Here is a 57,671-nt window from a genome sequence, read left to right on the forward strand (position 1 = left end):
CGCGCCGACGTCACCGGTGGGCGCCGACACCCGGTCGTCCTGATCCGCTCCCGCGAAGGCCAGCCTGGTCGAACCGACGCCGGCGGCGAAGGCGTCCAGATACCGGCGCAGCATGCGGGCCGGCAGCTCGGTGTACTCCGCATCGGCCGCGCCCCAGTCGTCGTCGAGCACCGACCCTGGGCCGTACCCGTCGACCGGCGTCTCGTCGAGGGCTGCCGCCAGCCGGGCGCCACCGGCGTCCAGGGCGGCGACCTCCTCGTCGGTCAGGACAATGCCCCACTGCGGCATCACCGGGTCATCGGCGTCGGCCGCCCGGCGCAGCCACCTGCTGACGATGTGAGCGTCGAAGGACGTCATGCGCACCATGGTGCACCGCTCACCGCCGGTGTATCTCGTCCACTGCCACAACAGCAGGGAAACCAGCGCTCCGCAGGCCCGTGGACCCTGCTCCTGTGGCACTGGGCGGATCAGGGCCGCGGGCAGGGCGTCAATTTGGTCCGGCGACGGCGAATCAGTACCCTGGGGAGGTTGCCCGGCACACGTCGGGTCTGTGACGACTGCTCTGATCGGCCCCGCGGCCGGTCGCAAATCTTTGACAGGTGGTGTTCGGCGTGGCTGCCGTGTGTGACGTGTGTGGCAAGGGACCCGGTTTCGGCATGAGTGTTTCGCACTCGCACCGTCGGACGCACCGCCGCTGGGATCCGAACATCCAGCCGGTCCGCGCCCAGGTTGCCCCCGGCACGGTGCGCAAGCTCAATGTGTGCACCTCGTGCCTGAAGGCCGGCAAGGTCGTCCGCGGCTGATCGAGCCGCCCGGTGGGCTTCCACCCACCGATCAGTACCCAGTAGTAGGCAGAAGGCGGGTCCCGACGGGACCCGCCTTCTCGCCGTCTGCGCCGAGCGGCTGCGTCGAACGGCGCACCCAAGGGCGACAGGTGCGGGCCGCTCAGTTCATCCGCGTCATCCAGCCGTGGGTATCGGCCTTGCGCCCGTACTGCAGGTCGGTCAGCTCGCCGCGCAGCGTCATGCTGATCGGGCCGGGTTTGCCGCCGTTGATGTCGAACCCACCGCCGGCATGCAGCACCGACCCGACCGGCGTGATGACCGCGGCCGTGCCGCAGGCGAACACCTCCGTGAGCTCACCGGAGTCGGCCTTCTTCGCCCACTCGTCGGTGGAGATGCGCCGCTCCGTCGCGGTCAACCCGAGTTCCCGGGAGAGCGTCAACAGCGAATCCCTGGTGACGCCGGGCAGCAGGGACCCGGTGAGTTCCGGGGTGACGACCTCGGCGGTCGATCCGGAGCCGAAGACGAAGAACAGGTTCATCCCGCCCATCTCCTCGACCCACCGCCGTTCCACGGCATCGAGCCAGACGACCTGGTCGCAGCCCTTCTCCGCGGCCTGCGCCTGCGCCGCCAGCGACGCGGCATAGTTGCCGCCGAACTTCGCGGCGCCGGTGCCGCCCGGAGCGGCCCGCACATACTCGGTCGACCACCAGACGCTGACCGGCTTCACACCGCTCGGGAAGTACGCCCCTGCGGGTGAGGCGATGATGCAGAACGTGTAGCTCGCCGACGGCCGGACGCCCAGGCCGACCTCCGTCGCGATGATGAAAGGCCTGATGTAGAGCGAGGATTCACCGCCGGCCGGCACCCACGCGCCGTCCACCGCGAGCAGCTCACGGATCGAGGCCAGGAACAGGTCCTCCGGCAGGTGCGGGATACCGAGCCGGTCCGCGGACCGGTTCAGCCGGGCCGCGTTCTGCTCCGGACGGAACGAAGCAAGCGACCCGTCCGGCTGCGCGAAGACCTTCAGGCCTTCGAAGATCTCCTGACCGTAGTGCAGCACCATCGTCGCCGGGTCGAGGCTGAACGGTCCGTACGGAACCACCCGGGGATCGTGCCAGCCGACTCCGGCGTCGTAGTCGATGAGCACCATGTGGTCGGTGAAGTAGCGCCCGAAACCCGGAGCGGCGTGGATCTCGTCCCGGCGGCTGACGGGGATGGGTGCTGGATGCAGCTCGCGCCGGAACCCTCCGGCGAGCGGGCTCTGCGGGGAGGACGCTGTCGTCATCCCCACACGATATCGCGAATACTAGGACGTCCAAGTATCAGGGTGGGAACGATCGTGGCGGGTCAGCGGACGTGCGCCGGTACGAAGGGGGGCTTGACGACCCTGACCCTGATCCGGCGGCCGCGGACATCGACGGCGATCTCGTCACCTTCGGTGACTCCCGCTGCCGTGTCGATCAACGCCAGCCCGATGCCCTGACCGAGGGTGGGCGAGAAGGTCCCGGAGGTGGTCTCGCCGATCCGGCCGCCCGCGGCGTCCAGCACGCTCAGATGGCTGCGGAGCACGCCGCGATCGAGGGCCAGCAGGCCCCACGACTGGCGCCGGGGTCCGGCTGCCTTCTCGGCGAGCAGGGCGTTCCGGCCGAAGAACCGGGGCTTGCGCCAGCCGACCGCCCAGCCGACCCGCGCCTGCACCGGACTGATCTCCGCGCCGAGATCCTGGCCGTGCAGTGCGTAGCCCATCTCGGTCCGCAGGGTGTCCCGCGCGCCGAGGCCGGCCGGGCGCCCGCCGCGGATGCTCGCCTCGTGCACCAGCGCGTCCCAGACCGGGCGGGCGGTGCCCCAGGCCGGTACGAGTTCGTAGCCCCGTTCGCCGGTGTACCCGGTGCGGCAGATCCGGACCGGGCCGCCCTGGAAGGTGCCGTCGACCCACGACATGTAGTCGAGCTCGTGCGGCAGGTCGAGGGCCGCGAGCACCTCCGCCGACGCCGGTCCCTGGACGGCGAGAACCCCGAAGTCGCGGTGCAGATCGGTGACCGTCACTCCTGCCGGTGCCGCCGCGGCCAACGCCGCCACGACGAGTGCGGTGTTGGCCGCATTCGGGATCAGGAAGACCTCGTCCTCGGACACCAGGTAGGCGATGAGATCGTCGATGACGCCGCCCTCTTCGTTGCAGCACATCGTGTACTGCGCCTGGCCGGGGGTGAGCCGGCCGAGATCGGCGGTCAGGCAGCCGTTCACGAACGCAGCGGCGCCCGGTCCGCTGACCAGCGCCTTACCCAGGTGGGAGACGTCGAAGATGCCCACCGCCGTCCGGACCGCGGTGTGCTCGGCGACCACCCCGGCTCCGGCGTACGAGATGGGCATGTCCCAGCCGCCGAAGGCGCCCATGGTGGCGCCCAGCGCCAGATGGGCGTCGTGTAACGGGGAATGGAGCAGGTGCGCCTCGGTTGCGCTGCCGGAATCGTCGGTCGCCAAGTCGGACATTGCCCGACGGTAGCCTGCGGCGTCGCGGATCGTCGCGCCGACTACCGTCAGTGCGGTGCCGCCGGCCCACGGCGGCCGCGAACGTCCCGGCTCCGCCTGTGGACCACTACCCCCGAACCATTTCTCTCAGCGAAGGAACCACGACCACCGATGACCCGACTCTCGCTGACCACCGCATCCCCGGCCGCCGCCAAGGCCGACGCGCTCGTCGTCGCGGCGTACGCAGGACCCGACGGACCGGTCGCCGCCGACGCCACCTTCGCCGAGGCGGTGGACGTAGCCGCGGTGGCCGGCGCCACCGGCAAGGTCGGCTCGGTGACCACAGTCCCCGGCGGCGGCGCGATCGCCGCGGACCGGGTGGTCGTGGTCGGCCTCGGCGATGCTCCGGACCCCCACTCGGTCGACGAAGCGGCACTGCAGGAGCGGCTTCGGCAGGCGGCGGGCGCCGCTTCTCGCGCCCTCGCCGGTCGGGCCAAGGTCGTGTCCACCCTCGGCGAGCTCGGCCTGGCCGCGGCCGCCGAGGGGCATCTGCTCGGTGCGTACGTGTTCGACCGCTACAAGAAGCCCAGCTCGGCGCCGGTCGAGGCCGTCGTGCTGGCGGTCACGTCCGCCGCGAAGCCCGCCAAGGACGCGCTGGCCGCTGCGGTCATCACCGCGGAGGCGGTCGCGTTCGCGCGCGACCTGGTGAACTCGGCCCCGAACGACCTGCCGCCCGCCGCCTTCGCGGACCGCGCGGCCGCGGCCGGCCAGCAGGCGGGGCTGACGGTCGAGGTGCTGGACGAGAAGGCCCTGGCGAAGGCCGGCTACGGCGGGATCCTGGGCGTCGGATCGGGCTCCAGCCGACCGCCGCGGCTGGTGCGGATCAGCTATCAACCCTCGAAGCCGAAGGCCTCGGTCGCCCTGGTGGGCAAGGGCATCACCTTCGACTCGGGCGGTATCTCCATCAAGCCGGCCGCCAAGATGGACCAGATGACGAGCGACATGTCCGGCGCCGCAGCGGTTGTCGCGACGGTCGTGGCCGCGGCCCGGCTGGGCCTGCCGGTCTCGGTCACGGCCTACGCGGCGCTGGCCGAGAACCTGCCGTCCGGTTCGGCGTACCGGCCCGGCGACGTCCTGCGGCACTACGGCGGCGTCGATTCCCGTGGCCGCAGTAACGGCACCGGCAAGACCGTTCACGTGCTCAACACCGACGCCGAGGGCCGGTTGGTGCTCGCGGACGCGATCGTCCGGGCCTGCGAGGACAACCCCGATTACCTGCTGGAGACCTCGACGCTGACCGGCGCGCAGATCGTCGCGCTCGGCAAACGGACGATGGGCGTGATGGGTACCCCTGCCCTGCGCGACCGGGTCGCGGAGCTGGCCAGGGAGGTCGGCGAGGGCGGCTGGGCGATGCCGCTGCCCGAACACCTGCGGGAGGGACTCGACTCGCCGTTGGCCGACCTGCAGAACATCGCCGGCGATCCGGGCGGCGGGATGCTGATCGCCGGCCACTACCTGTCGGCGTTCGTGGCCGACGGCGTCAGCTGGGCCCACCTGGACGTCGCGGGCCCGGCCTTCAACGACGGCAAGGCGCGCGACTACACCGGTCCCGGCGGGACGGGCGTGCCGGTGCGGACGTTGCTGGCAACCTTGACCGACATCTCCCGGACGGGCTGAGCCGTCCGGCCCGAACGCGCGGGGTCAGCCGTCGAGGAAATCCTGCTCCATCCGCTGCAGCAGGATCGTCTGTTTGCGGGAGAAGTCCCGCATCCGCTGCGGGTAGCCGACGACGGTGGCGTCGTAGATGGGCAGGGCGTTGTCGTGCGCGAACTGTTGCGCGGCCTTCGGCGAGGCGATCCGGCGCCGGGTGAACTCACCGTCGTGGGCGACCAGCACGACGCTGGTCTCGGTGACCGCTGTCTTCGGCTCGACGAACACCTCGACACCGTGCCTGACCGCCGCCCACTCCCCCAGTTCGGTCGCCACCGCCTTGCGGTCGGCGCGACTCAGTTTCGACGATCCGCCGTCCGACCGTGGCTCCTTGGAGCGCTTGCGCCACGAGAACATGCCCATCGTCGAACTCTCCTGTCGGTGCCGGGTGACCGCGGCGACCGTCGTCCACCGCATCGCCGTCCGGAATCTGCCGGGTGCGGCTCCCCTGTCCATTGTCCCTGATGCGCGCGCCGGCCCTGCTCGTGATCGACCCGTCCACCGACGGCGAACCCGGACGGCGCCGTCGCATCCGGGATGCCAAGATGGACAGCGCATCGCACCCGGACGGGTGCAGCGACAGTTCCGTTGACCTACGAGGGAGTACTCGCCGATGACCGATACCAACGTCGACCTGGTCGTTCTGGGCGGGGGTTCCGGTGGCTATGCCGCCGCCCTGCGGGCCGCGGAACTGGGTTCGTCGGTGGTGCTGATCGAGAAGGAGAAGGTCGGCGGTACCTGTCTGCACTGGGGTTGCGTCCCGGCCAAGACGCTGCTGCATGCCGCCGAGGTCGCCGACGAGGCCCGCGAAGGCCTGTCGATCGGCGTCAAGACCTCGTTCGACGGGGTCGACGTGCCGGCGCTCCTGAAGTACAAGGACGGCATCATCAACCGGCTCTACAAGGGCCTCACCGGCCTGGTGAAGTCGCGCGGCATCACGACCGTCGACGGTGAGGGCCGCTTCGTCGGACCGAACAAAGTGGTCGTCGGCGACGACACCTACATCGGCAAGGACGTCGTCCTGGCCACCGGTTCCTACTCCCGCACGCTGCCCGGCCTGACCATCGAGGGCCGCGTCATCACTTCGACGCAGGCGCTCAGCCTCGAGTGGATCCCGGAGAAGGCGATCGTGCTGGGCGGCGGCGTCATCGGCGTCGAGTTCGCTTCCACCTGGGCCTCGTTCGGCACCGAGGTGACCATCGTCGAGGCGCTGCCCACCCTCGTCCCACTCGAAGACCCTTGGGCCGCAAAGCTTCTGGAGCGGGCATTCCGTAAGCGGAAGATCGCGTTCAAGACCGGCGTGCGGTTCCAGGGCGTGACCCAGGACGACTCCGGCGTCACCGTGACGCTCGAGGACGGCACCACGCTGACCGCTGATCTGCTCCTCGTCGCCGTGGGCCGCGGCCCGTTCACCGCCGGCTGCGGCTTCGAGGAAGCCGGCGTCACGATGGACCGCGGCTTCGTCATCACCGACGAGCGACTGCACACCAACCTGCCCAACGTGTACGCGGTCGGCGACATCGTGCCCGGCCTGCAACTGGCCCACCGCGGATTCCAGCAGGGCATCTTCGTGGCCGAGGAGATCGCCGGGCTGAACCCCGCCGTCATCCCCGACGAGAAGATCCCGAAGATCACCTACTGCGATCCCAACATCGCGTCCGTCGGGCTCACCGAGGCCAAGGCCAAGGAAGAGCACGGCGAGATCGAGACCTATGTCTACGATCTCGGCGGCAACGGCAAGTCCCAGATCCTCAAGACCTCGGGCGGGATCAAGGTGATCCGGGTCAAGGACGGGCCGATCGTCGGCATCCACATGGTCGGCGCGCGCATCGGCGAGCTGATCGGTGAGGCACAGCTGATCGTCGGCTGGGAGGCCTTCCCCGAGGACGTCGCACCCATGGTGCACGGCCACCCTTCGCAGTACGAGGCGATGGGCGAGGCGATGCTGGCGATGGCCGGCAAGCCGCTGCACGTGCACGACTGACAGACCCACCGTTTCGCCCATCCGGTGGGTCCCGAGTCCGCGCGTCGGACCCGGCCCGACCGGGAACTGATCACCCGCACACGACCAGCACGACCCCGGTCAGAGGTAGGAGAGCAACGCATGTCCCACTCCGTCCAGATGCCGGCCCTCGGCGAGAGCGTCACCGAGGGCACCGTCACCCGTTGGCTCAAGAGCGAGGGTGAGCAGGTCGAGGTCGACGAGCCGTTGCTCGAGGTCTCGACGGACAAGGTCGACACCGAGATCCCCTCGCCCTACGGCGGCGTGCTGGAGAAGATCCTGATCGCCGAGGACGAGACCGCCGAGGTCGGTGCCGATCTCGCCATCATCGGCGACGGATCCGGGTCGTCCGGCGGCGATGGCGAGAGCGCCACCGCCGACAGCGGAGCGGTGACGGGCGGCAGCGGGGACCTGCCGCCCGACGCGGAAGGCGCACCCGAACCGGCACCGGAACCCGACGCAGCACCCGCCGCGGAGAGCGAGCAGCCGGCCGAAGCGCCCTCGACCGACACCGAAACTCCGGCCGAGAAGCCGACCGCCGGTGTCGGCGGCGCCACCGGGTCCGGAACCTCCGTGACGCTCCCCGAGATGGGCGAGTCCGTCACCGAGGGCACCGTCACCCGCTGGCTCAAGGCAGTCGGTGACGAGGTCGCACTCGACGAGCCGCTGCTGGAGGTGTCCACCGACAAGGTCGACACCGAGATCCCGTCGCCGGTCGCCGGGACGCTCCTGGAGATCACCGTCGGCGAGGACGAGACCATCGAGGTCGGCGCGCAGCTCGGCGTCATCGGCGACGCGAGTGCCGCGCCCGCCGCTGCGCCGGAGCCCGAGCCCAAGGCCCAGGAATCAAAGCCGGAGCCCAAGCCGGAGCCGAAGCCCGAACCCAAGGCCGACGCGCCCAAGCCCGCCCCGAAGCCCGAGGCACCCAAGGCAGCGGCCCCCAAGCCGGAAGCACCCAAGTCGGCACCCGCGCAGGCGATTCCGTCCGCGCCCGTCCCGGAGGGCACCTACGTCACACCGGTGATCCGCAAGCTCGCCGCCGACAACGGCGTCGACCTGTCGTCGGTGAAGGGCACCGGCGTGGGTGGCCGGATCCGCCGCGAGGACGTCGTCGCGGCTGCCGAGGCTGCGAAAGCGGCCGCTGCGGAGGCCGCCAAGCCGGCTCCCGCCGCGCAAGCCCCGGCCGCCCCGGCGGCTGCGGCACCGTCGGGCGCCCCGAAGCCCGACGCGGCAGCGGCATCGCTGATCGGCACGACGCAGAAGGTGCCGCGCATCCGGCAGTCCATCGCCAAGAACATGAAGCACGGCCTGGACACGGCCGCCCAGCTGACGACCGTCATCGAGGTCGACACCACCAGGGTCGCGGCGGTCCGGGCGAAGGCCAAGAGCGCGTTCGAGGCCCGCGAGGGCGTCAAGCTGTCCTTCCTGCCGTTCTTCGTGAAGGCGGCGCTGGAGGGCCTCAAGGCCCACCCGGTCATCAACTCCACGATCTCCGACGATCTCAAGGAGCTGACCTATCACGGCAGCGTCAACCTCGGTATCGCGGTCGACACCCCTCGCGGGCTGATCGTTCCGGTCATCAAGAGCGCGGACGACCTGAACATCGCCGGGCTGGCCCGCAAGATCGCTGACCTGGCGAAGCGCACGCGCGACAACAAGATCGGTCCTGACGAGCTCTTCGGCGGCACCTTCACGATCACCAACACCGGATCGGTGGGGGCGCTGTTCGATACGCCGATCTTCGTCCCGCCGCAGTCGGCGATCCTGGGAACCGGTGCGATCGTGAAGCGGCCGGCGGTGATCCAGGACGCGGATGGCAACGACGTCATTGCCATCCGCTCGATGATGTACCTGGCGATGTCCTACGACCATCGCAACATCGACGGGGCCGACGCCTCCAGGTTCCTGGCGACGGTCAAGCGACGCATCGAGGGTGGCGAGTTCGAGGGCGATCTCGGCCTCTGACCTGCCGCGTTAGGGCGCCGTTTAGGATGGCGCCCTGACGCTGTCCCGCGCTCCGGCGGGCGCCATCGCACCGCACCGTGGGGATCGCACAGATGCACATCGTTGCCGCAGGGGTGAGCGGGTTCCTCGGGACCCGGCTCACCTCCTCGCTCACCGCTGCCGGCCATCAGGTCACCCGCCTGGTCCGCTCCGGACCGGCAAGGCCAGGGACGAGCGTCTGGGACCCGGACACCGGGGAGATCGACAGCGCCGTGTTCGACGGCGCCGACGCCGTCGTCAACCTGTGCGGTGTCGGCGTCGGAGACCACCGCTGGAACGAGGACTACAAGCGGCTGATCCTGTCGTCACGGGTCAATCCCACCCGGTTGCTCGCCTCGGAGTGCGCCCGGCTCGGTATCCCGGTGCTGATCAACGCATCGGGGATCGGCTACTACGGACCGCACGGGAACGAGATCATCACCGAGGACTCCCCGGCCGGCGACACCTTCCTCGGGCAGACCTGCGTCGCCTGGGAAGGCGCCACTGCGGTCGCCGCGGAGGCCGACGTCCGGGTGGTCACCCTGCGGACGGGACTGGTGCTCGGCAAGGACGGCGGACTGCTGCCCAAGCTGACCCTGCTGACCCGGCTGATGCTGGGCGGCAAGCTGGGGTCCGGTGAGCAGTACTTCCCCTGGATCTCGGTGACGGACGAGATCGCCGCGATGATCCACCTGCTGACGGCGCCCGTGCACGGACCGGTGAATCTGACCGCGCCCTACCCGGTGACCAACGCCGAGTTCACGAAGGAACTCGGCCGCGCACTGCACCGGCCCGCGCCGTGGATCGTGCCCGGCATCGCGCTGAAGGTCGTCCTGGGCGAGTTCGCCGACGAGGTGCTGGCCGGCCAGCGCGCGCTGCCGATCAAGCTGCACGACTCGGGCTTCGAGTTCACCCACCGCACCCTGCCGGTTGCCCTGGCCGCCGAACTCGGCTGATCACACACAGCCTGCGGAACCCTGCGCGGTGATACCACAGTGGTATCATCGCGGCATGGCCATGACGCTTCGCCTCGACGAGGAACTCGACCACCAGCTCGAGCAGCTTGCAGACGCTCTGGGGCTGAGCAAGCAACAACTCGTCACCCGCGCCGTTCGCGAGTACCTGACACGCGAGCAACGGATTGTCCGGACCCTGGCCAATGCCGATCGAGTCGTCCAGGAGAACACCGGACTGCTCGACCGGTTGGGGCAGTGACGGCGCCTGAGCCCGAGGACGTCGATTTCCTGACCGATGAGGAGGCACTCGCGGTCGTCGAGCGCCTCGGGTTTCACGTCCGTGACGTGGGACTTCTGCTCTCCGCGCTGGCCCGTCCCCGCGCCACCGTGTTCGGCGCGGACGCCTATCCGGACCTGCCGACGAAGGCCGCAGCGATGTTCGAGTCGCTGGTCGGCAATCACCCGCTGCTGGATGGCAAAGAACGACTTGCTGTCGTCCTGACCTGGACTTTTCTGCTCAACAACGGCTTCGCGCCAACTCACTCCGAGGATGAGGCCTACGACTTCACCATGTCAGCCGCTGCAGGCGCCCTCACGTTCGAGGCCATTCGGGACTGGTTCACCGGCCGCATCCGCAGAGCCTGAAGGCCCGCTCCCTGTCCTGATCAGTGCTCGTACGGGTCGCTCGGCTGCTCCACGGGCGTCATCGAACCGACGCTCACGGTCGGCACGTAGCCGTTGTCCAGGGTCGCGGTGTCGGCGTCCACCGTCACCACGGCCTGCACCCAGGTGTTGGCCGGGTAGGGCGCCTCCCCCGCGACGTGGAGCTGCATCGGGTTGGCGTCCGCGGCGCAGCAGCTGATCACCATCCGGGCGATCGTGTAGCCATCGCCGTAGCCCTGGCCCGCAGGCGCGAGGAAGCCGGTCACCGTCACCGGCACGTCGCGCACCGAGTAGTCGGCGTCGTAGAGCGCGCGCAGGATCAGGTCCTTCAGGCCGACGGTCGGGTTCTGGCCCTCCAACGCGGGGAAGTGCATCGTCCGCCGTGAGCCCGCGGAGTCCGCCGCGGAACCGCTGCCGTCGTTGAACTTGTAGCCGCCGCCACCGGTGGCGTCCTTGCTGCCGGGCTGGTCGGCGGGGACCACCGTCATTCCGGCCAGTGCCTGCGAGGAAGCATTGCGGGCCACCGCGTCGGCACCCAACGCGGGCGGGGCGACCAGCAGGAGCACCAGGACCGGGACCAGGATGAGCCACGGGGACTTCGACGAGGCGTGGTCATGGCCGTGAGCGTCTGTTTCGGGTGCGTTGGCCCCGGCCCCGGCATCGGAGACGTGATCGGCGTGCGGCTGGGTCGCGCCACCCGCGGACGCCCGCGCCGCGAGCGCCTGCTTCCGCGCCCGGTCGGCCTTGACGTCCGCCCTGATCGCCAGGATCAGCGACAGCACCCCGACCACGATCAGGATCCCGCCGCCGATCAGCAGCAGCGGAGCGAAGCCGGGCTTGACGTACGAGGTGAACCGCCCGGACAGCGTGATGGACACCAGCAGCCCGCCCAGCAGCGTCACGACGATCGATTGCGTTTCCTTGTTCATGCCGCCTCCCCCACGAACGTATCCGGCACCGGCTCGGGCGCGGTCATTGCCAGCCCCAGAACGCCAGGCCCACGGTGGTCCCGACGATCACAGCGACCGCGAAGGTCAACGGCGCGAAGCGGATGGCGAACCTGCGGCCGAACACCCCGGCCTGCATGGCGAAGAGCTTCACGTCGACCGCCGGACCGACGGTCAGGAACACCAGCTTGCCGATCACCGGAATGGTCGAGAAGGCAGCCGCGACAAAGGCATCAGCCTCGGAACAGAGCGCCAGGATGAACGCCAGACCGGCCATCAGCAGGATGGACAGCAGCAGCGACGAGCCGATGCTCTCCATCACATGCGCCGGGACGATCGTCTTGAAGGTCGCCGCGGCGGCTGCGCCGATCACCAGGAATCCGGCCGCCTGGGTGAAGTCGGTGAGGATGGTCGACAGGAAGACCCGCCAGCCCGACTGGCCGTTGGTCGCGGAGACGGGCACTCGAGGTTTCATCCACTCCGGCCGGCCGATCCGCTCCCAGATCCAGCCGACGATCACGGCGGTCAGCAGACCGGCGATCAGCCTGGCCCACACCATGTTCGGCTCGCTGGTGAAGGCGACGGCCGTGGCGATCAGCACGATCGGATTGACGGCCGGCGCGGAGAGCATGAACGCCAGCGACGCCGACGGACGGACCCCGCGCTCGATCAGCCGATTCGAGATGGGTACCGAACCGCACTCGCAACCCGGCAGCGCCGCGCCGCAGACGGTCGCCACAGGTACGGCCAGGGTGGCGTTGCTCGGCAGGATCCTGGTGAACACCGCGGCTGGCACGAAGGCCGCGATCGCCCCCGAGACGACCACGCCCAGCACCAGGAACGGGGTGGCCTGGACACAGATGGCGACGAAGACGGTCGACCAGCTCTGCAGCACCGGATGCCCGAGGAAGGACTCCAGCGGTCCCCTGAAGGCGATGGCCAGCAGCAGCACCGCGCCGAAGATCTCCAGCGAGCCGGGCCGGTAACGCTTCTCCGGGGGCGGCAGCTCACCCCCGAGGGACTCGGCCACGGCATCTTCGGGTGCGGCGGCGGCGTTGTCCGACCCGGTCGACGGGCCTGCCGGGGACCGGTCGACAGTCACGAACCCACTCCCTGCGATGTCGGGGACGGCTCGGCCGGAGTCTCGACGACGCCACCGAACCGGCGCTGGCGGGAGGCGTAGACCTCGCAGGCGCGCCACAGGTCGCGGCGATCGAAGTCCGGGAACAGGGTGTCCTGAAAGACCAGTTCCGCGTAGGCGGACTGCCAGATCAGGAAGTTGCTGGTCCGCTGCTCGCCGGACGGCCGGAGGAACATGTCGACGTCGGGCATGTCCGGCTCGTCGAGATAGCGCGCCAGCATTCGTTCGTCCACCTTTGCCGGGTTGATACGACCCGCCGCCGCCTCGACGGCGATGGCCTTCGCCGCGTCGGCGATCTCGGCGCGCCCACCGTAATTGACGCACATCGTCAACGTCAGGACGCGGTTGTCCCGGGTGAGTTGCTCTGCGTACTCCAGCTCGTTGATCACGCTGCGCCAGAGCCGCGGCCGCCGTCCCGCCCATCGGACGCGTACCCCCAGCGAATGCATGTCGTCCCGGCGCCGGCGGATCACGTCCCGGTTGAAGCCCATCAGGAAACGCACCTCGTCCGGTGAGCGCTTCCAGTTCTCGGTGGAGAACGCGTACGCGGACAGGTGAGTGACACCGATCTCGATGGCACCCTCGACCACATCGAACAGGGCCGCCTCACCGCGCTTGTGCCCCTCCGTCCGCGGCAGTCCCCGCTGCTTGGCCCAGCGCCCGTTGCCGTCCATCACCAGTGCGACGTGCCCCGGCACGGCCCCCGGCGGCAGCGCGGGCGGGCGGGCACCGCTGGGGTGCGGCCGGGGTTGACGAGGGGCGGTCACGACAGGGCCGTCCGATCGGCGGTCGCACCGTCATCGGATCCGCGATCCACCATGCCCAGCGATCGCAGTGCCCGTTCCAGGTGCCACTGCAACAGGGCGGCCACCAGCCCGGACGCCTCACGCCGCGCCGCGCCGGCGGCGTTCTCGGCGATCGGCCAGTCCCCGCCGGCCAGCGCCGCCATCAGCTCGATCGTCGCCGACGCCGGTCGTGCCGCGCCCATCGCACCCGCCTGCCGGCATTGCGGGCAGAGCAGGCCGCCGGAGGCGACGTGGAACGCGCTGTGCGGCCCCGGGCTCCCGCAGCGCGCGCATTCGGTGAGGGCCGGCGCCCAGCCGGCCAGCGCCATCGCCCTGAGCAGGAACGCGTCCAGCACCAGCGACGGGTCACGGCCGGTTTCCGACAGCGCCCGGAGCGCGGACACCACCAGCAGGTACAGCCGCAGCGTGGGCTCGCGCTCCTCGGAGGTGAGCCGCTCGGCGGTCTCCACGATGGCCGTCGCGCACGTGTAACGGGAGTAGTCCGCCGCCAGCACCGGTCCGAACGGATCGAGCGTCACCGCCTGGGTGACGATGTCCAGGTTCCGCCCCGCGTAGAGCTGCAGATCGACGTGGCTGAACGGTTCCAGCCTGCTGCCGAACCGGCTCTTGGTACGCCGCACCCCCTTGGCGACGGCCCGCACCTTGCCCTCCCTGCGGGTGAGCAGGGTGACGATGCGATCGGCCTCGCCGAGCTTCGTCACCCGCAGCACCACAGCGGAGTCGCGGTAAACGGGCACCACGACATGGTGCCACCCGGTGCCCGGCCACAGGCACAAGCGCGCGGGGGCCGGCGGCACCGAGGTCCAGGCCACGACACCGCCGATCCCGACATATCCGCACGTCGGGTGGCCGCGACATGAACGGGAATCGGCTGTCAGCAGAACAGCGCCGGGGTGCCACCCACCGCGGAAAACGGGATGTCCGGGTGCACTAGCCTGGACCAACACGAACCGATCCCGATGAACGAGGCCAGGATCGGGCACACCATCGGCCTCACCCAACATTGTCGCCGAAAGGTGGTCGTATGAGCCCGACTCCCACCATCCGCCGCGCACTGCCAGAGGACGCCGAGGCGTTCGCGGCCTGCCATCTGGAGTGCTGGCGCGAAGCGTATGCGGAGCTGTGGGGGTCCGAACGGTTCGACGACTTCGACGTGAAGAAGATGTCGGTGCGTCGCCGCAAGGAGATCGAGGCGGGCGTCGCCGACCACTTCCTGGTCGAGGAGGACGGCGAGGTGGTGGGCATCGCCATCGCCGGGCCTACCAAGGACGAGGACGCGCCGGTCGAGCGAGAGCTGTATGCGATCTATCTGCGCGAGGCACATCAGGGATCCGGCCTAGCGGACGACCTGCTGCAGGCGGTCGTGGGCGACGGACCGGCATCCCTCTGGGTCTACCGGGACAACCCTCGCGCGAGTGCCTTCTACGTCCATCACGACTTCATCCCGGACGGCGAAGAGCGCGCCGACTCGGTGGGCATCCTGGAGATCCGCATGGTCCGGCGGTGAGTGCTGGCATGGTGGAGCGGTGAGCCGCGTCACCATCCGCACGCCGATCCGGCGTTACCGCGACGGGGCGTTCGTCTCCCGTCCGGACTCCGTCGCCGGCGAGGAGCCGCTGGAAATCCGGATCGGCGGCACCGCCCTCTCGACGACCATGCGGACGCCGGGCGCCGACATCGAACTCGTCCACGGTCTGCTGCACGCCGAGGGCATCATCACCGCCAAGGACGACGTGCTGGCGGTCCGCTACTGCGCCGGCGTGGACTCCGAGGGCCAGAACACCTACAACGTGCTCGACGTGACCCTCGCCGACCCGGACGTCGCCGGCCGGGCGGCCGCGCCGCGCGCGTTCGTGACCAGTTCGGCGTGCGGTGTCTGCGGGACGGCCTCGATCGAGGCCCTGCAGAAGGCGACCCGGTACACCCCGCCCGACGGGCCGTTCTTCGATCCAGAGGTCATCGCCGCGCTGCCGGACCGGCTGCGCGAGCGGCAGCAGGCCTTCGCGAAGACCGGTGGCGTCCATGCCTGCGCGTTGGCCTCGCCCAGCGGTGAGATCTCGACCATCCGTGAGGATGTCGGACGGCACAACGCGATGGACAAGGTGATCGGCGCCGCGATCCTCGCCGACGAACTGCCGATCGCCGGCCGGGCCCTGCTGACCTCCTCACGCGCGTCGTTCGAACTCGTGCAGAAGGCCGTGCTGGCCGGCGCCGGAATGCTGATCGCCGTGTCGGCCCCTTCCTCACTCGCGGTGCAACTCGCCTCGGAAACCGGGCTGACGCTCATCGGGTTCACCTCGGCCCGGGGATTCAACCTGTATTCCGGCGGGCGACGGGTCGCCGGATCCGGCGGCTGAGCGGCATCCGCCGCTCGCTCGAAGGCGGGTGAGATTCGGACAACAGTGGGTATCAAGGGGCATACCGCGAGGCTCCTGCGGCTACGATCCGAGAGCCCAGCCGCTCTCCCCACCGCGTGCGTCCGCAGGAGTGAACATGAGGTCTCGTTTCCCCATCACCGCCGCTCTCGCCCTCGGGGCGGCCACCATCCTGGCGGTCGCAGCGTGCGGTTCCTCCGTCCAGGGCTCGGCGCAGGCCAACACCGAAGCCGCCGCGACCATGACCACCGACGCCGCGAGCACCAGCGAGGAACTGTCCACGAGCGTCGAGACGACCAGCCAGGACACGGCACGGCCCACCGACCTGACCGAGCTGCTCAGTGAACTCCCCACCGAACTGAGCATCCCGACGGACCTCAGCATCCCGACCGATTTCAGCATCCCGAGCGAGCTCAGCGAGCTCACGGAGCTGACCCAGCTGACCGATCTGAGCATCCCCGGCTACAACTCCGACTGTCTGGCGGTTGCCAGCGCCTACGCGAACATCAGTCTCGCGCTGCTGCCGGCGCTGTTCGGCGGCACCGAGGGCTTCAACGCCGGCGACCTGAACAAGTCGCTGTCCGAGCTCAGTGCAAACGTCCCGCCGGAATTGGCCGGAGACATCAAGGTGCTGACCGACGCCGCGGCGGAGGCCAACGGTAAGTCGTTGACCGACGCGTCCCAGATCTTCAGCAGCGACGAGTTCAGCACGGCCCAGAACAACATCGACGCGTGGTTGTCGGCCAACTGCGGAGGCTGACCGGGGCGGGTCGGCGCGGGGGCGCCGACCGGCTCAGGCCGACTTCTCCCGCGGGGTCCGCTTGGGCGCGCGGGGGACGATCGTCGGGTACACGTTGGACCGCACGGTCTCCGCGTTGACGACGACCCGCTCGACGTCGTCCCGGCCCGGTACCTCGTACATCGCGGGCAGCAGGACTTCCTCCATGATCGCCCGCAGACCGCGCGCACCGGTGCCGCGCAGGATCGCCTCGTCGGCGATGGCGTCGAGCGCGTCCGGTTCGAACTCCAGGCCGACGCCGTCCATGTCGAACAACCGCTGGTACTGCTTGGAGAGGGCGTCGCGGGGCTCGGTCAGGATCTTGACCAGCGATTCCTTGTCCAGGTTAGTCACCGATGCGACGACGGGCAGCCGGCCGATGAATTCCGGGATGAGCCCGAATTTGATCAGGTCCTCCGGCATCACGTCGGAGAAGATGTCCGATCCGTCGATCTCGAATTTGCTGCGCACCTCGGCGCCGAATCCCAGACCACGCTTGCCGACCCGCTCACCGACGATCTTCTCCAGGCCGGCGAAGGCGCCAGCCACGATGAAAAGCACGTTGGTGGTGTCGATCTGGATGAACTCCTGGTGCGGATGCTTGCGGCCGCCCTGCGGCGGCACGGACGCCTGGGTGCCCTCGAGAATCTTCAGCAGGGCCTGCTGGACGCCTTCACCGGAAACATCGCGGGTGATCGACGGATTCTCCGACTTGCGGGCGATCTTGTCGACCTCGTCGATATAGACAATTCCTGTCTCGGCGCGCTTGACGTCATAATCCGCGGCCTGGATCAGTTTCAGCAGGATGTTCTCGACATCCTCGCCGACATATCCGGCCTCGGTGAGCGCGGTGGCGTCGGCGATGGCGAACGGGACGTTCAGCATCTTCGCCAGGGTCTGCGCGAGATAGGTCTTGCCGCAGCCCGTCGGGCCGAGCATGAGGATGTTCGACTTGGCCAGCTCGACGGGCTCGGGGCCACGGTCGGGACCGGCCTGGATCCGCTTGTAGTGGTTGTACACGGCGACGGACAAGGCCTTCTTCGCGACGTCCTGGCCGATCACGTACTGGTCGAGGTACTCCCGGATCGCGGTGGGCTTGGGGAGCTCGTCGAGCTTGACCTCACTGGTCTCGGCGAGTTCTTCCTCGATGATCTCGTTGCACAGATCGATGCATTCGTCGCAGATGTACACCCCGGGGCCGGCGATGAGCTTGCGCACCTGCTTCTGGCTCTTTCCGCAGAAAGAGCACTTCAGCAGATCCCCTCCATCACCGATGCGTGCCATGAGCCCTCTCGATCCCTTGTGCCGGGGACCCCTCGGGACCCGCTGCATTGACTACTTCCGAGACCGCTGACGTTACCCGTTGGACTCGTGCCAGTCCCGGTTTGACGGCGATGACACGGCCTCTTCACGCCTGGGCGAAGACAGGACCCGACCCCCGGCATGACGTTTCCTCGCCAAGGGTATCCGCCCGACCGCGTCGGGCGGGAGGAATTCCGTCACCGAAAACTTCGGCCGGCCGTTCCCCCCGCACGCGGCGACGGCAGCACCGGGCTCAGGCGAGCTTGCGGTACTCCAGCACGTTGTCGATGAGGCCGTAATCCTTGGCCTCCGACGCGGTCAGGATCTTGTCCCGGTCGATGTCCTTACGGACTTCTTCGGGGGTCTTGTTGGAGTGCCGCGACAGGATCTCCTCCAGCGCTGACCGCATCCGGCCGATCTCCTTGGCCTGGATCTCCAGATCGGATACCTGGCCGTAGACACCCTCGGTGGCGGGCTGGTGGATCAGGATGCGGGAGTTCGGCAGTGCCAGCCGACGTCCGGGGGTACCGGCGGCGAGCAGCACGGCGGCCGCGGAGGCGGCCTGTCCGAGGCACACCGTCTGGATGTGCGGGCGGACGAACTGCATGGTGTCGTAGATCGCCGTCATGGAGGTGAACGAACCACCGGGCGAGTTGATGTACATGATGATCTCGCGGTCCGGGTCGGTGGACTCGAGCGTCAGCAGCTGGGCCATGACGTCGTTCGCCGACGCGTCGTCGATCTGCACGCCGAGGAAGATGATGCGCTCCTCGAACAGCTTGTTGTACGGGTTCGACTCCTTGACGCCGTAGCTGGTCCGCTCGACGAAGGACGGCAGGATGTACCGGCTCTGCGGCAGGTTCAGCGCATTGCCGTGAGCCAGTCCACCCGGCATCTGGTGGCCGGAATTGGCAGTAGTCACGATGTTGTCTCCTTCGAGTCCTGCTTGAACAACCCGGTCACTTCTTCAGGGACGGCTTGTCCGGGTCACCATCGGTGGCCAGGGCCGGTGCGCCACCGGTGTTGTCCGCGGCGCGCGCGACGACCTTGTCGATGAAGCCGTACTCGAGCGCCTCCTGGGCGGTGAACCAGCGGTCGCGGTCCTGGTCGATCTCGATCCGCTCGATCGGCTGGCCGGTGTGCAGGGACTGCAGCTCGGTCAGCTCGCGCTTGGACTTGGTCAGCATCTCCGCCTGGATCGCGATGTCCGCGGCGGTACCGCCGACGCCCGCACTCGGCTGGTGCATCAGGATCCGGGTGTGCGGCAGCGCGGCGCGCTTGCCCTTCGCACCCGCGGTGAGCAGGAACTGACCCATCGATGCGGCCAACCCCATCGCCGTGGTGGCGACGTCCGGTTCGATCCACATCATGGTGTCGTAGATGGCCATCCCCGCGGTGACACTGCCGCCCGGGGAGTTGATGTAGAGGGTGATGTCCTTCTCGGGATCCTCCGCCGCCAGCAACAGCAACTGGGAGGTGATCTCGTTGGCGTTGGTGTCGCGCACCTCGGAGCCGAGCAGGATGATCCGTTCGCGGAGCAGTCGCTCGGACACCGAGTCCGACAGCGACATGCCCGGTGTTCCGCGCATCATGGGGGCACTCAGCCCCGGGGCGATCGCTTCCAGTCGCTGGACGGCCTCAAGGGCCCTCGAGCCGGCGAGCGGGTGACGGTGGCTCACGGACAACTCCTCTTCGATGACCCACATCTGCAAGAGATGCTGGTTGGATTCGGCATTTCTCGGCCGGCAAACAGGCCGGCCCCGGTGGGAATCTCATCCGACAGTAACCACTGGCGCGCCCCGCGCGATGGCAGAACCGTCCCCTGTTCGCTGACGGCGTGACCGCCGGCCGGCGGGTCAGCTACGGGGCTCGCTGTCGTCCTGAGCGACCTCTTCCACGATCTCGTCCACGATCTCGGCCTCGACGATCTCCTCCGCCAGCTCCTCCGCGACGGCCTCGGAGACGATCTCCTCCGCCAGTTCCTCCGCGGCGACCTGCTCGGTCACGGTCAGCCCGCTCTCGCTGGACGACTGGGCCTCTTCCAGTGCCTCGGCGAGCCGCTCCTCGTCGGTGACCGCCTCGACGCCGAACAGCGCGGCGACATCGAGCACCTCACCGGAGGTGTTGGTGACGGTGGCCTTCTCGACCGCGCCGGCCAGGGCCTTCCCGCGGCGCACCTCGGCGAACACGGCGCCGAGCTGGTTGCCCTCCTGCAGACGGGAGAAGTACTCGTCGGGCGAGACACCCAGCCGCTGGGCGTTGTAGAGCACCCGCTCGGTGAACTCCTCCTGGCTGACGCCGACCTGCTGGTCCTCGGCCAGCGCATCGAGCAGCAGCTGCACCTTGACCGCCTTGACAGCACTGTCGCGCAGTTCGGCGTCGAACTCCTCGCGGGTCTGACCCTCCCGCTCGACGTGCGCGTTCAGCGCATCCTCGTCGTGGTCGAAGGCATGTACGGCGTCGTGCTCGCGGGACTTGAACTCCGCGTCGACGATCGTCTCGGGCGTCGGGATCTCGGTGACCTCGAGCAGGGCCTCGAGCACCTTGTCCCTGGCATCGGCCGCCTGCGTCCGGTTCTTGACCCGCCGGATCTTGTCGGCCAGATCGGCCCGCAGCTCCTCGACCGTGTCGAACTCGCTGGCCAGCTGGGCGAACTCCTCGTCGACCTCGGGAAGCGCGCGCTCGGACACCGACTGCACGGTCACGGTGACCTCGGCCTCCCGGCCCGCGTAGCCGCCGGCGACGAGCACCGTCGGGAAGGTCGCGCTCTCGCCGGCGGACAGGCCGGTCACGGCGTCGTCCATGCCCTCGACCAGGTCGCCGGCACCGACGGTGTACGTCAGCCCCTCGGTGGTCGCGTCCTCGAGCACCTCGCCGTCCACGCTGGCGGTCAGGTCGATGCTGACCGAATCGCCCTCGGCGGCCGGCCGCTCGACCACGGTCGTGGTGGCGAAGCGGTCGCGCAGCGCCTCGACCTGCTCGTCGATGTCGGCCTCGGTCACCTCGACGTCGTCGACGGTCACCGCGACGTCGTCCAGCGACGGGAGCGTCAGCTCCGGCCGGACGTCGACCTCGGCGGTGAAGCCGAGGGCGTCACCGTCGTCGATCCGGGTGACCTCGATCTCCGGCTGGCCCAGCACGCTGAGGTTCGCGTCCGCGATCGCCTCGCCGTACTTGACCGGCACCGCCTCGTTGACGACCTCGGTCAGGATGGTGCCGCGGCCGAGCCGGGCGTCCAGGATGCGGGCGGGGACCTTGCCCGGGCGGAAGCCCGGGATCCGGACCTGCCCGGCGAGGACGCCGTAGGCCTTGTCGAAATGCGGTTTGAGCTCGTCGAACGGAACCTCGACGGTGAGCTTCACCCTGGTCGGGTTCAGGTGCTCGACGGTGCTCTTCACGTGCGGTACTCCTCGGGGGCTGGCTGGTGCTGGCGGATCGTTCGATGATGGTGGGGCTGTGTGCATGCGCGGAGCGCGTGGGCCGACCCGGGACAGGACGCCACCATTGGACGGCGGCGCCGCCGGGCAGAGCCGCCGTCGATTCTAGGCCAGCGGCCGACGCCCGGGCGCCGCGCGTCATGTGCCATGGAGGTGCCGTGAAGATCGGGCCGCCACTCAGCAAATCGGCACGGAGCAGACCGGCACCGGCAGCTCGCCGGCGGTGGTCGGGGTGACAGGATTTGAACCTGCGGCCTTCCGCTCCCAAAGCGGATGCGCTACCAAGCTGCGCTACACCCCGGCGCCCGCACCCGGCGAGCCCGGTGCGCATCTGGAAGCGTAGCGGAATGGGTTAGCATCAATGGCGCATCGGCCACCGGCGGGTGCAAGGCGGGCGTAGCTTAGTGGTAAAGCCTCAGTCTTCCAAACTGATGATGCGAGTTCGATTCTCGTCGCCCGCTCCATACCGTTCCCGGCCCCGTCCGGCCCACCCCATCCCGGCTCACCCCATCCGGACGATGTACGGACCCCGGCCCTCGCCCTGCACCAGGTCGTCGGCCGCACCGACACCGAGCGGCGGGTGGCGATCAACACCATCGGCCCGGTGTGGGACGGCAACGAGGTCTCGCTCGCTCGTCCTGCTGAATCAGGGCTGGACGTACTTCGTCTTCCGTGCGCGGGTGGTGGGACCGGCTCAGGATTCCCGCAGCACAACCAACGACCGGGGACCGACGACGACATCGCCGCCGCCCGTGACCCGGCCCCGGCGCTCGGGCTGACAGCTGTCCGATTCCACCGTGAACGTGCGATCGCCGTCCCAGTCGACCGAGAAGGTCAGCGGCTCCCACCAGCCGTTGATCAGCAGGGCGATGGTGTCATCCATCAGCGGTGCACCGTCATCGCCGATGTCCGGCTCGGCCGACCCGGACAACACCATGGCCACGCTCTTCGCGGCACCGTCCGACCAGTCCGAGCCGGTCATCGGCGCGCCCGACGGCGTGAACCAGCGGATGGTGTCCGGCTGCGCGGGGAAGGTACGACGACGCAACACCGGATGCCGGCGCCGTAGCCCGATCAGGTTTGCGGTGAAATCTCGCAGCTCCGTGTCCATCGACGACCAGTCCCACCAGGCGATCTCGTTGTCCTGGCAGTAGGCGTTGTTGTTCCCCTGCTGGGTGCGACCGACCTCGTCTCCGCCGAGCAGCAATGGGACTCCCCTGGCCAGCAACAAGGTGGACAGCAGTGCGCGGCGCTGCCTCGCCCGGAGCTGCACGATCGCCGGGTCGGAGCTGGGTCCCTCGACACCGCAGTTCCAGGAACGGTTGTCGCTCGTGCCGTCGCGGTTGTGCTCGGTGTTCGCCTCGTTGTGCTTGTCGTCGTAGGACACCAGGTCGGCCAGGGTGAATCCGTCGTGCACGGTCACCAGGTTGATCGACGCGTCCGGTCCCCGGCGGTGCTGGGTGTAGAGGTCGGCGGAGCCGGTCAGCCTGGTCGCGAGGTCGGGCAGCAGGCCGTCATGACTGCGCCAGAAGTCGCGCACGGTGTCCCGGAACTTGCCGTTCCATTCCGCCCAGCCGGCGGGGAAACGCCCGACGTCGTAGCTGTCGCCCTGGCCGACATCCCACGGCTCGGCGATCAGCTTGACCTGCGCCAGCACGGGGTCCTGCCACACCAGGTCGAAGAACGCCGCGACGGTGTCGAACCCGCCCTCTTGACGCGCGAGGGTCGGCGCGAGATCGAAGCGGAACCCGTCCACGCCCATCACCGTCACCCAGTAGCGCAACGAATCCATGATCAACCGCAGGCATGCGGGATTTCCGACGTTCAGCGCATTGCCACATCCGGACGTGTCCACGTAGGCGGCCTGATCGTTCGGATCGAGACGGTAGTAGGCGGCATTGTCCAGACCGCGCAGCGAGAATGTCGGCCCGTCGGGGCCGGCCTCGGTGGTGTGGTTGTAGACGACATCCAGGATGACCTCGATACCCGCGTCGTGCAGCGCGCGCACCATGTCCTGGAATTCGGCGACCTGGCCGCCGGGACATCCTGCCCGAACTGACGCAGAGTAATCGGCATGCGGCGCGAAGAACCCGATGGTGTTGTATCCCCAGTAATTGGTGAGACCGCGCTCGATGAGGAATCCCTCCGCAACATTCTGGTGGACGGGCAGCAATTCCACGGCGGTGATACCGAGCCGCTGGAGATGCCCGATCGCGGCCGGGTGCGCGAGGCCGGCATAGGTTCCACGGATATCGGGGGGGATGTCGGGATGGCGCGCCGTGAAGCCCTTGACGTGGATTTCGTACAGGACCGAATCCGACAGGTGCCTGGACGGTCGGGTGACACCGGAGGGGAGGCCGCCCTCCGAGTTCGGACCCAGCGATGGCGGCGATGCGAGCATCAGTCCGCGCGGCACATCGCCGGCGGAGTCCAGATCACTTGCACGGTCGTGGTTGTCGAGGTCATGGCCGTAGATCGAAGGTCCGAAGCGGACGTCACCGGTGATCGCCACGGCGTACGGGTCGAGCAGCAGCTTGTTCGGGTTGCAGCGCTGCCCGGCGGCCGGATCGTACGGCCCGCGTGCCCGGAAGCCGTATTCCTGGCCCGGTTCGATCCCGTCCAGGAAACCGTGCCAGACACCGGCGTCCAGGCCGGGCAATGGCAGCCTGGTTTCCGTGCCGTCCTTGTCGAACAGGCACAGCAGCACCTCATCGGCGACGGAGGAATACACGGCGACGTTGACGCCCGATCCGGAGAAGTGCACACCCAACGGAAAAGGAGAACCCGGTCGTACGGTGACGGACATGAAACGGAATGTAGGCCATCATTGTCCGTTGAGCCGGTTGCACTCCCCTGCCGGACATCCGCTGTTCAACCGCGGTTCACGGTGTGGCCCGCTGCCGGACCCTCTCGTCGGGCGTTTAACCCGAATGGGACGATGAGCGGGCTTCCGACCAAGGGGCACAGTCTTCGGGGAAAGGCAGCCGTCGGTTCGCGCAATGGGGACTGGCGATGGGCACCGACGGTGTCGGGCCGAGGGGAGGGGGCATTGTTGACCGCAGTCGTCGTGGTGGGCGGAGGAATGGCGGGGGCCGCGTGCGCCTCCGAACTCGGACGAAAAGGCGTCGAGGTACTGCTGATCGACCGGAACGACTATCTGCAATTCCAGCCGCTGCTCTACCAGGTCGCGAGCTCGCAGCTCCCCGTGGAGGACGTCGCCCGTCCCTTGAGCGTCGTCTTCGCCGATCATCCGACGGTCGCCGTCGTCCGCTCCCCGGTGACGGCGATCGATTTCAGCAGCCGCCGGGTGACCACGGCGGACGGGATGGTCCGCGACGCCGACCATGTCGTGCTGGCGGCCGGCGCGACAGCGAACTTCTTCGGCGTCGCGGGCGCCGATCAGCACGCTTTCCCGCTGTATTCGATCGTCGATGCCGAGCGCCTGCGGCTGCACCTGCACGAGCTGTTGCGGGTGCACTGCTCGCCGGAGCCACCTGCCGACCCGCTGACAGTCGTCATCGTCGGCGGCGGTCCCACCGGGGTGGAAACGGCAGGCGCAATCGCGGAGTTGTTCATCGCCTTGAAGGAGGACGGCCACCTCGCGGACTCCGCCCGCGTACACCTGGTGGACCACGGCCACGCGCTGTTGAAGCCGTTCACGGAGAAATCCCATGCCTACGCGCTGGCGAAGCTGCAAACTCATGGAGTCGATGTCACGTTCGGCGTCGCTGTCACCCGTGTCGACCCGGACTCGGTACAGCTGTCCGACGGGACGGTTCTGGCGACCAGGACAGTGATCTGGGGCGGCGGTGAATCGGCGTCGCCGATCGCGTCCTCCACCGGCGCGACACCGGGCCGCGGCGGGCGGATCGACGTCGGACCCGATCTGATGGCGCCGGGCTTCGATGGCGTCTTCGCGATCGGCGACGTGGCCAACATCCCCGGACCCGGCGACCGCACCCTGCCGCAGTTGGGATCGGTAGCCCAGCAGTCGGGGAAATGGGCTGCGAAGAACGTGATCTCGCTCATCCACGGCGAGCCGACAAAGCCGTTCCACTATCACGACAAAGGCATCATGGCGATGATCGGCCGCAACGCCGCAGTCGCCGAATTGGGTGCGCACCGCCATCAGGTCGAGGGGCCGATCGCGTTCGCCGCGTGGTTGGGTCTGCACGCGATCCTGCTGAGCGGCACGCACAGCCGGGTCGACGCCTTCCTGAACTGGGCAGAGGACTACTTCCACCACAACCGCGCGCCCGACCTGGAACTCGAGGGCACATCGGGCCGCATCGCCTGGGCCGACGACGTCGCGGACCGTCCGACGATATCGGCCGCCGACGGATGAGCCGCTCGCCAGGACACCAGGAGACGCCACGATGACCAGATCCGCCCGTCCGTCCACGGCCGGACATCCGGGACCGAAGCCGAAGTCGAAGCCGAAGCCGCGGCCCCGCGGAGCGAAGGCGGAGCAGGCGCGGCTGGCCGAGGCCGATGACGGCACGGCGCCGTGGCGGGACTGGGGCCCCTACCTGTCCGAACGCGCCTGGGGCACGGTGCGCGAGGACTACAGCGCGGACGGCGACGCCTGGTCCTTCTTCCCGCACGACCACGCCAGGTCCAGGGTGTACCGCTGGAACGAGGACGGGATGGCGGGGTTCTGCGACGAGACACAAAACTGGTGCCTGTCGCTCGGGCTGTGGAACGGCGTCGACCCGATCCTCAAGGAGCGGATGTTCGGCCTCACCGGCCCGCAGGGGAACCACGGCGAGGACGTCAAGGAGTACTGGTGGTACCTCGACGGCACCCCGACCCATTCCTGGAACACCTGGCGGTACCACTATCCACAGCGGGAGTTTCCGTACGGCGACCTGCTCGCCGAGAACGCCCGGCGCGGGAAGCTGGACCCGGAGTACGAGCTCGTCGACACCGGCATCTTCGACGAGAGCCGTTACTGGGTCGTCACTGTCGACTACGCCAAAGCCGCCCCGCGGGATCTGCTGATGCGGATCACCGTGGAGAACGCAGGGCCTGACGAGGCGACATTGCATGTGCTGCCGACGTTGTGGTTCCGCAACACCTGGTCGTGGGGCTACGACGACCACCCCAAGCCGACGCTGCGACTGGACGGCAACCGGATCGTCGGCAGCCACTCGAAGTCCGGCCCTTTCGTGCTGGTCGGTGACGGATCCCCCGAGCCGCTGTTCTGCGAGAACGAGACCAACGACACCAGGCTGTTCGGCGCGCGGAATGTCACGCCGTATCCGAAGGACGGCATCAACGACCACGTCATCTTCGGTGCCGCGACGGTCAACCCGGTCAACGAGGGCACCAAGGCCGCACTGCACTACACGGTGACCGTGCCGGCCGGCGGGTCCACCACCATCAAGGTGCGGATGGTCGGCGTCCCGCACCCGGCGGTCGACGTCGACCCGCTGCAGCCCAGCGTGGAACCCATCCCGCTGGGCCGGCCGTTCGACGCCGTCATCGCCGCCCGGAAGAAGGAGGCGGACGCCTTCTACGGCGCCGTCATCCCGTCCACCGCCACCCCGGACGAGGCCGTGGTGGCCAGGCAGGCGTTCGCCGGGCTGTTGTGGGGTAAGCAGTTCTTCCACTACGACGTGCAGCGCTGGCTCAAGGGAGATCCGACCCAACCACCGCCGCCGCCGGGTCGCGGGCTGATCCGCAACGGCACATGGCTGCACCTGAACAACCACGAGGTCATCCTCATGCCGGACCCGTGGGAGTACCCCTGGTTCGCCGCCTGGGACCTGGCATTCCACTGCGTGACGCTGGCGCACATCGACGCCGCGTTCGCCAAGGCGCAACTCGTCTTGCTGCTGCGCGAGTGGTACATGCACCCCAACGGCCAGATCCCTGCCTACGAATGGAATTTCTCCGACGTCAACCCGCCGGTCCATGCCTGGGCGGCCAACAAGGTCTTCGAGATCGACGGCGGAACCGACTTCACCTTTCTGGCAAGGATTTTCCACAAGCTGCTGATCAACTTCACCTGGTGGGTGGACAACAAGGATCACGGCGGGAACAACCTCTTCCAGGGCGGGTTCATGGGGCTGGACAACATCGCCCCGCTTGACCGCTCGGCCCTGCCACCGTCGGAGGGGTATCTGGAGCAGGCCGACTCCACCGCGTGGATGGCGATGTACGCGCAGGGATTGCTCGAGATGGCGCTGCGGCTCGCCGTGCACAACCAGTCCTACGAGGACGTCGCCACCAAGTTTTTCGAGCACTTCCTCGCCATCGCGGGGGCGGCGAACAACGCGGGCCTGTGGGACGAGGCCGACTCGTATTTCTACGACGTCCTGCATCTCGCCGATGGGACGGATGTCCCGATCAAGGTGAAGTCATTGGTCGGGCTGGTGCCGATCAGCGCGGCGCTGCCGTATGACGGCATGACCGGAATACTGCTTCCCGACTTCCAGACCAGGGCACGGTGGTTCCTGGACAACCACCCGGAATACCGCGAGCTGTTCCATACCCGGGACATCGCCGGGCGGCGGCACCGGCTGCTGGCGCTGGTGCCGCCGGAGCGGTTGGTCCGGTTGCTGGACAACGTGTTCGAAGAGGACGGATTGCTGTCGAAATACGGCATCCGGGCCATTTCCGCCTGGCACCGGGACCACCCGTTCAGCATCGAGGTCGGCGGCGTCATCGCCTCCGTCGATTACGAACCCGCGGAGTCGACAACCGATCTCTTCGGCGGGAATTCCAATTGGCGGGGCCCGATCTGGATGCCGCTGAATGTGCTGCTGGTCGAGGCGCTGCGAAATTACGACGAACTGGCACCGGGAGAGGTGACGGTCGAATACCCCGCCCGGTCGGGACAACGGTTGACGCTCACCGCCGCCGCGGACGACATCTCCCACCGGCTGACATCGATCTTCCTGCCGGGCCCGAACGGCCGCCGTCCCGTGCACGGCTGGTACGACCTGCTGGCCACCGACCCGCGCTGGCGGGACAACGTCCCGTTCCACGAGTACTTCCATGGCGACACCGGAATGGGCCTCGGCGCCGAGCACCAGACCGGATGGACCGCATTGGTCGCCCACCTGATCCTCACCACACCGCCCCGCACCACCGGCAGCTGACCCAGCCCGCCGCTCGCACATTCACAGAACAGGAACCCGATGAGCCTCACCGGCAAGGTCGACATCGTCACCGGCGGCAACAGCGGCATCGGCAAGGCGGTCGTCCTCGAATTGGCCGCGCAGGGCGCGAGCATCGTCATCGACTACGTCTCGCACCCGGAGGCCACCGAGGAACTGGAGGAACAACTCGCGGCCATCGGCGAGGACCGGGTGATCGGGGTCGACGCCGATGTCAGCAAGGTCGCCGACCTGCAGATGCTGGTCGACAAGGCGGTGGAGAAGTTCGGCCGGCTCGACATCATGGTCAACAATGCCGGAGTCGAGACCCGCACCAACGTGCTGGAGACGACCGAGTCGCAGTACGACTTCGTGCTCGACGTCAACCTGAAGAGCGCGTTCTTCGGCACCCAGATCGCCGCGAAACAGATGATCGCTCAGGGCTGTGGCGGCTGCATCATCACCATGAGCTCCGTGCACGAGGACTGGCCGATGCCCGGCAACACCGCGTACTGCCTGGCCAAGGGCGGGGTCAGGATGCTGACCAGGACCGCCGGTCAGGAGCTCGGCCCGCACGGCATCCGGATGGTCAATGTCGGGCCGGGCGCGGTGGCCACCCCGATCAACACCGCCACCATGAACGACCCGGCCGCGATGAAGACCCTCGATGCCGCGATCCCGCTCGGCCGGATGGCGGAGCCGAAGGAGATCGCCACCGTGGTCGCCTTCCTGGCCTCCGACGGCGCGTCGTACATCAACGGCACCTCGATCTTCGTCGACGGCGGGCTGATGCATTCCAGTCCCGGCCTCTAGCCGACGACAGGCGCACATCGATTCGCCACTTTCCAACGCCATCCGAGCGGTTTCCCGTCCGAACCCGGCGAATCGATCGCGGCAACCCCCGGACAGCGTTCAGCCCGGACCTGATCATCAGGTCCGGGCTGAACGGGAGTCTTCGCTCCGTAAAGTCTTGCTACCATCCTGTGCTGGAGATCACCATCGGTCGCCCCGGCCCTGTCCCTAGAGACCGGGGCGACCGAGGCTCCCCCACTCACTCCCCGGCCGGCGGGTTTGACGGTTCCGGACGCCGGGGGGTGAGTGCCTCACCCGGTCCGCCGCACGCGACGCAGATGACTGCGGTGCGTCGCGACGGAACGGGAATTCGTCATGATGCCGACGGCTCCGGCCTGCTGAAGACGTACGCCATGACGTAGGCCTTCGTGGTTCCGTTGTCGATCTCGTCGGGCAGGTTCGCCAGCTGCTCGCGCGCCGCGGCCGGGTCGGCCAGCGCCAGGTACTGGACCATGTACTCGCCGAACTGGGCCCCGTAGCCACCGGGCGCACCCTCGGCGAGGTTGGCCTTGATCCGGTCGGCGTCGCCGGCCAGGTAGGTGGAGTACGAACCCATCGGGATCAGCTGGATTCCGAGCATTGCGCCCGGCTCCGGGCTGAACCAGGTGGCGTAGTCGCGCTTCCCACCCCAGTTGAGGGCGGCGATCTTGTGGGTGAACTCCGGGAACTCGCTGAAGTCCGCGTCCGTCCAGTACAGCTTCGCCGAATGGGCCTCGGTGCTCATCATCCACACCGCCTGGTCGTACATGTCGGTGTTACCGCGCACCTGCTCCCACATCGCCAGCGCGTTCCAGGCACTGACCGACTCGCTGCTGGACTCCTGGTTGTTGCCGTCCGCGAACGGACTGCTGCCCGAGGCCCACGCATGCCCGGAGTACGGATCGAAGTTCCGGTACTGCGGGAAGCTGTCACTGGCCTGCGACGAGGCGATGTCGGCGACCAGAAGGTCGGCGACGGGTGCGAACTCGTCGGCCAATGCCGGGTCGTTCTTGGCGACAACCGCTGCGGCGTAGAGCATGTAGCCGTAATGGAAGTGGTGGTCGTTGAGCTCGTCGGAGCCGAACGAGGCCTCCAGCCCGATCATCGACTTGATGCCCTCGTCGTAGACGAAGCACTTCGTCGCCGACGTCTCGCAACCCTTGGGGTCGAACCACTTCTGCAGTTCGGCCGTCAGCCCGGTCCGCAGCTCGGCGGCCACATCGGTGGCGCCCAACTGTTCGGCGAGCGTCATCAGGTTCGCCGCGCGGTAGAGCATCTTGCCGCCGAAATAGGTGTCGGTGGCCGAGGCGGCGAAGTCGATGGCGGCCGCGTCGGTCTTGATCTGCGCGACCACAGCGGCCTTGTCCTCGTCGGACAGGGTGGACAGGTCCAGTTCGGCGGAGGGCTGGGTGACCGGCGCGGTCGTGGTGAGCGAGGTGCCGGTGTACAGGTCCATCGTGCCGTAGATGCTCTTGTAGGTGCCGGTGGCCTTGGAGCCGCCGTCCACCGTCTGGCCGGCCATCGGCGAGATGACCGTGTCCCCGCCGTTGGCGGTGACGTAATTGAGCGTCGTCTTGACGGTGTCCCCGTCGACCGCATGGTCGACGGATGTGCTGACCACCGGGTCGGCCGCGGCAGCGGCGAGCGACGCGGCGTCGGCACCTTCGGGAGCGCCGTAGAGCGTCATGGTCGACCCCGACTTCAGGGTCACCTTGCCGCCGTCGTCGACGGCTGCTCCGTTGCCGACCACCAGGCCGTACTCATGCCCGGCGACCGTGCTGGTGTAGGCGCCTTCGGTTGATCCGGCCTTGAAGACCGGTTCCAGTGCGACGGTCTGGTCCGCGGCGGCCGTGTAGGTGACGAAGGGCGAACCCTGCACCAGCACGACCGAACCGAGGGCGTTGCCGTCCGCGTCGTTGTAGGTCGAGGTGACCGACAGCGTGTCGTACGCGGTGACCTGCATCTTCGAGGCGCCGAGCGGCACCTGCAGCTGCGGGTTGGAACCGCCCATGATCGTCTTCTCGGAGGCGGTGACCTCCGGAAGGCCGAGGCCGAAACCCTTGTCGGTGAGCGCCGCGGACAGCGGCATCGGGAACACCGGCTGCGGCTCGTCACCGAAGACGAGTCCGGAGAACCAGCGGTTGGTCGGCGGCACCAGGCCGTCGGCGAGCCGGGTCGGGGCGATCTTGGAAACGCTCTTCTGGGTCACGTTCGCGAGATCGGCCGCGACGTCGGCCGGCGCGGCGGCCGGGCTGGTCGCCGACGCCGGATTCCCGGAGGAATCGGTGGCGGTCGCACTTCCGCCGTTGGCGGAGGTGCAACCCGCCACCAGGGCGGCGCCGGCGATCAGGATGAGCGGCTTGGTCAGGGTGCTGCGGAGAGATCTTCGTGCTGAGACTGTGGTGTTGGCGGTGTCGTTGATAGTCATCTCACTCGTGGTTTCGTAGGTGGTGTCGGTGTGGGTCGTTCCCTTGCGGGACGGCTCAGGCCTGGACCCCGAACCAACCGGTCACGGTGTTGGTGACGTCCGTGACGACGCCGTCGTTGGTCAGGTGCAGGGTCGCCTGGACCGGGGTGCCGACCGCGAAGAGGCCGGTGCCGTTGGCGAGTTCGTCGCTGTAGGCCTTGACCAGCGTGCGCGCCTCGCCGTTCTCGGTGCGGACCTGGATCTGGGAGGCCTTGGCGCTGATCTGCTCGTTGTTCGGCAGGGTGATGTCCAGCGTCGCGCCGGCCGGGATCCGTGCATAGTCCTTGGCGCTGAGCAGGAAGTCGGCCTCGACGTACATCGATCCGGCCTGCTGGACGGTGGCGATCGTCGAGTTCGACGGCACGAAGGCGCCGGCCGCGTAGGCGATGTCGTCGATCAGACCCGCGTTGGTGGCGGTGATGACCAGGGTGTTGTTGCCCTTGACCTCGTGGGTCAGGTTCTCCGGGGTGACAAGGCCCTGGGCGAGGTCACGCTCGAGAGCAGCGGACTCGACCTCGAAAAGCGGCTGTCCGGCGGCAACCTGGTCGCCGACCTGCACGAACTGCTGGGTGATCGTGCCGGAGTAATCCGTCCCGACCGGGTAGTCCTCGGCGACGAGGGAAGCGGATTTACCCGCGACCTTGCCGCTGTTGTAGTTGACGAGCATGGTCAGTCCGGCGGCCAGGGCGACCACCGAGAGCAGGCCGATGGCAAGACCGATTCGTTTGCGCCAGGTCATTTTGCACTCTCCACACTTGCAAGGGTCCGATCGGCGGCGGGCCGCTCGTCGAACGCGGGGGCCACTGCGGTGTTGGAGGCAGCGACCACGGGGACATTGGTCTTCGGGTTGGACAGCGGGCTGTTCTCGGTGGACTCGATACCGTCGACAAGCCTGTCGGTGTTGAGGTTCTGGTCGGACTTCAGCGCCTTCTGCGCCTTCGCGGCCTTGCGTGCGGCCCGCTTCGGGGAAACCCGCGGCAGACCCTTGGCCTCGCGGCGGTTGCCGCGTGACTCACGGAATGCGGTGGCGACGAACAGGCCCAGGATGAAGGTGTTCAGCAGGTTCCACAGCAGCGCAAGGGTGAAGGAGCTCACCGTCAGCGCCTGCCAGATACCCACCACCGAGGTGATGGCCAGGAAGACGAACGCCATCAGCTGGTGGGTGATGAAGTTGAACGGCGAAGCCTTCTTGCCGGTCGAACCCGTCACGTGCCACTTCTGGTCCTTCTTGAAGACCGCGTTGACCAGTGCCCGACCGTAGATCGGGAAGGACGCGGTGGCCAGCATCAGCGTTTCCCAGCGGAACGAGCCGATGGTGTACAGCGCGACGACGACCTGCATGAAGTAGAAGCCGAGGTAGTACAGCAGCCAGGTGCCGAAGCTGACACCGGAGTTGATCGGGGCAAGGCCGAAGTAGATCTGCAGCGGCGGGACCAGCAGCAGCAGGCCGGGCGCGATGCCGACCATGTAGAAGGTCGCGGTACCGAAGTACTGCATCCGCTGGTCGAGCGTCAGCTTGATCTTGCGGGAGAACGGGTTCCGCTTGAGCAGGATCTCGAAACCGCCGGTCGCCCAGCGCAACTGCTGCTTGGTGTAGGCCTCGATGGTCTCCGGGGTGTCGCCGATGGCGAGCACGGTGGAGATGTAGACCGACTTCCAGCCGTACTCGTGCAGCTTGAGGGAGGTCCAGACGTCCTCGGACTTCGAGTCCGTGTACATGCCACCGATCTGCTCGATCGCCGAGCGCCGGAAGATCACGTTGGTGCCGACGCAGAAAGCCGCGTTGAAGCGGTTCTTGCCCGGCTGGATGAACCGGTAGAAGACCGACTGCATGTAGCCGGCACCGCGGGAGATCAGGTTGTGCAAATTGCCGTAGGCCTGCGGGGTCTGCACGAAGGCCACGTTGGACTCCGCGAAGAACGGCACGGTCTGGTACAGGAAGTCAGGTGCCGCAACGAAGTCCGCGTCGAGGATGACGTAGAACTCGCCGCTCGTGACGCCGAGGGCGTGGTTGATGTTGCCGGCCTTGGCGCCGACGTTGCCCTCACGGGCGATGTACTCGGCGCCGAGCTCGGCGGCCAGAGCCCTGACGTCGTCGGACTTACCGTCGTCCAGGATGTAGGTGGTGTGCCGGCCGTGCATCGCGACAGCGGCAGCGACCGTGCGGCGGATCGTCGCGAGTTCCTCGCCGTAGGTGGTGATGTAGACATCGATCGCCACCTCGGTCTCGTGCAGGTGCATCGGCAGCCGGGTGAGATCCGTTCCGGGCTCGATGTTCTTGTGCTGCGGACCGTAGAGCCGGGTCTGCGCGTTGTGGAACCGGTAGCCCCGCGGGTTGTGTCCGCTGGACAGGATCGTCCACAGTGACAGCAACGCCTGGAAGATGATGACGGTCTCGGCCGTCAGCACGATGAGGTACGGGATCCAGTTGCCACGGTTCGAGAAATCGAACAGGAACGTCGTGTACAGCAGCACGCCGATCGTGGCGATCAGCACGAGCATCATCAGGGACGGTGAATCACGCGCGCCTCTGCGGCGATCGTCGGATTCCCGTGAATCGGATTCGGGTGCCGCTGGCAACCGATCGTCAGGGTCAATTCTTGCTAGGGACATGGCAGGGACTCCCCCAAGGGAAGAGGTATGGGACGGCTCTGGCGGGTACTCCGGGGTTTTTTGTCCGGAGTTCTCGAACGATCAGCCTCTTCAGAACGGCATCGGTGCCGTGGGCCTGATCCGACGTTCGTCATCGAACGCGCGTGGTGTGCCTCAAGACCTTTCCCGTCCGGCAAGACCGTCAATGCTTGCTTTCCGGGTGGTGAGATCAGTTTGCTTCATCGATTCAGTTACGACAAGGGGGCAACAGCTCACACTCACCCGTGGGCGCCCCTCTTGAGGTTTTTTGATCACCGCTGGTAACCGTTTCACCAGCGACAATGCTCGGCGGTGTCCGATTCACCCGATTATTTCTGCGGCTAAATTACTCGTGGTGACGGTGGCCACAGTCTCTGCCGCGCAACGACAGGCGGCCCTGCACGTCTTGAGCGGCTGTCCCCGGACGATCAGGTCGAACGACCCGAAACCACCGACAGGGCGAGCGTCGTCGGGCGAAGCGCCGCTACGCTGACCCCGCCGCCCGGCTCCGGTCGGCCCGTCTCCCGGAACGGCACCGAAGCCGCCGGAATCGGCCTCACCGCCCCGTAGAAAGGCCCCACACCGATGCGCAAGGTCGCCCTGCTCACCGCGGGAGGTTTCGCCCCGTGTCTGTCCGCTGCCGTGGGTGGCCTCATCGAGCGCTACAGCGAACTCGCGCCCGATGTGGAGATCGTCGGCTACCGGCACGGCTACCAGGGCCTGCTCCGCGGCGACTCCATCCCGGTGACCCCCGCGGTCCGGGAGGGGGCCGGCCTGCTGAAGCTGTTCGGCGGTTCGCCGCTGGGCAACTCGAGGGTCAAGCTGACCAACATCAAGGATCTGGTCAAGCGCGGGCTGGTGAGCGAAGGTGCGAATCCGTTGCAGGTTGCGGCCGAGCGCCTGGCATCCGACGGGATCGACGTGCTTCACACGATCGGCGGCGACGACACGAACACCACCGCCGCAGACCTCGCGGCGTACCTGCACGAGCACGACTACGAGCTCACGGTCGTGGGGCTGCCCAAGACCATCGACAACGACATCATCCCCATCAAGCAGTCGCTGGGGGCGTGGACGGCTGCCGAGGAAGGTGCCCGATTCGCCCGGAATGTGGTGGCGGAGCACAACTCCAACTCCCGGATGCTGATCGTGCACGAGGTGATGGGGCGGAACTGCGGTTGGCTCACCGCAGCCACCGCCGAGGCGTACGACCGGTGGCTCAACACCCAACAGTGGCTGCCGGAGTTCGGACTGTCGCGGGAGGCCTGGGCGATCCACGGGGTGTACGTCCCCGAGGCCTCGTTCGACCTGGAGGCCGAGTCGGACCGGCTCAAGCAGGTGATGGACTCAGTGGGCAACGTGACCATCTTCCTGTCCGAGGGAGCCGGTCTGGACAGCATCGTCGCCGAACTCGAGCAGTCCGGCGCCGACGTCCCCCGCGACCCGTTCGGCCACGTGAAGCTCGATCAGGTCAACCCGGGTCAGTGGTTCGCGAAGCAGTTCGCCGCCCGGCTCGGGGCTGAGAAGGTGCTCGTGCAGAAGTCCGGGTACTTCGCGCGATCGGCACCTGCCGACGAGACCGACCTGATCCTGATCAAGCAGATGACCGACCTCGCGGTCGAGTCGGCGATGGCGGGTATCCCGGGCGTCATCGGCCATGACGAGGAGCGCGGCGACGAACTCCGGGCCATCGAATTCGACCGGATCAAGGGTGGCAAGCGCTTCACCATCACCGATCCCGAGTTCGTCGAGCTGTTGGCCAGGATCGGCCAGCCGGAGACCCCGGGAACCGGTCACTGACTGCGCTTCACAAAGGTCTGCCGGACAAAGTCGGACGACAACGACGGCCGCGTGCGGCAGGGTGGTCGGGTGACCCAACCTCAGCCACTCGTCGTGCGCGACCTGAAGGACGATGACCTCGCCGACATCCTGGAACTGGACGCCACCGCGTTCGGCCAGGACATGCCCGTCGAGTTCCTGGACGAGGTCATCGTTCCCGAGCTCGAGCTGGACCGTTTCATCGGCGTCCGCGACCCGGCGGCCGCGGATCGTCTCGTGGCGGTCGCCTGCATCCTGTCCAAGGACCTGACGTTTCCCGGTGGCGGAGTACACCCCGCCGCGGGCGTGTCCTGGGTGGGCGTCCGGCCTGGCTGGCGGCGCCGGGGCCTGCTGCGGCAGATGATCACCGACCAGTTGCACCGTCTGCACGACAGCGCGGGCGAGGCGGTCGCCATCCTGACCGCGAGTGAGGCCGCCCTGTACGGCCGGTTCGGGTACGGCCGCGCGATCGACCAGGCCCGTTATCAGGTCACCCATGGCGCGGCCTTCCGGCCCGGCGTGCAGGTCGACAACGTCATCGACGTGCGACCGGAGCAGGCCCGACCCCAGGTCAAGGCCATCTACAACCGGGTGGCGGCCCAACGCCCCGGCTACCTCGGCCGGTCGGATGCCATCTGGGGTATCAGGTTCTCCGATCACGACGTGACCCGCAGGGGTGCGTCCAAGCTCCGGTTCGCCCTGCACGAGGACGGTTACGTCGCCTACCGGGTCAAGTCCGACTGGGGTGACCGCGGACCGGACTTCGGCCTGCAGCTCGACGAGATCTGCGCCGCCACCCCACGCGCCTTCGCCTCGTTGTGGCGATTCCTGCTCGACCTGGACCTGACCAGGCAGGTCACCTATCACCGCGGCTGGGTCGACGACCCGCTGCCGAGCCTGCTGCTGGACCCGCGCAGCGTCACGGTGTCCCGGCACGATCACGTGTGGCTGCGGATCGTCGACCTCGACCGGGCGATTCGGCTGCGGCAGTACAACTCCGCGGCACGGGTGACGGTGCGGATCGTGGACGCGACCTGCCCCTGGAATGATGGAACCTGGTCGTTGCAGCTGAGCCCGGACGGTGGTCAGGCGGAGCGGACCACTGCAGGGGCCGACATCACTCTGGACATCAGGGATCTCGGTGCCTGCCTGCTCGGCGGTACATCGTTGGCCCGGCTGGTCGAGGCCGGACTGGTGACCGGCACGCCCGCGGCGGTCGGCGCGCTCGGATCGGCCCTGGGCTGGCCACTGGCCCCGTGGTGCCCGGAAGGCTTCTGAGGCCGAGCGGCGACCGGTGCGGCGGTTCCCCGCGGGGCGCGGAGTCAAACCCGATGGCCCCGCACGTGGTCAGCAGGTGACCGATCGGGCATGCTGAGCCGATGGCCGGCCTGCAGGATGACGCGACCCCGGCACCGCGCCGACGGCGGCGGGCGGTGCGCCGCGCAGCCGGGCCGCCCGGCCCGCAGGTCGCCGACTCGCCGGATACCCGATCGCACGATGCCGACTCCCGGGAAGTCGAGCCCCAGGACGTCGAATTCCAGAATGCGGCGCCGGCGGTCCCCGACCACGGCGAGGTCGGCGACGTGGCCGCAACGTCACCGGAGGCGCCGGCCGCGCACGCTCACCCGCACGTCCCTGGACCCGGTCACGGTGCGCATCCCCCGGGGCGCGACCCGGCACCGCAGCACTCGGCCGGTACGGGCGAGACGCAACGGCGGAGCGGGCGCACGGCCCGCGAGGACGCCGCCGAGCGATCACTGCGTTCGCTGGTCACCACCCGCTCGAGCCAGGTCTCCCCCGTCGCGGCGATGCGCGCCCGGGAGGTCGCGCTGCCCAGCGACGCCGATCTCGCCGCGGCCGAGGCCGAGGTGACGATAATCCGGCGGCATTACGTGCCGCCGACCGCGCTGACCGCCGGCCGCCGGCCGGACCGCTCCCGGCGCCGGCCCGGCGAGAGCAGCCAGTAGGCCGGGGTTCTCAGTCCATCACCGTCTTGCGGCCCTGTTTGATCTCCGACCGTCGGCGCTTGGCATCGAGCCGTCGACGCCGGGAACCGGCGGTGGGCCTGGTGGGCCGCCGGACCGGCCCGGCCGGCGCGACCGCCTCTCGCAGCAGGCCGGCCATCCTGGCCCTGGCTGCCTCCCTGTTGCGGATCTGCTGGCGGTGTTCGGATGCGCTGACCGACAGCACGCCGTCGACCATTCGGGAGCGGAGCCGTTCGATGGCCAGCCGGGTCATGGACTCCGGCCAGCCCAGCGACGGGATGTGCACGGAGAGTTCGACTCTCGAGTCCGCGGTGTTCACTCCCTGCCCGCCCGGTCCGGACGAGCGTGAGAAGCTCCAGGCCAGCGCCTTGGCCGGTACGGTCAGCGACCCGGTGACCGGCAGGTCACCGAACGGCTCATGACGGCCGGCCACGATCAGCCCGGCAGGTCCTGCGGGCCGGGGTCCGCCTCGTACGAGCTGACCAGGTCGATCCGCCGCTGATGCCGGGGATCGTGCGAGAACTCGGTCGACACGAAGGCATCGACAAAGCTGAGTGCGGTGGGGATGTCGTGCATCCTGGCGCCGAGCGAGACGACGTTCGCATCATTGTGCTGGCGGGCCAGTTGCGCGGTGTCGAGGTTCCAGGCCAACGCGGCGCGCACCCCGTCCACCTTGTTGGCCGCGATCTGTTCGCCGTTTCCGGATCCGCCGATGACGACTCCGAGCGACCCCGGGTCGGCGACCACCCGGCGGCCGGTCTCGATGCAGTACGGCGGGTAGTCGTCACCGGCTGTGTACTGGGCGGGGCCGATGTCGATCACCTCGTGACCGGCGTCGGACAGGTGGCTGAGAACGGCGGCCTTCAACTCGAAGCCGGCATGGTCGGAACCAAGGTAGACACGCATGGCGATCAGTGTGTCCTACCGGCCGAGTCCGGGCGCGGCCAGGCCCGCCGGATCAGGGCACCACCAGCACGGGGAACTTCTGCCGGGCGACGACGGCACGGGAGACCGAACCGGACGCGATGCGGTGCAGGAAGTCGGCGAAGCCGGTGTGCCGTTTGCCGACGACAACACAGGCGGCGTCACGTTCCTCGGCGATCCGCACCAGTTCTGCCCCGGCGTCACCGGTGGTGGAGACCAGCTCCCAGGTCACCTCCGCGAGATCACCGGAGTCGTTCAACGCGCGGACCAGTTCGGCCTCGACGGCGTCCTCGGCCTCGTCGTTGGCGCCCATCTCCTCGGGCAGCGGGACGTAGCCCTCGACCATCGGCATGGCACGGCGCCGGACGTGCACCAGCAGCAACGGCCGGCCGGTTGCCCTGGACAGGAACACCGCCGCCCGCAACGGCCGGCCGCAGGCGATCGCGTCGTCGACGCCGGCGACGATCGGGCCACTGCGCAGATCCGGCGGCAGCGGGATGCCCAGCGGCGACATGCCGCCGAGCGGGCCCGAACCGGAACCGACCGATGCCGCACCCGGGTTCGACGTCATCACTGCCTCCGTAGTCCAACGCCGGGCCGGTCAGCCACCCGGCTGCGCCCACCCTAACGGTGGTGGGTTACAGGGATGGCACGCCGCGGCCTCAGTCGAACTGCGGGTTCTCGGTCCTGGTGCGCTTGATCTCGAAGAAGTACGGGAACGAGGCGAGCTTGACCGCGGCATCCCAGAGCTCACCGGCCTCTTCGCCCCGCGGGATCCGGGTGATGACGGGGCCGAAGAAGGCGGAACCGTTGATGTGGATGGTCGGGGTCCCGACGTCGTCGCCGACGGCGTCCATGCCCGCGTGGTGACTGGCCCGCAGTGCTTCGTCGTATTCGGACGACGTCGCGGCGGCGGCCAGACCGGCCGGCAGGCCGACCTCGGCGAGCGCCTGTTCGATGACGACCGAGCGGTCGTCGATCTTCTGGTTGTGGATCCGGGTGCCCATCGCCGTGTACAGCGGTCCGAGAACGTCGTCGCCGCGAGCCGCGACAGCCGCGATCGCGACCCGCACGGGGCCCCACGCGGTCTCCAGCCGGCGCTTGTAGTTCTCGCTGATGGCGCGGTTCTCGTTCAGCACCGCCAGGCTCATGACGTGGAAGTGGACCTCGATGTTCCGGACCTTCTCCGCCTCCAGGACCCACCGCGAGGTCACCCACGCGAACGGGCACGCCGGGTCGAACCAGAAATCCACCCTGTCGCGGGCTGCTGCGGGCGTGGCAGCGGCCGCGGGAAAGCCGGAGCTGGACGGGAGATCGCTGAACATGGTCGCGCTTTCGGTCATGGAAGAAGAGCCCCTCGTGAGATGTCGTGAAACGTGGCGTGCACTGCCGACCGGCACATCCGATGCGCCGGTGCTGATCCGCCGACAGCAGCAACCATCACCGCCGGCGTCTTGTTCCGGGTTTCCTGCGTTTGCCAGTGCCGACGCCATCGGCAATACACTCCGTGGCCTGCCGATCGTTGTCCGGGCCGGCAGCATCCCGAACCGGAAGGATCCGCATGTCGCAGGCGCCGAACCTGACCCGCGCAGCAGCAGCCGAACGTTCGTCCACGGTGTCGACCTCATCCTACGAGATCGCCATCGACCTGACGGACGGCGCGGGAGGGCCCGGGGAGAAGACCTTCGCCACCACCTCGACCGTCACCTTCGATGCCACACCGGGCGCCGGCACGGTGATCGACTTCGTCGGGGACGGCATCGCGGCCGCAACGTTGAACGGCCGGTCGCTCGATGTGGGCGGCTGGACGACGGCAGGCGGTCTCGCGCTGGACGATCTCGGGGAGACCAACACCCTCACCGTTGAGGCGGTGGGCCTCTACACCAACACCGGTGAGGGCCTGCACCGGTTCGTCGACCCGGTCGACGGTGCCGTCTACCTGTACTCGCAGTTCGAGACGGCGGACGCCAAGCGGCTGTACGCCTGCTTCGACCAGCCCGATCTGAAGGCCCGGTTCAGCGTCACCGTCACGGCGCCGGCCGACTGGCAGGTCGTCTCGAACGGCGCGTCGACCTCGGTCGAACCGGGCCCGTCGGGCTCGGTCGTCCACCGCTTCGCCACCACCGAGCCGATGAGCACCTACGTCACGGCGCTCATCGCCGGGCCGTACCACGTCGTCCGGGACCATCACGACGGCATCGACCTGGGCATCTTCTGCCGTGCCACGCTCGCCGAGCACCTCGACGCCGAACGGCTGTTCACCCAGACGAAGCAGGGTTTCGACTTCTTCCACGGCGCCTTCGGCGTGCGCTACCCGTTCGGCAAGTACGACCAGTTGTTCGTGCCGGAGTTCAACGCCGGCGCCATGGAGAACGCGGGCGCCGTGACGTTCCGGGAGGAGTACGTCTTCCGCTCCAGGGTCACCCGGTACCTGTACGAACGCCGCTGCGAAACGATCCTGCACGAGATGGCGCACATGTGGTTCGGCGATCTCGTCACGATGCGCTGGTGGGACGACCTGTGGCTGAACGAGTCGTTCGCGACCTGGGCGTCCGTCGTGGCCCAGGTGTCGGCCACCGAGTACACCTCGGCGTGGACGACGTTCGCCAACGTCGAGAAATCGTGGGCGTACGTGCAGGATCAGCTGCCGTCCACCCACCCGATCGCCGCGGACATGGTCGATCTGGCAGCCGTCGAGGTCAACTTCGACGGCATCACCTATGCCAAGGGCGCCAGCGTGCTCAAGCAGCTCGCCGCCTACGTCGGCTTCGAGGAGTTCCTCACCGGGCTGCGGGCATATTTCGCCGCCCATGCCTTCGGCAACGCCACCCTGGAAGACCTGCTCGCGGCCCTCGAGGAGACATCCGGCCGCGACCTGCATGCCTGGGCCGCGTCCTGGCTGCAGACGACCGGCCTAAACACCGTCAGCGCCGACATCGATGTCGACGACGCGGGCGTCATCACCAGATTCGAGGTCCTGCAATCCGGTGCCGCCCCCGGCAAGGGTGAGCGCAGACCACACCGGCTGGCGATCGGCCTCTACGACCGGGACGGCGATGGCGCGCTGGTCCGCACGGACCGGGTCGAGCTGGATGTCGTCGAGGAACGAACCGCGGTACCGGGTCTCGTCGGGCTCCGGCGCGGCGCGCTGGTGCTGCTCAACGACGACGACCTGACGTACTGCAAGGCACGGCTGGATCCGGCATCGCTGGAGACGGCCATCGACGGGATCGCCGCGGTGGCCGAATCACTGCCGAGAACGCTGCTGTGGTCGGCGGTCTGGGAGATGACCAGGGACGCACTGATGCGGGCCAGGGACTTCGTCACGCTGGCCGTGCGCGGGATGGCCACCGAGGACCAGATCGGCGTCCTGCAGCGCGTTTTCTCCCAGTTGCAGGTGGCGGTCGGTTCGTACGCCGACCCGCAGTGGGCTGACACGCAGGGCTGGCCGGCCGTCACCGGCGCGCTGCGGGAGGTCGCTGTGTCGGCGGCGCCGGGGAGCGATACCCAGCTCGCCGCTGTGCAGGCGCTCGCCGGGGCGAAGCTCAGCAGCGGGCAGTTGGCCGAGATCGCCGGCTGGCGTGACGGTTCGGCACCACTTGACGGGCTGACCGTCGACACGGACCTGTCCTGGACGCTGTTGGGTGCCCTGGTCGCGCACGGACTCGCCGGCACCGACGAGATCGACGCCGCCGCGGCGGCCGATTCGACGGCCTCCGGCGAGCGCAGCGCGACGCAGATGCGCGCGCTGATCCCGACGGCCGAGAACAAGGCTGCCGTCTGGGAGCGGGTGGTCGGCGACGACGGGATGGCGAATGCCCTGCAGAGCGCGGCGATCGCCGGCTTCTCGCATCCGGCGCAGCGCGAACTGCTCGAGCCGTTCGTGGACAGGTACTTCACCGTGATCGACGACGTGTGGTCCCGGCGATCCATCGAGGTCGCGCAGAAGGTGGTCGTCGGCCTCTACCCGAGGTGGGCCGTCGAGCAGCGCACGGTCGACCTCACCGCCGAGTGGGAGTCGAAAGAGCATCCGCCGGCCCTGCGCCGCTTGGTGACCGAGGGCCGCGCAGGAACCGAGCGGGCGTTGCGTGCGAGAGCTGCCGACGCGGGCTGACCTGCACGGTCACGGCCGTGCGACAGCGAACGACGGGCCGACCCGATCAGGTCGGCCCGTCGTTCGCGTCACCAGGTCGAGCGCTCGGGGAGGGTGCCGGCCTGGTCGGCCAGGATCCTGATGCCGGTGACGAGCGCTCCGGGAATGTCTCCGTCGGTGCATGACGAGACCACCGCCAGTACAGCGAGCCGGGCCGCCCGGTCGGTGATCCGGCGGGCGGCCTCACCACCCGTTGCCACCTCCACCACACGCTGCCCCGGTGAGATCGCCAGCAGGACGGCGTCCCTGGCGTCGGCGCCCAGACCCGACAGCAGGCCCTGCGCGAATGCCTCGGTGTTGCTGCCCATGTCGCCCAGGTACGCCGAGAACCGGAGACCGGTGAACCGCTCGGCCTCCCTGATCACGTCGTCGAGCAGTTCGAGCTGCGTGGTGGTCAGCGGCTGGTCGACGCCGCCGGACGGGCCGACCTGCGGGTCCCAGTACTTGACGGCGACCGGTCCCATCGCTTCGATCTCGCCCTTGGAGAAGTCACCATGTGCCATGTGCGCCACCCCCCGACGCCCTTGCTCCGGCAGCGGTTCCGGCCGACACCACGGGCTGGTCGCCGGCCCACCACTGGGCCGGGTACTCCCAGGGGGAGCCCGGCCGGTACTTGGTCTTCCGGCCCTTGGCCCTGCCGGGAATGAGCGTCAAGACGGCGATGAGGCCGTAGATCAACGCGGGGATCCCGACGAACACCGCCAGCGTTTCTAGGATCGTCACGGTGATCACGGTATCGGACAGTCTCCGAGCCGGCCGGGCAACCCGGCCGGCATCCCTTCGGCCGGGACGTTCCACGCTCGCGTACTCGTGAACGTCAGGCGCGGACGGCCTGCTGCTCCGGTTCGCCGGCCAGGAATGACCGGCCGACGATCAGGCCGAGCACGGCGATCAGGCCGCCCGCCAGCAGGTAGACGGCGGGGATACCCCAGCGCTCGCCGACCACTCCGCCGATCAGCGCCCCCAGCGGGATGACGCCCCAGGCAACGACTCTGAAGGCGCTCGACACCCTGCCGATCATCCCGTGCGGCGTCCTGCGCTGCCGTCGGGTGGCCGACAGCACGTTCCAGGTACCGCCGGCCAGACCCATCAGGGCGTACGCCGGAAGGGCTGCTGCGACGTACGGGAAGAAGCCGAGAATCAGCATGGTCATGCTGATGCCGAACAGCGCGACCATCATGGCGCCGCCGCCGCGCAACCGTGAGTTGGCCCGACCGACCAGCGCGGCGGCGACCAGCGTGCCGACGGAGTACGCCACCAGCAGCAGCGGGTAGGTGGCCTCCGACATCCCCAGGTTGTCGGTCCCGTACAGCACCAGCACCGCGTCGGTGGCCGCGTTCGCGACCACCATGATGGCGACGGTGATCACCAGCACCCGGAGCACGGGGTCGGAGATCAACCTGCTCAATCCCGCCTTGACCTGCTGGTAGGGACTGGGTTCGGTGTCCATCGCCTCGCTCACCCCGGCCGATTTGACCGACCCCGGGAGGACGGGACCCGGTTCGACCGGCTCGGCAGCCTTTTTGGTGATGGTCGCGACGGTGGCCGCAGCGAGCAGGAAGCACCCGGCCGACACGGCGAACGGTGCCCACGGTGCGGCCAGGAACAACACGCCGGCAGCCAGTGGCCCGGCCATGTCGAGGGCGATCGTCTCCACCGTGACGAATCGCGCGTTCGCCCGTTCCAGGTTTGCATGCGGGACGATCCTGACCAGCAGCGACTGGGCGGACCCGTCCGCGAACGTCTCTGCCGAGGTGATCGCGAAACCGACGACGGCCAGTATCGGGATCGACACCGAGTCGGTCAGGATCAGCAGCACCAACCCCACAGTCAGCACCGCACGTGCCACATGAGCGGTTGCCATCACCTTGGCCGGGTTGAGCCGGTCGACCAGCGCGCCGGCCGGGATCGCCACCAACAGCCAGGGCAGCGATGACGCCACCGCCACCGTCGCGACCGCCGCGGCCGAAGGATTGATCATCACCGCGAGCAACGGCAGCGCGATGACCCGCAGGCCGTCACCACTCAGCGAACCCGCCCAGGCCACCAGCAGTCGGCGGAACGAGGGAGGCAACCCAGCGGCAGACGGCACCGGAGACGGCGGAACCTGCACGCTCTCGACTACCCCCAACCAGCCTCGCGACTTCGCCAGATCTCAGGCCACGTACGGAACTCGCCGTGACCGAACGGCAACAGCGTGCCACACAGGAGGGTTGATGTCGGGATCACGCCCCGACGGCGGTTGCGCCGCCCGATTCGTCCTGTCATCACCACCGCAGGCAGCCACGGCCGCCGCGCGATGACTGCTCGACGCGTTCCCTCGGCCCGAACGCTCGAATGCCGATGAGCCGCCTGGGTCATCTGGCGGGTCGCGTCACGCTGATGGACCCAAGTAAGCCTTCGGTGAGCACCGGCCGTCAGGTTTTGCCGACCGAAGCAGTCCTTTTCGTCCGAATTTGACCCTATATTTTTGGGGGTTCCATCAGCTGAAATGCGCTTTTGGGTGAACATCTCCACCACCGGTGTTAGACCGAATGGCTTAGATCACCCGTTTGCCAACAGGTGCCGCCCGCGTGCCACATATCGCACCGAAACCTTGTCACGGTACGTGAGATCGCGGTTGGTCCATTCAGGTTCTGGCCCAACGGCGGACTCTATATTGGTGTTGCGGGTCAAGGAGTTCAAGAACTTGAAAGCCATTGTGCCGCAAGAGGTTTGAATTTGCAAGGGCAGTCGACAAGAGTAAACCGGCAGCACGCATCACAGTCGCACACCAATAACAGAGCCACCGAATTGCCCAACACGTCTCCCCCTCTCCCGGAGGGGGACCACCCCAAAGGAGTCCTCATGAACAGCACCCGTGGAACGCGAATCGGCCGTGGCACCCGCATCGGCCGCGGCACCAGGATCGGCCGTGGAACGCGCATTGGCCGCGGCACCCGCATCGGCCGTGGAACCCGCATCGGCTGACAGGTTGCCCCGTTGCGCCGTCATCACTCAGATGAGTGAAGACTCGCACCGACCGTCATCTGGAGAGCTCAGATGAGATTGACCAGAGCAGTAGGATGTACCGGACTCAGGCGGCGGCTGGCAGCCAGGGTTCCCAGCACGGATCAGCATCTTCGGTCGACCAGAGCCTCCCGAAGGCGCCGCGACGCGGCGGACCCGGGTTGAAGGTCATCGACCAGCCCAGCTCGTCGAGTAACCGATCGGCCTTCCGGGCGTTGCACCGAACGCAGCAGGCCACGCAGTTCTCCCACGAGTGAGCGCCACCGCGGCTCTTCGGGACCACATGGTCGATGGTGTCGCCCCGGCCATGGCAATAGGCGCAGCGCCGTGAGTCCCGGCGCAGGACACCGGCCCTCGTGACAGCCGGCGGCGCCTGATAGGGAACCCGCACATAGCGCCGCAGTCGCACGACGGACGGCATCGTGACCGACACCGATGGCGACCTGAGCACCGGCGATCCCGTTCTCTCCAGAACGCACTCTGCCTTGCCGGCGACAACGAGCACGAGCGCACGCCGCCCGGTGACCACGGCCAACGGCTCATGGCTCGCATTGAGCAGCAGCACCCGGACCAGTGCAACGACCGGTCGCTGCTCCGGCTCCCGCCTCGAGGGGCCTGCACCCAGAGGTCGCACCGGAGTGGGGCGCACCGGACTGGGTCGCACCGGACCACGGCCATGTCGCCCGCTGCCATCCATGCGCACCTCCAGCGATCCACCAACCACCGTGCCGCGGACGAGGGACACCCGCACAAGTCGGAACGCGTCCGACGGGCCCCGGACGTCGCCGACTGCCCCGTGATCTTCTCTCGCGCCGGGGCGATGAGTCCCGGATTGCTGTGAGAAGAATAACCGCAGTCGCGTCGCTGCCCGTCGCGGACGCGCGTCGACGGTGCTCAGCGCGGGTGCCGGGCCGGATTCGCCCAGGACGAGCCGTCACCGATCACCCGGCCGCATCGCTAGCGTTGAGCCGACCCAGCGGGCGATCCGCTACCTGCCGAGCCGAGGGATTTCGACAATCGTGGACATCAGCGCGCCGGAGTGCGCCGCCGACGAGGGCTCCCTGTGCCAATGGATCTGGGACACCACGGGCATCGACGTCGTCGCCGCCAACAGCAACGCCGCACTGTCCGCGGTGCTGCACATCGTGCTGATCGTGATCACCGCACTGGTCGTCCGGTTCATCGTGTACCGCTCGATCAACCGGCTCACCCGGCTGACCATCGACGGCAACACCCCGTCGGTCCTGCGGCCGTTGCGTGCGCAGGCCCGCAGGTTCACCAGCGGCCAACCCGCGGAGCGCCGGGCTCAGCGGGCCCGGGCGATCGGGTCCCTGCTCAAGTCGATCAGCTCGTTCCTGATCGTCACCATCTCGGCCATCCTGATCCTCGCCGAACTCGGTATCGACATCGCACCCCTGCTCGCATCAGCCGGTATCGCCGGTGTTGCACTGGCTTTCGGCGCGCAGAACCTGGTCAAGGACTTCCTCGCCGGCATCTTCATGACCCTCGAGGACCAGTACGGCGTCGGCGACACGGTCGATCTCGGACCGGCGTCGGGCAACGTTGTCGCGGTCGGGCTGCGAACCACCACGGTCCGGGCCGGCGACGGCACCATCTGGCACGTTCGCAACGGCGAGGTGCTGCGGGTCGGCAACTCCAGCCAGGGCGAGGCCGTGGTGAACCTGGAGATACCGCTGCGGTACGACGCCGACGCCGGGCTCGCCGGTGCCCTTGCCCTGCGCGAGGCGCTGGCGGTGGCCCGCTCGGAACAGTTCACGGCGTCGGTGATCGAGGAACCGAAGCTGCTCGGAATCGTTGCCATAGCGCCCGGGATCGTCACCATCGGACTGTCCACCACCGTGCGCGCGGGCGACCAGGACGCATTCCTGCGGGCCGTCCGGGGCGCGGTGAAGATCGCCTTCGACCGTGCGGCAGCGGCGAATCCGGCCGACGACTACCGGCCGCCCGCGATCCCCGCAGCGGGCGACCCCGGCTGACCCTTGCACGCGGCGCGCCCCGGGTGCGGGACAATGGACCGGTGACATCACCGGCAACCTTCTACGACGAGATCGGCGGCCACCCGGTTTTCGCCGGCATCGTCGAACGTTTCTACGGCATCGTCGCGGACGACCCGGTCCTGCGACCGCTGTATCCGGAGGCCGATCTCGGTGCGGCGGAGGTCCGGTTGCGGATGTTCCTCGAGCAGTACTGGGGCGGCCCACGCACCTATTCCGACCTGCGGGGTCATCCGCGGCTGCGGATGCGGCACGCGCCGTTCGTCATCGGCCCGCGGGAACGGGATGCCTGGCTCGACGCCATGCGCACCGCAGTAGACGGCGCAGGCCTGGACGAACAGCACCGCGAGCGGCTCTGGGCCTATCTGCTGATGGCCGCCGACAGCATGGTCAACTCGCTGACCTCGCCCGACCCCGCCTGAGCGACCGGGGCGGCGTCAGACCAGCAGCGGCAGCAAGGCGTGCCGGCGGCGCACGACCGCTCCGTACCTGGCGTCGATCCGGGCCCAGGAGTCCGTCGCGCTGATCCGCACGACCTCGTCGGGACCCGTTGCGGCGAATCCCATCCCGGAGAGCGCGAACACCATCCGCAGGCTCAGCACGACCCGCATGCCGGAGCCCGAGACGGTCAGCACCTCGGTGTCCAGCAGGGCGGAAGAGGCCGCACCGGCCGGACCCGGCCGGTCACGGGCACCGATCGCCCCCTCCTCGGCGAGGGCCGCAAGGACGGCTGCCGGCACCTCGTCGACCTGCACCCACCCGGCCGCGGGGGGCAGTTGCGAGCGCCACGCTGCATCGACGGCGGGTCCCGGGTCGACGTCACCGGCAGTCGAGATCGCCAACCCGGCCAGCAGGTTCCCGGCGTGCACCGTGATGTCGGCCGGCACGAGCTCGCCACGGATGGCACGTGTCACCAGCGCGTCGAACGGCGTCGTCGCCCACAGACGGACGGACTCGCCATCGGCACGCAATCGCACCAGACCCGCCGAGTCCCACCTGGCGACCCGGCCGGTGAACGCCGTCGCGTCGTCGCGGTCGGCCTTCTCGGCCGGGGTCAGCCGCGGGGTGCGGCCGGTCGTCACCGTGCCACCGGGCGCAGGGTTGCGGCGTTCACGAGTCAGCCACCGTTGCTCGCCGCGACCGGCGCGGGATGCAGATAGGGCGTCAGGAAAGCTCTTTCGCGATCGTCGATGCGCCTGGGGCGGAACGTGACCGGGTCGACCGGGACGAGAACCGACAGCGCCGTGGCCGCCGTCACCCCCGCGACGCTGAGCACGTAATCGACCGTCATGGACGCCTGGCCCAGCTTGGTCAACCCCATCGACACCGTCACCGGGACATCCATGCCGATCGGCCGCTTGTAGTCGATCTCCAGGCGCGCGACCACGATGCCCTCGGTGAGCCGGTCGATCCCGTGCCGGGCCGCCTCGGAAAACAGCCAGTCGACCCGCGCCTCCTCGAGCAGCGTCACCGTCTTGGCATTGTTGACGTGCCGGAAGGCGTCGAGGTCCGACCACCGCACCCGCACCTGGGTCACATACCGACGAGACACGTCACACTCCCATTCCCGCGTGCGGCCACCGCACGTCACAACACCGCTTTAGTCAGCACCGCATTGGTCAGCACCGCATTGGTCAAGATCGCATCTGTCGACACGACCTGCAGTCTCCCCCAGGTCGGCGCCGCCGTCCGACCCGCCGACCGCCGGGCGGACCGTCGAGCGCGGAACCGTCAGCGGATCATCGAGCGGATCTCGCGGGCCGCCACCGACAGGGCCGCCAGGTCGCCGCCGGCGACCGACGCGATCTCCCCGAGCGTGCGCCGTGCTCGCGCCAACCGGGAGGAGTTCTCCTGCTCCCACTGTGCGATCTTGTGCTGCGCGTCCTGGTTCGGCGACGTCGTGGACAGCACGTCGGCGGTCAGCAGTCGCTGGGACCGGTACAGGTCGTCCCGCAGCGCCTGCCTGGCCAGCGCATGCCACCGATCTCCCCTGGCCAGCTCGGTCACCGCGGACAGCAACCGGTCGAAGTCCAGGTGCGCGGACAGCGCATACAGCAGCTCGGCACACTCGAAGAGGTCCCGGCCGGTGTCGGCGGCGACATCGACGGCGTCCAGCAGGCTGAACGTGTGCAGCGAGTAGGCAACGTTGGCGGCCAGCTCGGCCGGGGCGCCCATCCCGACCAGCTCGGCGGTCTCCTGTTCCACGCTGTCCCGATCGGCGCCGCAGACCAGCTGCGGCAACCGCGGCGTCAGCTCCGCGACCGGACGGGCATACCGGGCGATCTCCCCGACGACGTCCAGTGGTTGCGGCCGCCTGGTCAGCAACCATCTGGTCGCCCGGTCCAGCAGCCTGCGGGTCCGCAGGATCAGCGTGTCCTGCGTCTGCGCCGAGACCTTGTTGTCCAGGGCGCCCACCGCGGTCCACACCGAACGCAGGTCGAACACCTCGCTTGCGATGGTGTACGCCCGGATCGCGTCCTCCGGCGTTGCCGCCATCTCCTCTTCGAGTCGGAACGAGAAGGAGATCCCGGCCCGGTTCACCATCTCGTTGACCGTCTCGGTCGTGACGATCTCCCTGGCCAGCGGGTGCGCGGTGATCGCCTCCATCGCCCCGGGCGCACCGTCCCGCATGTTCTGCGGGAAGTATTCGGGCAGCCGCCGGGCGTAGGCGGGATCGTCCGGGAGTGAGCTGTCGAGCATGGCCGCCGCCAGCCCGGACTTGACGTACGCGAGCAGCACGCTCAGCTCAGGCCCGGCCAACCCCTCACCGGCCGCCAGCCGGTTGCTGATCTGGGTGTGGCTGGGCAGGAATTCCAGCGCACGGTCAAGCCGGCCGCTCTCCACCAGCGCGTCGATCAGCCGCGCATGCACCGACAACATCACCGGCGCGTGCAGCCTGGCCGCACCGAGAACCCTGTTCTGGCCGCGGTTGTCGGCCAGCACGAGGTCGGCGACCTCATCGGTCATCGAGCTCAGCAGGCTTAGCCGTCCGGGCTCGTCGAGTTGCCCACGCTCCATCCGGTACTGCAGGGCGATCTTGATGTTCACCTCGTGGTCGGAGGTGTCGACACCGGCGGAGTTGTCGATGGCATCGGTGTTGATCCGCCCGCCGTTGCGCGCGAACTCGATCCGGCCCAGTTGGGTGACGCCCAGGTTGCCGCCCTCGCCGACGACCTTGACCCGCAACTGCGCGCCGTCCACTCGCAGCCCGTCGTTCGCCTTGTCCCCGACGTCGGCGTTGGACTCGGACGCGGCCTTGATGTACGTCCCGATGCCGCCGTTCCACAGCAGATCGGCCGGCGCCAGCAGGATCGCCCGCATCAACTCCGTCGGCGACATGGCGGCGGCATCGTCCGGCAGATCGAGGACCTCGCGCATCTGCGGGCTGATCGGGATCGACTTCGCCGTCCGCGGGAACACCCCGCCACCCTCGGAGATCAGCGATTCGTCGTAGTCCGCCCACGAGGACCTCGGCAGCTCGAAGAGCCGCATCCGCTCGACGAACGATTCGGCCACATCGGGCGCCGGGTCGATGAAGATGTGGCGGTGGTCGAACGCGGCGATCAACCTGATGTGCTGGCTCAGCAGCATGCCGTTGCCGAACACGTCACCGGACATGTCGCCGACACCGACGACGCTGAAATCCTCCGTCTGGGTATTGATTCCGAGCTCTCGGAAGTGGTGCTTGACCGATTCCCACGCGCCGCGCGCGGTGATGCCCATGGCCTTGTGGTCGTAGCCGACACTGCCGCCGGAGGCGAAGGCGTCGTCGAGCCAGAACCCGTAGTCGTGGGCGACCCCGTTGGCGATGTCGGAGAAGGTCGCGGTGCCCTTGTCGGCCGCGACGACCAGATACGAGTCGTCGTGGTCGCGTCGCACCACCCGCTCCGGCGGCACGATCAGCCCGGAGTGCCGGTTGTCGGTCAGGTCGAGCAGGCCCGCGATGAACATCTTGTAGCAGGCGATGCCCTCGGCGAGCTGCTGCTCACGGTCCGCCTGCGGATCCCCGGTCGGTACCGGCGGCCGCTTCACGACGAAGCCACCCTTGGCGCCCACCGGGACGATGACGGCGTTCTTGACCTCCTGGGCCTTCACCAGGCCGAGGATCTCGGTGCGGAAGTCCTCCGGTCGGTCCGACCAGCGAAGCCCCCCGCGGGCAACGTCTCCGAACCGGAGGTGGACGCCCTCCAGGCGCGGCGAATACACCCAGATCTCATGGGCCGGAACGGGTTTCGGTACGCCCGGAACTCGGTGCGGGTCGAGCTTGAGGGACAGGAACGCGCGCCGGTTACCGTGCTCGTCCAACCGGTACTCGTTGGTCCGCGCCGTCGCCGTGATCAGGCTGAGCATGGTCCGCAGGATCCGGTCGGCATCCAGGCTGGTCACCTCGTCGAGGGCGGCGGTGATGCCGGTGACGAGCCGGTCGGCTTCCGCCGATCGCCCATCGGGGTCGTCGACGAACTGGTCGGGGTCGAACTGGACCGCGAACAGCCGCGCGAGGTCGGCGACCAGCGCCGGGTGCGAGCACAGAACCTGCTCGACATACCTCTGGGTGTAGGGGGTTCCGATCTGACGGAGGTAGTGCGCGTAGGCGCGCAGGGTCGCCACCTCGCGCCAGTTGAGACCCGCGGCGAGGACCAGCTGGTTGAACCCGTCGACCTCGCTGCGGCCGCCCCACGCGGCGATGAACGCCTCCGACAGCCGGCTGCGCAATTCGGGATCGTCGGCCCCGCGGGACACGTGGTCCTGCGGGAAGGTCAACCCGAAGTCGTAGATCCGCGCCGAGTTGCCGCCGGCCAGCCGGACCTCGAACGGGCGCTCGTCCAGCACGTCGGCGCCGAGCGTCTGCAGCACCGGTAGCGCCCGGGACAGGGTGACCGCCCCGCCGGTGACGTACAGCTTGAGCCGCCAGTCACCGACGGCGTCGGGCCCGCTCCTGGTCATCTTCAGCGCCAGGTCCTCCCGGCCGCCGAGCTGATCGATCAGCCGGAGATCGGCGACGGCGTCCTCGATCCGGTACGTCTCCTTGTAGCCCTCGTCGAACGCGTCGGCGTACCGGGACAGCGCACCGGCGGTGTCGAGATCCTCGTCCCCGCCGACGACCGCGGCCACCAGCCGGTCGTCCCAGGTACGGATCGTGCCGCGCAGCGCCTTGGTCAGGGCGGTGATGTCGGGCCGGACCGGATTGCCCGGATCGGTCCGGACGGTGAAATGAACGGCGGCGAGCAGTGAATCGCCGACCCGGGCGGTGTACCGGATGCCGGTGCCGTTGAACGCGTCGAGCAGGATCTGCTGCATCGCGAGCCGGCAGTCGGTGGTGTACCGGTCGCGCGGCAGGTACACCATCACCGACATGAAACGCCCGAAGGGGTCGGGCTGCAGGAACGCGCGCAGCCGCCGCCGGCTGGCGAGCTGCAACACGCTGCCGACCACCTCGACGACGAGATCGGTGTCGGCCCAGAACAATTCGGCCCGCGGGTAGGTCGCCAGCAGGTCCATCGCGCGCTGACCGGTGTAGGTGTCGGGCGCGGCACCGAGCGTGGACAGCACCGACTGGACGGTCAGCCGGAGCACCGGTGTGGTGGTGATCTCGGCGTTGAGCGCGCGGGGGGTCAGCACACCGAGGAAGCGGTGTTCACGGATCACGGCGCCGTCCGGTCCGAGCACCCTGGCGCGGACCTCGAACGGCGGGACGTCCCTGGTCAGCGCGGATCCGGCCGATGCCTGGGTGAGCAGCAGGTGGGTCGGTGTCTCGCCGGCCGCGGCTCCCGGCAGGTCGTCGAACGGACCGGAGGCGTCGTCACGCAGGATGCCGAGGCCGGAACCCGCGACCCGGGACAGCGAGCCATCCGCCGTTCCGGGTACGTGCTCGTAGCGGCAGTACCCGAGGAACGTCATGTTCCCGGAGATCAGCCAGTACAGGAAGTCGGCGGTCTCGGAGACCTCCTGCGCGGACCGCGGGGAGAAGGTGCCGCGCAGTTCGGCAGCGGCGGTGGCGGCGGCACCGGTGAGCGCGCCGCCGTCGCCGACGACCGCGCGGACGTCGGCCAGTGCCTGTCTCAGGCTGTCCTCGATGGTCTCGGCGCGTTCGGCGTCGGAGAGCCGGTCGATCAGCACGTGCATCCACGACTCGCGGAACGTGGATGCCGACTCGGCGGCCCGGCCGGACTCGCCGGCGACCTCCTGCAGCACTCCGTCGGGCCCGCGGCGGCTGATCAGGATCGGGTGCAGCACGCGGTGCACGGTGACGTTCTTGATGGTCAGCGCGCCGATGACGGAATCGACCAGCGATGGCATGTCGTCGGTGACGATGTTGATGACCGTCTTGGTGTCGGTCCATCCCTGGCTGCCCTCGGACGGCGAGGGTGCGGGGTTGAAGACGCGGATCCTGACCTCACCGGGTTGCCGCCGCTCCCCCACCCGCCAGTGCCCGTCGACGATCCCAAGCACGTCCTGCGCGCTCTTGGGCTGATCCTCCGGCGGCACGTGCCGGAAGTAGGCGTCGATCATCGAGGCACGGTCCGGCCGCATCGCGACGGCCCGTCCGACGGCGGATTCCGGATCGAACTCCGCAATCGGCTTCGGCCCCAGATCCGGCACCAGGCTGGGGGTCTGTGTCTGGGTCATCGGTCGATCCGGATCTTCATTGGCCCTCCACGTCCGGGCGCACGGCGCGCCCCAAATCGAGCGCGACGCTGCGCCCGGTCCGGAGCGAGCCTATGCCTTGCCGATCACGTCCACAGAAGGATCCGCGGTTCGGGCGATTGTTCCCACAACGAGGCAACCTTGGCCGTGTCCCGGGTGTCCGGGTCGTCCGGCGGCTCAGTCCCTGGTCAGCTTGCGATGCGTGACGCGGTGCGGCCGGGCGGCGTCGACACCGAGCCGGGCGACCTTGTTCTTCTCGTAGTCGGAGAAGTTGCCCTCGAAGAAGTACCACTGCGACTCGTCCTCGTCGGTGCCCTCCCACGACAGGATGTGGGTGCAGGTCCGGTCGAGGAACCAGCGATCGTGGGAGATCACCACGGCACAACCCGGGAACTGCTCGAGGGCTCCTTCGAGCGAGCCGAGGGTCTCGACGTCGAGGTCGTTGGTCGGCTCGTCGAGCAGGATCAGGTTGCCGCCCTCCTTCAGGGTCAGCGCCAGGTTGAGCCGGTTCCGTTCACCACCGGACAGCACGCCGGCCGGCTTCTGCTGGTCGGGGCCCTTGAACCCGAACGCGGAGACATATGCCCGCGATGGCATCTCGACGTGCCCGACCTTGATGTAATCGAGCCCGTCGGACACCACCTGCCAGACGTTCTTGGCCGGATCCAGGCCGGCCCGGTTCTGGTCCACATACGACAGCTTGACCGTTTCGCCGATCTTCACCGAGCCCGCGTCCGGCTCCTCCAAGCCGACGATGGTCTTGAACAGGGTCGTCTTGCCGACGCCGTTCGGGCCGATCACGCCGACGATGCCGTTGCGCGGCAGGGTGAACGACAGGTCGTCGATCAGGACCCGGTCGTCGAAGCCTTTCTTGAGGTCGTGCACCTCGACGACGATGGAGCCCAGGCGCGGTCCCGGCGGGATCTGGATCTCCTCGAAGTCGAGCTTGCGGGTGCGGTCCGCCTCGGCGGCCATCTCCTCGTAGCGGGCGAGCCTGGACTTGGACTTCGCCTGCCTGGCCTTCGCGCCGGAGCGCACCCAGGCCAGTTCCTCCCGCAGCCGCTTGGCGAGCTTGGCGTCCTTGCGGCCCTCGATGGACATCCGCTCGGCCTTCTTCTCCAGGTAAGTCGAGTAGTTGCCCTCGTACGGGATCAGCCGTCCGCGGTCCACCTCGGCGATCCACTGGGCGACGTTGTCCAGGAAGTACCGATCGTGGGTGACGGCGAGGACGGCGCCCGGGTAGGCCGCCAGGAACTGCTCGAGCCACTGCACGGATTCGGCGTCGAGGTGGTTGGTGGGCTCGTCGAGCAGCAGCAGGTCGGGGGCCGACAGCAGCAACTGGCACAGCGCCACCCGGCGCCGTTCGCCACCGGAGAGGATGTCCACCGGGGAGTCACCTGGCGGGCAGCGCAGGGCGTCCATCGCCTGATCGATCTTGGCTTCCAGATCCCAGGCACCGGCATGGTCAAGCTCCTCGGAGAGGGTGCCCATCTCTTCGAGCAACTCGTCGGTGTAGTTGGTCTCCATCTCGGCCAGCACCTGGTTGTACCGTTCGAGCTTGGCGTTGATGTCGCCGAACGCCAGCTGAACGTTCTCCAGCACGGTCTTGGTCTCGTCCAGCTTCGGTTCCTGCATCAGGAGGCCGACGGAGTAGCCGGGCGTGAGGAACGCCTCGCCGTTGCTCGGCGTGTCCAGCCCGGCCATGATCTTCAGGATCGTCGACTTGCCGGCGCCGTTGGGCCCGACGACGCCGATCTTCGCGCCGGGATAGAACGACATCGTCACGTCATCGAGGATGACCTTGTCGCCAACGGCCTTTCGGGCCTTCTTCATGGTGTAAACGAACTCAGGCAACTTCAGGTCCTCTCGAAAGCTGGTCCGGCTTGTGCGGGGCTGACCCCGCCTGGCCGTCTCGATCCGGGTTCCGCCACCCGACCGCGGGAGGCGGAAACGGCGGCGCGACGCCGTCCTACAGTCTGCCGGACTCGAAAGGGTGGTGGCGCCGCTTCACCGGGCGGGACGTTTGGGATCGCGCAGCGACTCGGGGCAGACTGGGGAAACAGTAAAGAAATAGTCAAGGGAGTCCCGGGTGGCGGTGCAGGAACGGCACGGCGTCTCGCCGTCCTCCGCACCGATGGGAAGCGGTCTGCCCGCGGGCAGGATGCCGCCGGTGCCGACGAGCGAGTTCGACGGCGCGGATGTGCGCGGTGCCCGTCGCAGGCGGCGGGCCGAACGGCGCACGCGATACCGCACCACCTGGTGGTTTCCCTTTCTGGTGCTGCTGATGGCGCTCTCCGGCTGCTGGACCCTGCTCAAGGCGGACCAGTTGCTGGCCGAGAAGCTGATCTGGCCGAGCCAGGGTGCCCAGTTCGTCGAGGTCGGCCCGGTTCCGGAGGATACGGCGGCGACCGGCGGCCGGGTGATGGTCGTGGTGGGCGGGCTGAACCGCAAGAGCGGCACCGGTGCCGCCGCGGCCCTGATGCCCGTTCTCACCGTCGGCCATACCCGGGTGTTCAGCCTCGTCTACGGCAGCGGCATCAACGACCAGGACCTGCTCGACAAGTTCGACGCGCTGATGTCCCGACTGCAACCGCGTGAGGTGAGCTTCTACGGCAGCAGCATGGGCGGCGACATCGCGCTGAACCTGGCGGCGCACACCCAGGAAGCCAGAGTCGGTTACCGGCAGGACCTGCTGACCTCGCTGACGGCGGCCGGTCGCCCGGGTGCCGGCGAGGC

At 68.5% G+C, this 57,671-nt stretch carries 48 protein-coding genes, 2 tRNA genes and 1 pseudogene (1 of these 51 running past the window's edge); 22 read left to right on the forward strand and 29 right to left on the reverse strand.

The features are described from left to right. Positions 1-357: pseudogene (locus ACVBEQ_RS04210) on the reverse strand (hypothetical protein); the annotation flags it as partial. Between the two features lie 254 nt (positions 358-611). On the opposite strand from ACVBEQ_RS04210, the gene rpmB reads away from it, so the two are divergent. Next, positions 612-803 carry a 50S ribosomal protein L28 gene (gene rpmB, locus ACVBEQ_RS04215; RefSeq protein ID WP_447152190.1) on the forward strand — a complete coding sequence of 64 codons (192 nt, stop codon included), beginning with the start codon at positions 612-614 and terminating at the stop codon, positions 801-803. Positions 804-945: 142 nt separating this feature from the next. Here the strand turns inward: rpmB and ACVBEQ_RS04220 are convergent, their stop codons facing one another. Together ACVBEQ_RS04220 and gcvT are read right to left on the reverse strand one after the other, a co-directional pair. Beyond that, on the reverse strand, positions 946-2,070 hold the full coding sequence (locus tag ACVBEQ_RS04220; protein ID WP_447152191.1) for a branched-chain amino acid aminotransferase: 1,125 nt from the start codon (positions 2,068-2,070) through the stop codon (positions 946-948). A gap of 62 nt (positions 2,071-2,132) precedes the next feature. Beyond that, entirely contained in the window at positions 2,133-3,275 is a 1,143-nt protein-coding gene (gene gcvT, locus ACVBEQ_RS04225; RefSeq protein ID WP_447152192.1) for a glycine cleavage system aminomethyltransferase GcvT, read from the reverse strand. Between the two features lie 150 nt (positions 3,276-3,425). On the opposite strand from gcvT, the gene ACVBEQ_RS04230 reads away from it, so the two are divergent. Beyond that, on the forward strand, positions 3,426-4,931 hold the full coding sequence (locus tag ACVBEQ_RS04230) for a leucyl aminopeptidase (protein WP_447152193.1): 1,506 nt from the start codon (positions 3,426-3,428) through the stop codon (positions 4,929-4,931). Positions 4,932-4,955: 24 nt separating this feature from the next. Here the strand turns inward: ACVBEQ_RS04230 and ACVBEQ_RS04235 are convergent, their stop codons facing one another. After that, positions 4,956-5,420 carry an oxidoreductase gene (locus tag ACVBEQ_RS04235; protein ID WP_447152194.1) on the reverse strand — a complete coding sequence of 155 codons (465 nt, stop codon included), beginning with the start codon at positions 5,418-5,420 and terminating at the stop codon, positions 4,956-4,958. Positions 5,421-5,577: 157 nt separating this feature from the next. Between ACVBEQ_RS04235 and lpdA the strand changes: the two genes are divergently transcribed. The 5 genes from lpdA (at position 5,578) to ACVBEQ_RS04260 (ending at position 10,550) form a co-directional block, all read left to right on the forward strand. Beyond that, positions 5,578-6,948: a dihydrolipoyl dehydrogenase gene (gene lpdA, locus ACVBEQ_RS04240; RefSeq protein WP_447152195.1), complete on the forward strand. Its 1,371-nt coding sequence runs from the start codon at positions 5,578-5,580 to the stop codon at positions 6,946-6,948. A 120-nt stretch (positions 6,949-7,068) separates the two neighbouring features. Continuing rightward, complete coding sequence (gene sucB, locus ACVBEQ_RS04245; RefSeq protein WP_447152196.1) at positions 7,069-8,931, forward strand: 2-oxoglutarate dehydrogenase, E2 component, dihydrolipoamide succinyltransferase; 1,863 nt, start codon at positions 7,069-7,071, stop codon at positions 8,929-8,931. Positions 8,932-9,023: 92 nt separating this feature from the next. Then, the gene (locus tag ACVBEQ_RS04250) at positions 9,024-9,905 is read left to right on the forward strand and encodes a TIGR01777 family oxidoreductase (RefSeq protein WP_447152197.1); all 882 of its coding nucleotides are present in this window, start codon (positions 9,024-9,026) and stop codon (positions 9,903-9,905) included. Between the two features lie 55 nt (positions 9,906-9,960). Then, entirely contained in the window at positions 9,961-10,164 is a 204-nt protein-coding gene (locus ACVBEQ_RS04255; RefSeq protein WP_447152198.1) for a CopG family ribbon-helix-helix protein, read from the forward strand. Beyond that, the gene (locus tag ACVBEQ_RS04260) at positions 10,161-10,550 is read left to right on the forward strand and encodes a type II toxin-antitoxin system death-on-curing family toxin (protein ID WP_447152199.1); all 390 of its coding nucleotides are present in this window, start codon (positions 10,161-10,163) and stop codon (positions 10,548-10,550) included. The genes ACVBEQ_RS04255 and ACVBEQ_RS04260 overlap by 4 nt, the downstream gene beginning before the upstream one ends. A gap of 20 nt (positions 10,551-10,570) precedes the next feature. Here ACVBEQ_RS04260 and ACVBEQ_RS04265 read toward each other — a convergent pair whose 3' ends face one another. From ACVBEQ_RS04265 to recO, 4 genes are all read right to left on the reverse strand, one after another. Beyond that, the gene (locus ACVBEQ_RS04265; RefSeq protein ID WP_447152200.1) at positions 10,571-11,497 is read right to left on the reverse strand and encodes a TIGR03943 family putative permease subunit; all 927 of its coding nucleotides are present in this window, start codon (positions 11,495-11,497) and stop codon (positions 10,571-10,573) included. Between the two features lie 43 nt (positions 11,498-11,540). Then, positions 11,541-12,545 carry a permease gene (locus ACVBEQ_RS04270; protein ID WP_447152480.1) on the reverse strand — a complete coding sequence of 335 codons (1,005 nt, stop codon included), beginning with the start codon at positions 12,543-12,545 and terminating at the stop codon, positions 11,541-11,543. A 68-nt stretch (positions 12,546-12,613) separates the two neighbouring features. Continuing rightward, entirely contained in the window at positions 12,614-13,423 is an 810-nt protein-coding gene (locus tag ACVBEQ_RS04275; protein ID WP_447152201.1) for an isoprenyl transferase, read from the reverse strand. Beyond that, positions 13,420-14,202, reverse strand: a complete 783-nt coding sequence (gene recO, locus ACVBEQ_RS04280; RefSeq protein WP_447152481.1) for a DNA repair protein RecO — start codon at positions 14,200-14,202, stop codon at positions 13,420-13,422. Before recO ends, ACVBEQ_RS04275 begins: the two co-directional genes overlap by 4 nt. Before the next feature lie 284 nt (positions 14,203-14,486). Between recO and ACVBEQ_RS04285 the strand changes: the two genes are divergently transcribed. From ACVBEQ_RS04285 to ACVBEQ_RS04295, 3 genes are all read left to right on the forward strand, one after another. Then, positions 14,487-14,969, forward strand: coding sequence for a GNAT family N-acetyltransferase (locus ACVBEQ_RS04285; protein WP_447152202.1), 483 nt, complete (start codon positions 14,487-14,489; stop codon positions 14,967-14,969). A 19-nt stretch (positions 14,970-14,988) separates the two neighbouring features. After that, positions 14,989-15,819 carry a formate dehydrogenase accessory sulfurtransferase FdhD gene (gene fdhD, locus ACVBEQ_RS04290; RefSeq protein ID WP_447152203.1) on the forward strand — a complete coding sequence of 277 codons (831 nt, stop codon included), beginning with the start codon at positions 14,989-14,991 and terminating at the stop codon, positions 15,817-15,819. Between the two features lie 136 nt (positions 15,820-15,955). Continuing rightward, the gene (locus ACVBEQ_RS04295; protein WP_447152204.1) at positions 15,956-16,597 is read left to right on the forward strand and encodes a hypothetical protein; all 642 of its coding nucleotides are present in this window, start codon (positions 15,956-15,958) and stop codon (positions 16,595-16,597) included. A gap of 33 nt (positions 16,598-16,630) precedes the next feature. On the opposite strand, the gene clpX is transcribed toward ACVBEQ_RS04295, so the two are convergent. The 5 genes from clpX to ACVBEQ_RS04320 form a co-directional block, all read right to left on the reverse strand. Then, positions 16,631-17,899 (reverse strand): ATP-dependent Clp protease ATP-binding subunit ClpX, encoded by a 1,269-nt coding sequence (gene clpX, locus ACVBEQ_RS04300; protein ID WP_447152205.1) that lies wholly within the window; start codon positions 17,897-17,899, stop codon positions 16,631-16,633. Positions 17,900-18,170: 271 nt separating this feature from the next. Next, complete coding sequence (locus tag ACVBEQ_RS04305) at positions 18,171-18,812, reverse strand: ATP-dependent Clp protease proteolytic subunit (protein WP_447152482.1); 642 nt, start codon at positions 18,810-18,812, stop codon at positions 18,171-18,173. Positions 18,813-18,876: 64 nt separating this feature from the next. Beyond that, the gene (locus ACVBEQ_RS04310) at positions 18,877-19,506 is read right to left on the reverse strand and encodes an ATP-dependent Clp protease proteolytic subunit (RefSeq protein WP_447152483.1); all 630 of its coding nucleotides are present in this window, start codon (positions 19,504-19,506) and stop codon (positions 18,877-18,879) included. A gap of 267 nt (positions 19,507-19,773) precedes the next feature. Then, on the reverse strand, positions 19,774-21,315 hold the full coding sequence (gene tig / locus ACVBEQ_RS04315; RefSeq protein WP_447152206.1) for a trigger factor: 1,542 nt from the start codon (positions 21,313-21,315) through the stop codon (positions 19,774-19,776). Between the two features lie 263 nt (positions 21,316-21,578). Then, positions 21,579-21,655 (reverse strand) — tRNA-Pro (locus ACVBEQ_RS04320). A gap of 89 nt (positions 21,656-21,744) precedes the next feature. On the opposite strand from ACVBEQ_RS04320, the gene ACVBEQ_RS04325 reads away from it, so the two are divergent. Next, positions 21,745-21,818 (forward strand) — tRNA-Gly (locus tag ACVBEQ_RS04325). Positions 21,819-22,048: 230 nt separating this feature from the next. Here the strand turns inward: ACVBEQ_RS04325 and glgX are convergent. Continuing rightward, entirely contained in the window at positions 22,049-24,160 is a 2,112-nt protein-coding gene (gene glgX, locus ACVBEQ_RS04330; protein ID WP_447152207.1) for a glycogen debranching protein GlgX, read from the reverse strand. A gap of 246 nt (positions 24,161-24,406) precedes the next feature. Between glgX and ACVBEQ_RS04335 the strand changes: the two genes are divergently transcribed. Genes ACVBEQ_RS04335 through ACVBEQ_RS04345 form a run of 3 tightly spaced genes read left to right on the forward strand, consistent with a single transcriptional unit; the run spans position 24,407 to position 29,270 of the window. Continuing rightward, positions 24,407-25,699 (forward strand): NAD(P)/FAD-dependent oxidoreductase, encoded by a 1,293-nt coding sequence (locus ACVBEQ_RS04335; protein ID WP_447152208.1) that lies wholly within the window; start codon positions 24,407-24,409, stop codon positions 25,697-25,699. Positions 25,700-25,730: 31 nt separating this feature from the next. After that, positions 25,731-28,460, forward strand: a complete 2,730-nt coding sequence (locus tag ACVBEQ_RS04340) for an MGH1-like glycoside hydrolase domain-containing protein (RefSeq protein ID WP_447152209.1) — start codon at positions 25,731-25,733, stop codon at positions 28,458-28,460. A gap of 39 nt (positions 28,461-28,499) precedes the next feature. Further along, complete coding sequence (locus tag ACVBEQ_RS04345) at positions 28,500-29,270, forward strand: glucose 1-dehydrogenase (protein ID WP_447152210.1); 771 nt, start codon at positions 28,500-28,502, stop codon at positions 29,268-29,270. A 352-nt stretch (positions 29,271-29,622) separates the two neighbouring features. Here the strand turns inward: ACVBEQ_RS04345 and ACVBEQ_RS04350 are convergent, their stop codons facing one another. The 3 genes from ACVBEQ_RS04350 to ACVBEQ_RS04360 are packed head-to-tail and all read right to left on the reverse strand — an operon-like array spanning position 29,623 to position 34,260. After that, on the reverse strand, positions 29,623-31,716 hold the full coding sequence (locus ACVBEQ_RS04350) for a glycosyl hydrolase (RefSeq protein ID WP_447152211.1): 2,094 nt from the start codon (positions 31,714-31,716) through the stop codon (positions 29,623-29,625). Positions 31,717-31,771: 55 nt separating this feature from the next. Next, positions 31,772-32,494, reverse strand: a complete 723-nt coding sequence (locus tag ACVBEQ_RS04355) for an efflux RND transporter periplasmic adaptor subunit (protein WP_447152212.1) — start codon at positions 32,492-32,494, stop codon at positions 31,772-31,774. Beyond that, positions 32,491-34,260 carry a glycosyltransferase family 2 protein gene (locus ACVBEQ_RS04360; protein WP_447152213.1) on the reverse strand — a complete coding sequence of 590 codons (1,770 nt, stop codon included), beginning with the start codon at positions 34,258-34,260 and terminating at the stop codon, positions 32,491-32,493. Before ACVBEQ_RS04360 ends, ACVBEQ_RS04355 begins: the two co-directional genes overlap by 4 nt. 711 nt (positions 34,261-34,971) lie before the next feature. Here ACVBEQ_RS04360 and ACVBEQ_RS04365 point away from each other — a divergent pair. From ACVBEQ_RS04365 to ACVBEQ_RS04375, 3 genes are all read left to right on the forward strand, one after another. Beyond that, on the forward strand, positions 34,972-36,186 hold the full coding sequence (locus ACVBEQ_RS04365; RefSeq protein ID WP_447152214.1) for a pyrophosphate--fructose-6-phosphate 1-phosphotransferase: 1,215 nt from the start codon (positions 34,972-34,974) through the stop codon (positions 36,184-36,186). A 69-nt stretch (positions 36,187-36,255) separates the two neighbouring features. Beyond that, on the forward strand, positions 36,256-37,482 hold the full coding sequence (locus ACVBEQ_RS04370) for a GNAT family N-acetyltransferase (protein ID WP_447152215.1): 1,227 nt from the start codon (positions 36,256-36,258) through the stop codon (positions 37,480-37,482). Positions 37,483-37,583: 101 nt separating this feature from the next. Further along, positions 37,584-38,171 (forward strand): hypothetical protein, encoded by a 588-nt coding sequence (locus tag ACVBEQ_RS04375; RefSeq protein ID WP_447152216.1) that lies wholly within the window; start codon positions 37,584-37,586, stop codon positions 38,169-38,171. 10 nt (positions 38,172-38,181) lie between these two features. On the opposite strand, the gene arfB is transcribed toward ACVBEQ_RS04375, so the two are convergent. From arfB to ACVBEQ_RS04395, 4 genes are all read right to left on the reverse strand, one after another. Beyond that, positions 38,182-38,622 (reverse strand): alternative ribosome rescue aminoacyl-tRNA hydrolase ArfB, encoded by a 441-nt coding sequence (gene arfB, locus ACVBEQ_RS04380; protein ID WP_447152217.1) that lies wholly within the window; start codon positions 38,620-38,622, stop codon positions 38,182-38,184. Between the two features lie 2 nt (positions 38,623-38,624). Continuing rightward, positions 38,625-39,095, reverse strand: coding sequence for a ribose-5-phosphate isomerase (locus tag ACVBEQ_RS04385; RefSeq protein ID WP_447152218.1), 471 nt, complete (start codon positions 39,093-39,095; stop codon positions 38,625-38,627). Between the two features lie 52 nt (positions 39,096-39,147). Continuing rightward, positions 39,148-39,684 carry a universal stress protein gene (locus ACVBEQ_RS04390; RefSeq protein ID WP_447152219.1) on the reverse strand — a complete coding sequence of 179 codons (537 nt, stop codon included), beginning with the start codon at positions 39,682-39,684 and terminating at the stop codon, positions 39,148-39,150. A gap of 91 nt (positions 39,685-39,775) precedes the next feature. Beyond that, complete coding sequence (locus ACVBEQ_RS04395; RefSeq protein WP_447152484.1) at positions 39,776-40,438, reverse strand: mycothiol-dependent nitroreductase Rv2466c family protein; 663 nt, start codon at positions 40,436-40,438, stop codon at positions 39,776-39,778. Positions 40,439-40,674: 236 nt separating this feature from the next. On the opposite strand from ACVBEQ_RS04395, the gene pepN reads away from it, so the two are divergent. Beyond that, positions 40,675-43,227 (forward strand): aminopeptidase N, encoded by a 2,553-nt coding sequence (gene pepN / locus ACVBEQ_RS04400; protein WP_447152220.1) that lies wholly within the window; start codon positions 40,675-40,677, stop codon positions 43,225-43,227. Between the two features lie 68 nt (positions 43,228-43,295). On the opposite strand, the gene ACVBEQ_RS04405 is transcribed toward pepN, so the two are convergent. The 3 genes from ACVBEQ_RS04405 to ACVBEQ_RS04415 all read right to left on the reverse strand — a co-directional run bounded on the left by ACVBEQ_RS04405 (position 43,296) and on the right by ACVBEQ_RS04415 (position 45,358). Further along, complete coding sequence (locus ACVBEQ_RS04405; RefSeq protein ID WP_447152221.1) at positions 43,296-43,769, reverse strand: DUF5130 family protein; 474 nt, start codon at positions 43,767-43,769, stop codon at positions 43,296-43,298. Next, positions 43,756-43,989 (reverse strand): aa3-type cytochrome oxidase subunit CtaJ, encoded by a 234-nt coding sequence (gene ctaJ, locus ACVBEQ_RS04410; protein ID WP_447152222.1) that lies wholly within the window; start codon positions 43,987-43,989, stop codon positions 43,756-43,758. The genes ACVBEQ_RS04405 and ctaJ overlap by 14 nt, the downstream gene beginning before the upstream one ends. A gap of 94 nt (positions 43,990-44,083) precedes the next feature. Beyond that, on the reverse strand, positions 44,084-45,358 hold the full coding sequence (locus ACVBEQ_RS04415; RefSeq protein WP_447152223.1) for an MFS transporter: 1,275 nt from the start codon (positions 45,356-45,358) through the stop codon (positions 44,084-44,086). 755 nt (positions 45,359-46,113) lie between these two features. Here ACVBEQ_RS04415 and ACVBEQ_RS04420 point away from each other — a divergent pair. After that, complete coding sequence (locus ACVBEQ_RS04420; protein ID WP_447152224.1) at positions 46,114-46,236, forward strand: hypothetical protein; 123 nt, start codon at positions 46,114-46,116, stop codon at positions 46,234-46,236. Positions 46,237-46,342: 106 nt separating this feature from the next. Here the strand turns inward: ACVBEQ_RS04420 and ACVBEQ_RS04425 are convergent, their stop codons facing one another. Beyond that, positions 46,343-46,972 carry an HNH endonuclease gene (locus ACVBEQ_RS04425; protein WP_447152485.1) on the reverse strand — a complete coding sequence of 210 codons (630 nt, stop codon included), beginning with the start codon at positions 46,970-46,972 and terminating at the stop codon, positions 46,343-46,345. Between the two features lie 322 nt (positions 46,973-47,294). On the opposite strand from ACVBEQ_RS04425, the gene ACVBEQ_RS04430 reads away from it, so the two are divergent. Further along, entirely contained in the window at positions 47,295-48,272 is a 978-nt protein-coding gene (locus ACVBEQ_RS04430) for a mechanosensitive ion channel family protein (RefSeq protein WP_447152225.1), read from the forward strand. A gap of 41 nt (positions 48,273-48,313) precedes the next feature. Then, complete coding sequence (locus ACVBEQ_RS04435; protein WP_447152226.1) at positions 48,314-48,712, forward strand: globin; 399 nt, start codon at positions 48,314-48,316, stop codon at positions 48,710-48,712. Positions 48,713-48,727: 15 nt separating this feature from the next. Here the strand turns inward: ACVBEQ_RS04435 and ACVBEQ_RS04440 are convergent, their stop codons facing one another. The 4 genes from ACVBEQ_RS04440 to ettA form a co-directional block, all read right to left on the reverse strand. Then, the gene (locus ACVBEQ_RS04440; RefSeq protein WP_447152227.1) at positions 48,728-49,372 is read right to left on the reverse strand and encodes a DUF8010 domain-containing protein; all 645 of its coding nucleotides are present in this window, start codon (positions 49,370-49,372) and stop codon (positions 48,728-48,730) included. A gap of 35 nt (positions 49,373-49,407) precedes the next feature. Beyond that, a complete protein-coding gene (locus ACVBEQ_RS04445; RefSeq protein ID WP_447152228.1) occupies positions 49,408-49,842 on the reverse strand; it encodes an acyl-CoA thioesterase in 435 nt (144 codons plus the stop codon). A gap of 179 nt (positions 49,843-50,021) precedes the next feature. Continuing rightward, complete coding sequence (locus tag ACVBEQ_RS04450) at positions 50,022-54,917, reverse strand: NAD-glutamate dehydrogenase (RefSeq protein ID WP_447152229.1); 4,896 nt, start codon at positions 54,915-54,917, stop codon at positions 50,022-50,024. A 195-nt stretch (positions 54,918-55,112) separates the two neighbouring features. Beyond that, complete coding sequence (ettA, locus tag ACVBEQ_RS04455) at positions 55,113-56,789, reverse strand: energy-dependent translational throttle protein EttA (protein WP_447152230.1); 1,677 nt, start codon at positions 56,787-56,789, stop codon at positions 55,113-55,115. Positions 56,790-57,024: 235 nt separating this feature from the next. On the opposite strand from ettA, the gene ACVBEQ_RS04460 reads away from it, so the two are divergent. Beyond that, positions 57,025-57,671, forward strand: the 5' portion of a protein-coding gene (locus ACVBEQ_RS04460; protein ID WP_447152231.1) for a hypothetical protein. Its footprint extends 850 nt past the window's final position; only the first 647 of its 1,497 coding nucleotides appear in the window; it begins with the start codon at positions 57,025-57,027; the stop codon falls past the right edge of the window.

Source organism: Nakamurella sp. GG22 (genome assembly GCF_052976845.2).

What these genes read in the sequence shown, in the direction of transcription:
- pepN (WP_447152220.1), top strand. Translation starts at nt 40,675, where the DNA reads ATGTCGCAGGCGCCGAACCTGACCCGCGCAGCAGCAGCCGAACGTTCG.
- ACVBEQ_RS04250 (WP_447152197.1), top strand. Translation starts at nt 9,024, where the DNA reads ATGCACATCGTTGCCGCAGGGGTGAGCGGGTTCCTCGGGACCCGGCTC.
- ACVBEQ_RS04450 (WP_447152229.1), bottom strand. Translation starts at nt 54,917, where the DNA reads ATGACCCAGACACAGACCCCCAGCCTGGTGCCGGATCTGGGGCCGAAG.
- ACVBEQ_RS04360 (WP_447152213.1), bottom strand. Translation starts at nt 34,260, where the DNA reads ATGATGCTCGTGCTGATCGCCACGATCGGCGTGCTGCTGTACACGACG.
- gcvT (WP_447152192.1), bottom strand. Translation starts at nt 3,275, where the DNA reads ATGTCCGACTTGGCGACCGACGATTCCGGCAGCGCAACCGAGGCGCAC.
- ACVBEQ_RS04395 (WP_447152484.1), bottom strand. Translation starts at nt 40,438, where the DNA reads ATGTTCAGCGATCTCCCGTCCAGCTCCGGCTTTCCCGCGGCCGCTGCC.
- ACVBEQ_RS04285 (WP_447152202.1), top strand. Translation starts at nt 14,487, where the DNA reads ATGAGCCCGACTCCCACCATCCGCCGCGCACTGCCAGAGGACGCCGAG.
- ACVBEQ_RS04420 (WP_447152224.1), top strand. Translation starts at nt 46,114, where the DNA reads ATGAACAGCACCCGTGGAACGCGAATCGGCCGTGGCACCCGCATCGGC.
- ACVBEQ_RS04405 (WP_447152221.1), bottom strand. Translation starts at nt 43,769, where the DNA reads ATGGCACATGGTGACTTCTCCAAGGGCGAGATCGAAGCGATGGGACCG.
- clpX (WP_447152205.1), bottom strand. Translation starts at nt 17,899, where the DNA reads ATGGCACGCATCGGTGATGGAGGGGATCTGCTGAAGTGCTCTTTCTGC.
- ACVBEQ_RS04310 (WP_447152483.1), bottom strand. Translation starts at nt 19,506, where the DNA reads ATGCGCGGAACACCGGGCATGTCGCTGTCGGACTCGGTGTCCGAGCGA.
- ACVBEQ_RS04365 (WP_447152214.1), top strand. Translation starts at nt 34,972, where the DNA reads ATGCGCAAGGTCGCCCTGCTCACCGCGGGAGGTTTCGCCCCGTGTCTG.
- ACVBEQ_RS04340 (WP_447152209.1), top strand. Translation starts at nt 25,731, where the DNA reads ATGACCAGATCCGCCCGTCCGTCCACGGCCGGACATCCGGGACCGAAG.
- ACVBEQ_RS04220 (WP_447152191.1), bottom strand. Translation starts at nt 2,070, where the DNA reads ATGACGACAGCGTCCTCCCCGCAGAGCCCGCTCGCCGGAGGGTTCCGG.
- ACVBEQ_RS04230 (WP_447152193.1), top strand. Translation starts at nt 3,426, where the DNA reads ATGACCCGACTCTCGCTGACCACCGCATCCCCGGCCGCCGCCAAGGCC.
- ACVBEQ_RS04235 (WP_447152194.1), bottom strand. Translation starts at nt 5,420, where the DNA reads ATGGACAGGGGAGCCGCACCCGGCAGATTCCGGACGGCGATGCGGTGG.
- ACVBEQ_RS04355 (WP_447152212.1), bottom strand. Translation starts at nt 32,494, where the DNA reads ATGACCTGGCGCAAACGAATCGGTCTTGCCATCGGCCTGCTCTCGGTG.
- ACVBEQ_RS04295 (WP_447152204.1), top strand. Translation starts at nt 15,956, where the DNA reads ATGAGGTCTCGTTTCCCCATCACCGCCGCTCTCGCCCTCGGGGCGGCC.
- ACVBEQ_RS04350 (WP_447152211.1), bottom strand. Translation starts at nt 31,716, where the DNA reads ATGACTATCAACGACACCGCCAACACCACAGTCTCAGCACGAAGATCT.
- sucB (WP_447152196.1), top strand. Translation starts at nt 7,069, where the DNA reads ATGTCCCACTCCGTCCAGATGCCGGCCCTCGGCGAGAGCGTCACCGAG.
- glgX (WP_447152207.1), bottom strand. Translation starts at nt 24,160, where the DNA reads ATGTCCGTCACCGTACGACCGGGTTCTCCTTTTCCGTTGGGTGTGCAC.
- lpdA (WP_447152195.1), top strand. Translation starts at nt 5,578, where the DNA reads ATGACCGATACCAACGTCGACCTGGTCGTTCTGGGCGGGGGTTCCGGT.
- ACVBEQ_RS04345 (WP_447152210.1), top strand. Translation starts at nt 28,500, where the DNA reads ATGAGCCTCACCGGCAAGGTCGACATCGTCACCGGCGGCAACAGCGGC.
- ACVBEQ_RS04305 (WP_447152482.1), bottom strand. Translation starts at nt 18,812, where the DNA reads ATGCCGGGTGGACTGGCTCACGGCAATGCGCTGAACCTGCCGCAGAGC.
- ACVBEQ_RS04255 (WP_447152198.1), top strand. Translation starts at nt 9,961, where the DNA reads ATGGCCATGACGCTTCGCCTCGACGAGGAACTCGACCACCAGCTCGAG.
- ACVBEQ_RS04375 (WP_447152216.1), top strand. Translation starts at nt 37,584, where the DNA reads ATGGCCGGCCTGCAGGATGACGCGACCCCGGCACCGCGCCGACGGCGG.
- ACVBEQ_RS04265 (WP_447152200.1), bottom strand. Translation starts at nt 11,497, where the DNA reads ATGAACAAGGAAACGCAATCGATCGTCGTGACGCTGCTGGGCGGGCTG.
- ACVBEQ_RS04385 (WP_447152218.1), bottom strand. Translation starts at nt 39,095, where the DNA reads ATGCGTGTCTACCTTGGTTCCGACCATGCCGGCTTCGAGTTGAAGGCC.
- ACVBEQ_RS04390 (WP_447152219.1), bottom strand. Translation starts at nt 39,684, where the DNA reads ATGACGTCGAACCCGGGTGCGGCATCGGTCGGTTCCGGTTCGGGCCCG.
- ACVBEQ_RS04425 (WP_447152485.1), bottom strand. Translation starts at nt 46,972, where the DNA reads ATGGATGGCAGCGGGCGACATGGCCGTGGTCCGGTGCGACCCAGTCCG.